This window comes from Paucibacter sp. PLA-PC-4 (assembly GCF_026241155.1).
Classification (GTDB): domain Bacteria; phylum Pseudomonadota; class Gammaproteobacteria; order Burkholderiales; family Burkholderiaceae_C; genus Roseateles_E.
In genome coordinates, this window is record NZ_JAPFGP010000014.1 from 1 (window position 1) to 54,381 (window position 54,381).

The following is a 54,381-nucleotide window of genomic DNA, read 5'->3' on the forward strand; positions in this document are numbered from 1 at the left end:
GCCTGGTGATGGTGCCCGAGGGGCGCGGCACCTTCACCCGCATGACCATCACCGAGAACCTGCAGATGGGCGCCTACATCAGGAACGACGCCGAGATCCAAAGCGATATGGAGCGCATCTTCGGCATTTTCCCGCGCCTGAAGGAGCGCCGCAACCAGCTCGCCGGCACGATGAGCGGCGGCGAGCAGCAGATGCTGGCGATGGGGCGTGCGCTGATGGCGCGGCCCGAGGTGCTGCTGCTGGACGAGCCCAGCATGGGCCTGAGCCCGATCATGGTGGACAAGATCTTCGAGGTGGTCAACGACATCCACCAGCAGGGCGTGACGGTGCTGTTGGTGGAGCAAAACGCCAGCCGCGCGCTGCAACTGGCCAACCGCGGCTATGTGATGGAGTCCGGCGAGATCACCATGACCGGCGAGGGCAAGACCTTGCTCAACGATCCCAAGGTCAGGGCTGCCTACTTGGGCGAGTAGTTTTCACGCGGGCTTACTGTTTCCGCCTCGCAAGGCGCCCGCCCGCGCGCCATCAACGCTGGGCATTGATCGTCCTGGAGAAGAGTTTGATGAACATTCAAGTGAAGCTTGCAGTGCCTTTGGCCGTGATGGCGCTGACTGGTGCTGTCCAAGCACAAGAGCTGATCGTCAAGATCGGCCATGTGGGCCCGACCAGCGGCGCGATTGCCCACCTGGGCAAGGACAATGAGTTGGGTGCCCGCATGGCCATCGATGATCTGAACGCCAAGGGCGTGACCATCGGCGGCAAGAAGGCCAAGTTCGAGCTACTGGCCGAAGACGATGCCGGCGATCCGAAGCAGGGCACGGCCGCGGCGCAGAAGCTGATGGACTCCAAGGTCAACGGCGTGATCGGCCACTTGAACTCGGGCACCACCATCCCCGCGTCCAAGGTTTATAGCGATGCCGGCGTGCCGCAGATCAGCCCCTCGGCGACCAACCCGAAGTTCACCCGCAACGGCTACAAGACCGCCTTCCGCGTTGTCGCCGATGACGTGCACCTGGGCGGCACGCTGGGCAAGTACTCGGTGCAGCAACTCAAGGGCAAGTCGATCGCGGTGATCGATGACCGCACGGCCTACGGCCAGGGCGTGGCTGATGAGTTCGAGAAGGGCGTCAAGTCGGCCGGCGGTAAGGTTGTCGGGCGCGAGTTCACCAACGACAAGGCCACGGACTTCACAGCCATCCTGACCTCCTTGAAGGCCAAGAAGCCCGATGTGGTCTTCTTCGGTGGCATGGATGCGGTGGCCGGCCCGATGCTGCGCCAGATGAAGCAGTTGGGCATCAGCGCCAAGTTCGTCGGTGGCGACGGCATCTGCACCGGCGAGCTGCCCAAGCTCTCGGCCGGCACCATGGCCGACGAGCAGGTGGTGTGCGCCGAAGCCGGCGGCGTCGAGGGCGAGTCCAAGAAGTCGCTGGATGACTTCAAGGCCAAGTTCAAGGCCAAGTACAAGGCCGATGTGCAGATCTACGCCCCCTATGTCTATGACGCGGTCAACGTGATGGTCGACGCGATGGTCAAGGCCGGTTCGGCCGAGCCCGCGAAGTACCTGCCGGTGTTGGCCAAGACCGACGGCTACAAGGGCGTTACCGGTACGATCTCGTTTGACAACAAGGGCGATATCAAGAACGGTGCGCTGACCTTGTTTACTTACAAGTCGGGTTCGCGCCAGCAGATCGCTGTGGTGCGCTGATGCATGGCTGATGCCGTCGGGCGGGCGCGTTCCGCCCGATGACGCTCAGACACCGGGTTCGCAGGGGAAAACCCCTCCGAACCCGGGGTGATCGCCTTCTAGAATCAGAGCCAAGTTTCTTGAGTCGGTTTACGAAGGAGTTTTCATGGTCACGGCCAGTGGTGGCAAGGCGGGCGGCAAGACGAAGGAGCCGGGAGCCGAGCCGGGCAGCAGCCTGCGCGTGCTCAAGAAGTACCCGAATCGGCGTCTGTACGACACCCAGACCAGCAGCTACATCACGCTGGCCGATGTCAAGAAGATGGTGCTGGGCGGCGAGAGTTTCGAGGTGCGCGACGCCAAGACCGCCGAGGACCTGACCCGTTCCATCCTGCTGCAGATCATCCTGGAGGAAGAAACCGGCGGTGTGCCGATGTTCAGCACCTCCTCGCTGGAGCAGATCATCCGCTTCTACGGCCATGCGATGCAGGGCGTGATGGGGGCCTATCTCGAGAAGAATATGCAGACCTTCACCGATCTGCAGGGCAAGTTCGCCGAGCAGAGCAAGGGGCTGGCTTTCAGCCCCGAGCTATGGACCCAGTTCATGAGCGCGCAGTCGCCGGTGATGCAGAATTTCATGGGCAGCTATATGGAGCAGTCCAAGAACCTGCTCGAAAAGATGCAGGAGCAGATGAGCCAGGCCGGCGCGCTGTTCCCCGGCATGCCCGGTTTCCCGCCCAAAAAGCCCTGAGAAACCGCTGCGTTGGCCGCAGTCGCGCGGCATCTGGGACAATCTGGGGATGAGCGATTCCACCGTCCTGAGCCCGTCCCCAGCTATCACGCCCGGCGCGGCCCCCAAAATCGGTTTTGTGTCCCTGGGTTGCCCTAAGGCCTTGACCGATTCCGAACTGATACTGACCCAGCTGCGTGCCGAGGGTTACGAAACCTCGAAGACCTTTGCCGGCGCCGATCTGGTGATCGTCAACACCTGCGGCTTCATCGATGACGCCGTGAAGGAAAGCCTGGACACCATCGGCGAGGCCCTGGCCGAGAACGGCAAGGTCATCGTGACCGGCTGCCTGGGCGCCAAGGGTGGTGCAGCTAGCAGCGACGCCGGCAGCCTGGTGCGCGAGATCCACCCCAGCGTGTTGGCCGTGACCGGCCCGCATGCGACCCAGGAGGTGATGGACGCGGTGCACACCCATGTGCCCAAGCCGCATGACCCCTTTGTGGATCTGGTCCCCGCCCAGGGCATCAAGCTGACGCCCAAGCACTACGCCTATCTGAAGATCAGCGAGGGCTGCAATCACCGCTGCTCCTTCTGCATCATTCCTAGCATGCGCGGCGATCTGGTGTCGCGGCCGATCGGCGATGTGCTGAACGAGGCGCGCGCGCTGTTTGAGGCCGGCGTCAAGGAGTTGCTGGTGATCAGCCAGGACACCAGCGCCTACGGCGTTGACGTCAAGTACCGCATGGGCTTTTGGGATGGCAAGCCGGTCAAGACCCGGATGTACGACCTGGTGGCCCAACTGGGCGAGCTGGCCAAGGCGCATGGCGCCTGGGTACGTCTGCACTATGTCTACCCTTATCCGCATGTCGACGAGATCCTGCCGCTGATGGCCCAGGGTCTGATCCTGCCCTACCTGGACGTGCCGCTGCAGCATGCGCATCCGGAAGTCCTCAAGCGCATGAAGCGCCCGGCCAGCGGCGAGAAGAATATGGAGCGCATCCTGCGCTGGCGCGAGACTTGCCCGGACATCGTGATCCGCTCGACCTTCATCGCCGGCTTCCCAGGTGAGACCGAGGAGCAGTTCCAGTATCTGCTGGACTTCATGGCCGAGGCCCGTATTGACCGCGCCGGTTGCTTTGCCTATTCGCCCGTCGAAGGCGCGACCGCCAATGCGCTGGACGGCGCGCTTGCGCAAGCCCTGCGTGAGGAGCGCCGTGCCCGCTTCATGGAAGTGGCCGAACGCGTCTCGGCCGAGAAGCTGCGCTCGCGCATCGGCGCGACGATGCAGGTGCTGGTCGATTCCGCCCCGGCCTTGGGCCGCAAGGGTGGGGTGGGGCGCTCCTACGCCGATGCGCCCGAGATCGACGGCACGGTGCGCCTGCTGCCGCCCGAGAAGGCCAGCAAGACCTTGAAGGTGGGCGAGTTCACGAAGGCGCGCATCGTCGCGGCCGAGGGTCATGACCTGATCGCGATGCCTACCTGATATGGGCAAGAGTAAACGCGCCCTCTCAACCGAGCAGATACACCACCCTTACCACGCGCCCGAGGGCTGGGCGGCCATTCCGGTCGGGGTCTACAAGGCCTCGACGGTGCTGTTCAAGAACACTGCCGATCTGCACACGCCGCGCCCGCGTGATGGCTTGAGCTACCGCTACGGCCTGCACGGCACGCCGACCTCGTATACGCTGGCCGCGCGCATCGCCAGCCTGGAGGGGGCGCAGCACTGTCTGCTGGCGCCCAGCGGACTGGCGGCCGTGACCCTGGTCTCGCTGGGACTGCTGCGGCCCGGCGACGAGGTGCTCGTGCCCGACAACGTCTACGGCCAGAACCGCTATCTCAGCGAGTCCTTTTTGCCGCAGTTCGGCATCACGCACCGTTTCTACGATCCGCTCGACGCCGCCGGTTTCGCCGAGTTGCTGGGGCCGCAGACCAAACTGGTCTGGCTGGAGGCAGCCGGCTCGATCACCTTGGAGTTTCCCGATCTGGTCGGCCTGCTGCAGGCGTGCAAGGCCCATGGCGTGACCACCGCGCTGGACAACACCTGGGGCTCGGGCGTGGCCTTCAATCCCTTCGAGATCGCTCCGGATGCCCATCCCGGCCTGGGCGTCGACATCTCGATGCAAGCCTTGACAAAATACGCATCGGGCGGCGCCGACATCCTGATGGGCTCGGTCTGCACCCGCGATCGCGTGCTGCATGAGCGGCTCAACCACGCGCACGAACACCTGGGCTATGGCCTGGGGCAGAACGATGTGGAGCTGGTGTTGCGCGGCCTGCCGACGCTGGAACTGCGCTACCGCGCCCAGGATGCGACGACGCGGGCACTGGCTCAGTGGATGCAGGCACGGCCCGAGGTGGCTCGTGTGCTACACCCGGCCTTGCCTGGTTCGCCCGGCCACAAATTCTGGGCACAAAGCAGCAGCGCCGGCGCTGCCTGCCTGTTCTCGGCGGTGTTCAAGTCCGAGTACAGCGCGGCCCAGGTTGATGCGTTTGTCGACGCCTTGCAGCTGTTCGGCATCGGTTACTCCTGGGCTGGCCCGATGAGCCTGGCCGTGCCCTACGACATGAGCCGCAGCCGCGCGCTGAATCTGCCTTACGAGGCCGGCGTGATCGTGCGTTTTGCGATCGGTCTGGAGGCCGAGGCCGATCTGCGAGCCGACCTCGAACAGGCGCTGTCAGTCCTTCGGCCTCAATGAGGCTTGCCTCATCAGTTGCCCCTTTTCTCGCTCCCAGTCTCGCTTCTTCTCGGTGTCGCGCTTGTCGTGCTCGGCCTTGCCCTTCACCAGCGCGATGTCGGCTTTCACATGGCTGCCCTTGTAGTGCAGGTTCAGCGGCACCAGGGTGAAGCCGCGTTGCTCGACCTTGCCGATCAGACGCTTGATCTCGTCCTTCTTCATCAAGAGCTTGCGGGTGCGGTCGGCCAGCGGGTTGACGTGGGTGGAGGCAGTGCGCAGCGGGTTGATACGGCATCCGATCAGGAACAGCTCGCCGTTCTTGATCAGCACATAGCCGTCGGTCAGCTGTACTTGGCCGGCGCGTATGGCCTTGACCTCCCAGCCCTCCAGCACGAGGCCAGCCTCGAACTGTTCGGCGATGTGGTAGTCGTAGCGGGCACGGCGATTCTCGGCAATGGACATGGGACTCAATCTGGAGGCGTGGCTCGCCAATACAATCCGGCCATTGTATGAAGCATGTCAAAAAGTCAGTCTTGCTCTGGTACTCGCCGCACGAGATGTACGAGTTGGTGACCGGTATCGCCCAGTATCCGGAGTTTTTGCCCTGGTGCGAGAAGGCCGAGCTGCTGGCGCAGGACGCCGACAGCGTCACCGCGCGGCTGTCCTTGGCCTATGCCGGTGTGCACCACACCTTTACGACCCGCAACCGCCATGAGGTCGACCGCAAGGTCGAGATGGCGTTGGTCGACGGGCCGTTCTCCTTGCTGGACGGCGTCTGGCAGTTCCTGCCCCTGGCCAAGCCGGGGTCGCAGCAAGGCGATGCTCAGGCCTGCAAGGTCGAGTTCGAGCTGCGCTACGCCTTCTCCAGCCGGGCGCTGGAGGCCGTGGTCAGTCCCGTATTTGACCGGGTGGCCAATACCTTTGTCGACCGCTTTGTGCAGCGCGCCGAGGCGGTCTATGGTCCCCGCTGAGCCGCTGCGGGTCGAGCTGGTCTGGAGCCCTGCGGCCGGTGATGTACGGCACCGCTGGCTGCAACTGCCGATGGGCACAAACTTGGAGCAGGCCTTGCGCGGCTGCGCCGATTTTGCCGACCAGCTGCCGCAGCTGGCGACCTTGCGCATCGGCATCTGGGGGCGGATCAAGCCGCTGGACACGCTCTTGCGAGAGCGCGACCGCATCGAGGTCTACCGCCCGCTGACCGTCGATCCTAAGGAGGCGCGGCGCTTGCGCTACCGCGCGGCCGGCGAGCGCATCGTCTCCCGGCACCGACCGCTGGCTGGCAAGACGAGTCGCTAGGTGGGGGCGGGCTCAGCGGCAGTCGTTGCTGACGATGTTCCGGGTGCGCGCCACTTCCTCGGCGCGCTGCTTTTCGTCCAGATATACGGTCTCGCCCGCCTCGTTGCGGCGCGAGATGCGGATGCCTTCTTCTAGCGCGCGCAGATTGTTGTTGGCGCGCTTGCAGTTCTCGGCGCGCTGCTCGGCGACCTTGCGTTCTTCTTCCTTCTGGCGCTTGAGTTGCTGTTCCTGTTCGGCCTTTTGCTTGGCCTGCTGTTCGAGCTCGGCCTTGCTGGGAGGTGCCGATGTGGGGCTGGCGGGCGGGCGCGGCGCGCTGGCCGGCACATCGGTCGAGCGCACGATCACCTGCTGGCGCTGGCCTGGTGGGCGTTGCAGCACATCTTTTTCGGGGATGCCGGCCGGCGGCGGTAGATCGCTGTACAGCACCTTGCCGGTGGCATCGCGCCATTTCCACTGCGCCATCGCGCTGCCTGCGATGCCCAGCAGCAGCAAGGCCAGAAGGCTGCGGCAGGCGAGGGACTTGCGGGAGGAGGGGATCATCGAGACGGCCCTTGTTGCAATTGCCGCAAAGTGTAGTCCTCAGGGCGGTGACAAGATGTAGCCGAGTCGCCTGGCGTGAGCTTTGTCGCGACTTCCGTATAATGCCGCTTTGCGTCTGGAGCTTCTCTCATGCGCCTGCTTGGTAAAGCGCTCACCTTCGACGATGTGTTGTTGGTGCCTGCCTTCTCCCACGTGTTGCCCCGCGACACCAGTCTTGCCACTCGGCTTTCCCGCAACATCCAGCTGAACCTGCCCTTGGTGTCCGCCGCCATGGACACGGTGACAGAAGCCCGTTTGGCCATCGCCATCGCCCAGGAGGGCGGCATTGGCATCGTGCACAAGAACTTGACGGCCCAGCAGCAGGCCATCGAAGTGGCACGGGTCAAGCGTTACGAATCCGGCGTGGTGCGCGAGCCGTTCACGATTACACCCAGCGCCACGGTGCGTGAGGTGGTCGAATTGCAGCGCCAGCACGGCGTCTCCGGCTTCCCGGTGCTGGACGGCAAGAAGGTGGTCGGCATCGTCACGGGCCGCGATGTGCGGTTCGAGACCCGCATGGACCTGCCGGTGCGCGAGATGATGACGCCGGCCGATAAGCTGATCACCGTCAAGGAAGGCGCCTCGCTGGAAGAAGCCAAGGCGCTGATGCACAAGCACAAGCTAGAGCGCGTGGTCGTCGTCAACGACGCCTTCGAGCTGCGCGGCCTGATGACCGTCAAGGACATCACCAAGCAGACCAGCTTCCCGAACGCGGCCCGCGATGCGCAGGGTAAGCTGCGGGTCGGCGCGGCCGTTGGCTTCGGCGACGACACCGAGGAACGCGTCAAGCTGCTGGTCAAGGCCGGCGTCGATGCGCTGATCGTCGATACCGCGCACGGCCACAGCGCCGGCGTGCTGGAGCGGGTGCGCTGGGTCAAGCAAAACTTCCCCGAGGTCGATGTGATCGGCGGCAATATCGCCACTGGCGCGGCGGCTCTGGCTCTGGTCGAGGCCGGGGCCGATGGCGTCAAAGTCGGCATCGGCCCCGGCTCGATCTGTACTACCCGCATCGTTGCCGGTGTCGGGGTGCCGCAGATCACGGCCATCGACAATGTCGCGACCGCATTGCGCGGCACCGGCGTGCCGGTGATCGCCGATGGCGGCGTGCGCTTCTCGGGCGATCTGGCCAAGGCGATCGCCGCCGGCGCCGATTGCGTGATGATGGGCGGCGCCTTTGCCGGCACCGAGGAAGCCCCGGGCGATCTGATCTTGTACCAGGGTCGTAGCTACAAGAGCTACCGCGGCATGGGCTCGATGGGCGCAATGGCCAAGGGCTCGGCCGACCGCTATTTCCAGGACACCTCGGGCAACAACCCCAACACCTCCAAGTTGGTGCCAGAGGGCATCGAAGGCCAAGTGCCTTACAAGGGCTCGGTGGTGCAGGTCATCTTCCAAATGGCCGGCGGCCTGAAGGCCTCGATGCACTACTGCGGTTGCGCCACCATTGCCGACATGCAGAACCGGGCCGAGTTTGTCGAGATCACCTCGGCGGGCATGCGCGAGAGCCATGTGCACGATGTCCAGATCACCAAGGAAGCACCGAACTACCGTTCGGAGTAAGCATCCTGTGATGACAAGGATGGGGGCCTGCCAGCCCCCATTTCTTCTTTCTACGGCAAAGGAGCAGGTGTGAGCGATAGTGCAGTCCAGCAGCGGCCCGCAAAGGCTGCCGGCATGGGCTTCATCATGGTGGCGGTGCTGATCGATATGATCTCCATCGGCCTGATCATCCCGGTGCTGCCGCCGCTGGTGGGCCTGTTTGCCAGCACGCCGTCGGAGCACACGCTGGCCTATCTGGCCGTGACCTTTGCCTTCGGCATCGCCAACTTCTTTGGCTCGCCCATTCTTGGCGCGCTGTCCGACCGCTACGGCCGCAGGCCAGTGATGTTGATCGGCTTTTCCGGCCTGGCGCTGAGCTTCTTCGTCACCGCGATGGCCACGGCCTTGTGGATGTTGGTCGTCGTGCGCTTGTTCAGCGGCGCAATGCAGGCCAATGCGGCGGTGGCTAATGCCTATGTGGCCGACATCAGCGCGCCCGAGGAGCGCGCCAAGCGCTTCGGCATGCTGGGCGCGGCCTTTGGTATGGGCTTCATTCTCGGCCCGGTGATGGGTGGGCTGCTGGGTGATATCGATCTGCATCTGCCTTTCTATGTGGCGGGCTGCTTGGCGCTGCTGAACTGGGTGTACGGCTATTTCGTGTTGCCTGAGTCGCTGGCGCCCGAGCACCGCCGCGCCTTCGAGTGGAAGAGCGCCAACCCGGTCAGCGCGCTGAAAAAGCTCTCCGGGCTCAAAGGTGTGGGCGCTTTGGTTTTCGTGATCGCGCTCAGCGGCCTGGCCCAGCTGGTGTTGCACACCAGCTGGGTGCTCTACACCAGCTTCAAGTTCGGCTGGGGCCCGAAGGAGAACGGTATGTCGCTGTTCGCTGTGGGCGTGATGGCGGTGCTGGTGCAGGGTTTCTTGCTGCCGCATCTGCTGAAGGCCTTTGGCGCGAAGCGCCTGGTCGTGCTGGGGCTGGCGTCAAGTGTCGTCACCAATTTCGTCTGGGGTGCTGCCACCGCAGGATGGATGATGTATGCGGTGATCGTCTTGAACGTGCTGGGATTCGCCGCCACTGCCAGCATGCAAAGCCTGATCTCTAACGCCGCCGATGTACGCAACCAGGGTCAGACCATGGGCGCGGTGGCCTCGCTCAACAGCGTGATGGCCGTGCTGGCCCCGGTGCTGGGCTCGGGCCTGATCTATTTCGTGTCCGAGTTGCCCCAGGGAGACTGGCGCATCGGTGCACCCTTCTACTTCTGTGCCTTGCTGCAGGCGCTGTCTCTCTTCTTTGCCTGGCGCCATTTCGCCCGTAGCGGCGGCACGGCGGCACCCTTGGCACAAGCTTCTTGATGATTGGATTCCACCATGCATGACAAAGTCCTGATCCTCGACTTCGGCTCCCAGGTCACCCAGCTGATTGCGCGCCGCGTGCGCGAGGCGGCCGTGTATTGCGAGATCCATCCCAACGACGTCTCGGACGAATTCATCCGCGGCTTTGCGCCCAAGGCCATCATCTTGTCGGGCAGCCATGCGTCGACCTACGAAGACCACGAACTGCGCGCGCCGCAGGCGGTTTGGGAGCTCGGTGTGCCTGTGCTGGGCATCTGCTACGGCATGCAGACGATGGCCGTGCAACTGGGTGGCAAGGTGGAGTGGAGCGATCACCGTGAATTCGGTTATGCCGAGGTGCGCGCCCATGGCCACACCGCGCTGCTGAGGGACATTGCCGACTTCACGACCACCGAGGGCCACGGCATGCTCAAGGTTTGGATGAGCCATGGCGACAAGGTCACGGCCCTGCCCGAAGGCTTCAAGCTGCTGGCCTCCACACCCAGCTGCCCAATCGCCGGCATGGCCAATGAAGAGAAGGGCTATTACGCGGTCCAGTTTCATCCCGAGGTCACCCACACCCTGCAGGGTCAAGCGATGCTGACGCGCTTTGTGCGCGATATCGCCGGCTGCAAGGGCGACTGGATCATGGGCGACTACATCGCCGAGGCTGTGGCCAAGATCCGCGAGCAGGTCGGCGATGAAGAGGTGATCCTGGGCCTGTCCGGCGGCGTTGATTCGTCGGTGGCAGCGGCCCTGATCCACCGCGCCATCGGCGACCAGCTAACCTGCGTCTTTGTCGACCATGGCCTCTTGCGCTTGAACGAAGGCGATATGGTGATGGACATGTTCGCCGGCAAGCTGCATGCGAAGGTCATTCGCGTCGATGCCAGCGAAATGTTCCTCGGTGCGTTGGCCGGCGTGACCGACCCCGAGAAGAAGCGCAAGATAATTGGCGGTCTGTTCGTCGATGTGTTCAAGGCTGAGGCGGCTAAGCTGAAGGCTGGCGACGCTGGACACAAGGGTGCGACCTTCTTGGCCCAAGGCACGATCTATCCCGACGTGGTCGAGAGCGGTGGCACCAAGACCAAGAAGGCCACGACGATCAAAAGCCACCACAACGTCGGGGGCCTGCCCGAGCAGCTGGGGCTGAAGCTGTTGGAGCCGCTGCGCGAACTCTTCAAGGACGAAGTGCGTGCGCTGGGCGTGGCCCTGGGCCTGCCGCCGGAGATGGTTTACCGTCACCCCTTCCCGGGCCCGGGCCTGGGCGTGCGCATCCTCGGCGAAGTCAAGAAGGACTACGCCGACCTGCTGCGCCGAGCCGACGCGATCTTCATTGAGGAACTGCGCAACGCCAAGGACGAAGCCACCGGCAAGACCTGGTACGAGCTGACCAGCCAGGCTTTTACCGTCTTCCTGCCGGTCAAGAGCGTCGGTGTGATGGGTGACGGCCGCACCTATGACTATGTGGTGGCGCTGCGCGCCGTGCAGACCAGCGACTTCATGACCGCCGACTGGGCCGAGCTGCCCTACAGCCTCTTGAAACGGACCTCTGGTCGCATCATCAACGAGGTGCGCGGCATCAACCGCGTGACCTATGACGTGAGCAGCAAGCCGCCCGCGACCATTGAGTGGGAATGATCAGAGGTCATTCCAAGTCTATCCGAGGCTATTGTAATTCCTTCATAAGTCATTGATTTATATGAGTTTATATCTCAAATACTATCGACATCGTTTGCTGACAAGCGGATCGATTTGACGGTAGTTCTGACGGTATACAACTGGAGCTTCAGAGCGCTAAAATTTCTACCGTCAGCACCTCGGATGGATCTGACGGTAAAAAATTCTAGAAAAGCTAGGATTCATGCGGGTTCCCGGGGTGTTGGTGGTCCGAAAAGTGGGTGACGGTAAAACGTCCCCTCCTGGGAGAACGACATGCTCACCGACACCGCGCTCAAGAATCTCAAGCCGAAGGACGCCCTCTACAAGGTGACCGACCGGGACGGGATGTACGTCACCGTGTCGCCGGCCGGCACTATCACGTTCCGGTACGACTACCGGCTCAACGGGCGCCGAGAGACATTAAGCATCGGCCGTTACGGTCCGGCCGGACTGACCCTGGCCACGGCCAGAGAGCACTGCATGCGCGCGCGCCAGGCCGTCGCGGAGGGGCAGTCTCCGTCCCAGGAAAAGCAACGCACCAAGCGGCGGTTGGCCCAGGCCAAGACCTTCGGCGAGTTCACAACGCGATGGTCTGCGGGCGCACGCATGGCGGATAGCACCCGATCGATGCGCCAGAGCATCCTCGATCGGGACATCCTGCCGGTGTTCGAGAACCGTCTGCTGTCGGAGATATCGGCGGACGACTTGCGCGACCTCTGTAACAAGGTCAAGGCACGGGGCGCGCCGGCCACGGCCGTCCACGTGCGCGACATCGTGAAGCAGATCTACGGCTACGCCAACCTGCATGGCGAAAAGGTGCCCAACCCTGCCGATGATGTGGGCCCGTCGTCGATCGCCACGTTCGTCCCGAAGGACCGAGCACTGTCGCCCACTGAAATTCGCATCATGCTTTCGCAGATGGAGCACGTCGCGTCCTACCCCACGATCAAGCTTGGGCTGCGCCTCATCCTGTTGACCATGGTCCGGAAGGGCGAACTGATCCACGCGACGTGGGACGAGGTCGACTTCGAGAACGCCGTCTGGAGCATTCCCAAGGAGCGGATGAAGGCCGGCAAGGCCCACAACGTCTACCTCTCCCAGCAGGCGCTGGACATCATGGTGGCGCTGCGCACCTGCGCTGGCGGATCGAGGTTCCTGATTCCTTCTCGCTACGACGGCGAAAAGGGCATGTCCAATGCGACGCTCAACCGTGTGACGCATTTAATCGTTGAGCGCGCGAAAGCGCAGAAGCTGCCACTGGAGCCCTTCACTGTGCATGACCTACGACGCACGGGCTCGACAATTTTGAACGAGCTGGGATTCAACAGCGACTGGATCGAAAAGTGCTTGGCGCACGAGGACGGGCGCTCCTCACGCGGCATCTACAACAAGGCCGAGTACGCCGAACAGCGGCGGCACATGTTGCAGGAGTGGGCCGACATGATCGACGCCTGGATGGCAGGCAACACCCACACCCCGACGCTGCTGCCTGCCTCGACGCCGATCATGATGACGCAGGCGTTTTGACCGGCCGGGTGCGGCGCAGCCGCACGTCGGGGGAGGGCGCACGCTGCAACTGGGCCTGGCACGCGTCTTGGCGCCGCGATTCGAGCCAGGCTTCGACTTCGGCCATGTCCCACACGACGCACCGGGCCGTCAAGTTGAACCGTCTCGGGAATTGACCACGCCGCTCCATCTCGTAGATCGTGGTGTCGGACAGGGGCACGATCTTGCGCAAATCCGACCGACGCAGCGTCCGCCTGAACTGCAGTGTGACGGGCAACGGAGGGAAGGGCGGTGCAATCGGACTGATGTCTTTCGGTGGCTGCTTCGAGCGATCCATCTTTGGCTCCGTCATTCGCCGCGCTTCGTATGAAGGCAGGCCATGACGAAGATGGTGTCGCATCCCGGGACTATCGAAAACTTGCAGCAGCGCGCTCAAGCGTAGCGTGCTCAACTAAGTGTCAGGGGGCGGTGAAAAATGTCCGCTGTCAAGTGTTTCTTGCAGGTCGGCAGCGGCTCGAAAGCCCCAATGGATCATCAACTTAGCGAGATCAGGGCATTCGCAGTTGGCTTCCCGCATTTTGACCCAGGTGTCACTCAGGAGCCTCGCGGCGGTCTACCAGGGCGCATCACGGCGCTCGCTGGCGCAATTACTGGCAGGCATAAGCTGCTTGTGTCGCTGGGCACGTTCTCAGCTGTCGCTTCGAATGTGTACCCCTGATCCGCACAGGGGCCGTCGTCGCAGCCCTGGGCTCCGGCGCGACGGCGATGGCGGCCTCACCGACCTGGCTCGCGGTGTGCTACGTCGTGGCCGCAGCCGGCATGGGCTGGGTGTTCCCAGCCTTCGCGGCGCTGGCCGCCAATGCCGTCGAGGACCATGAGCAGGGCGCCGCCGCCGGTTCGGTGGGCGCGGCGCAAGGCCTGGGCATCGTGCTGGGGCCGCTGGCGGGGACGCTGCTCTACGAGTTCGGGGCCGGCGTGCCGTACCTGCTGGTTGCACTGTTGCTGACGGGCGTGGCGCTCTGGCCCGCACCGAAAGTGTCGGCGCGATCACAAATCGGCTGAGGAAAAGCGCCTGCGAGCAAGTGCGGTTCCCACGAAGCCGTGGTGAAAGAGCACGACACGCTGCCCGGGTGCGTTGAAGACCCAACCAGACGCAGCGTTATCGACCGTCCATCACGGAGACCTTGTGCGGACATCAATGGCCGGGCGACAAATTGCGCAGTCATCGCGCGGAGCTTGCCCGACGCCCCTTGCCTGCAATCCCCGTGGCGGGCGCCATCTGGCTGCGCAGGAAGCCGATCATGAGGGACGCGGCCGTCCGCGCATCGTCCGGTCTCCCGACGGCGCTCTGTAGCACGAGCCCATGTGTCATCGCGGCAAGCGCGTCGATCAGGTCCGCTGCCGGCAGGATCAGTTCGACCTGGAATCTGGACGCGACGTCCGTCAGCAGCGCAGCCAGCGTGGCGCGGTGGGCACTCCAAATGCTTGCGTAACTGTCGCGCACCCCCTTGTTCCGCGTCGCCAGAAGCTGGAACTCCAGCGAAAGAACGACGACTGAGGGGTCCTCATGCATGGCGGCATACAACGCATCCAGCCGCCGCATCAGGTCGTCCAGCGAGGTCGATTGCTGAAGGATCTCCGACAGCGCCGCGAGCTCGTCATGCATGTGCCGTTGCATCAACTCGACGAGGATCTCTTCCTTCGACGAGAAGTTCGAATAGACGGCACCTTTCGTGTAACCGGCGCGGTCGGCGATGAGGTCCAGCGAGGCCGACCCCAGGCCGACCTCCACCATCATGCCGCGCGCCGCCGCCAACAGGCTTTCACGCGTACGGGCGCGGCTCTCGGCCCTGGTCAGGCGCGGCTTGCGAGATTCTGCAACGGGTTTCATGGCTTATTTGTGGGCATCCCGGTGGAAATTCTCCGTGCCGCACGGCCCCTGGGCTCAGGCGCGCACTTCGGCCAGTGCGTGCTTGACATCGTACCAAACAGTATTAAGATACCGATCGGTATTTGAAATAAGGTGTTTCTCCAGCGCCAATTTCTGGCGCGCACCCACTGCCCCGCCAAAGCCATGACCATCGCTTTCGTGACCGGTTCGACCGGTCTGCTTGGAAACAACCTCGTGCGACTGTTGCTTGCCGAGGGCTGGCACGTGAAGGCCCTGGCCCGCAGCGCCTCGAAGTTTCAAGCGCAGTTCGCCGACCTGCCCACACAGGGCATCGAGCCGATCACTGGCGATCTGCTGGACCCTGCAGCGTTTTCCCGATACCTCTCTGGCGTGGACGTTGTCTTTCATGCGGCGGCCTACTTCCGCGAGAGCTACCAAGGCGGGGCCCACGAAGCGGCATTGATGCGCGTCAACGTGGACGGCACGAGGCAACTGCTGCTCGCCGCCGCGGCAGCCGGCGTGCCACGCGTGGTGCACACCAGCTCGATCGCCACCTTGCGCAACGCCACCGGCGTCACCTTGCAGGAAGACGATCTCGCAACACCGGAGGACGCGGTGGATGCCTACTACCGCAGCAAGATCCTCTGCGACCAGGTGGTCGCGCAATTCGCGCACGCGCATCCTTCAATGCACGTCGTCACGGTGATCCCGGGCTGGATGCATGGTCCCGGCGATGAAGGTCCGACCTCGGCGGGCCAATTCATTCGCGACTTTCTGTCGCGCAAGCTGCCGGGCGTAGTTGACGCGTCCTTCTCGGTGGTCGACGCGCGGGACGTCGCCCAGGTGATGCTCGCCGCGTCGATGCAGGGCACGGCCGGGCGCCGATACCTGGCGGCCGGCCGTGCCATGCACATGCGAGATCTGATGACCGCCATGGCGCAGGTCACAGGCATCCCGGCACCGACACGCCGCCTGCCGCGGGCCTTGCTCACTGGCATTGCACTCGCCCAGGAGGCCTACGCCCGCCTGACGGGTCGGCCGGTGCTGTTGAGCCTGGCCACGGTGAACAACATCGGGCGCGACCGCTCCCGGCGCTTCTCCGATCAAAGGATCCGGGAGGAGCTGGGCATCCAGTTCCGCCCGCTAGAAGACACCTTGCGGGATGCGGTGGCGTGGCACCGGCGCCGCCTGTCCTTGCGGACACCCTGACCATTTCTTTCCACCCTGTACCAACGAGGCAGACCATGAAGCGCCTTCCATCCTTGCAAACACTCCTCGCCCCCCGTGCGGCAGCTCGCGAAGGGCATGGGCGCCGTGGCAACAGCAGCGGCCCTGTTGGCGCCAGCTGCGCACGCACAGACCGCGCCGTCCATGACCGCGTTCTGCAAATCCGGCTTCGCCGCATATCCTGACGGCATCCAGGGCCTGCCGCCGATCTTCAAATACAACCTGTGCTGGTGGCTCGAAGACGCTGGCATCGCGCCCGCGGCATTCGATGAGATCGTCGCGGCAGTCCCCCGACCGGGAAGCCACCAGGAACTTGTGGCGCGATTCCGGGCACAGGCGGACGCGCATGCCCAGGTGGCCAGCCGCCTGGACACGGGCGGTCTGGTTCCTGGCTCGGAAGCCTCCCTTGCCGCAGCCGGCGAGTGGCGCAAGGCCGCGTTCTACGGGAAGCTCACCCGCCGGCCCCAGCAGGCGCCCACGGACGACCTGCGCGCTTCGGAGCGCGCCATGCAACTGACGGGGGCTGCACCCGAGCGCATCGAGGCCACGCTCGACGGCAAGAGCTTCGTCGGATACTTCCAGCCACCGGCATCGCACAACACCCGGGCGCCGCTGGTCATCGTGTTCGGGGGGCTGGACAACTTCAAGACCGAGATGGCCCGGCACGTCGCCGCGATGCGCGCCAGAGGCTTCGCCACTCTGGTGCTGGAGAACCCGGACACGGGCGAGAACACGCTCTCCTTCCGCCCCGAAGCCTGGCGCATGCTGAACGCCGCACGGGACGCGCTGAAGGGCCGCTCCGAGATCGACCTGTCACGGGTCGGGGTCTATGGCTGGAGCATGGGTGGCTACCTGGCCACGTTGGGCGGTCTGCAGGCGGACTGGATCGCGGCGGTGGTGAACGTGGCGGGTCCCGTGGAGTCCACTTTCTCGAACAGCCATTGCCTGCGGGTTCCGTCGTCGGTCGGCATGGCGTATGCGGTGTTCGCAGGCCTGGCTCCAACGGCACCGCGCGATGCGATCTGCATGCACTACGCCCGCTATGCGCTGTCGAAGGCAATGCCCATCGGGCCGGCCGCGAAACGCAAGCCCGTGCTGATGATCAATGGATTGCTCGAGGACCTGACCGCCACGGACGAGACCGCGAGCCTGCGAGCACTGGGCCTGTCGGTGACGGAGCTCAGCTATGCGATCGACGGCCACACCGCGGAAGGCAACATGCGGGACCATCTGCGCATGGCCGCCGATTGGCTCTGGTCGAGGGTGGCGGAGTCGCGCGAACTGTCGACGCCGAACTGAGGGCAGGCGCTCGTAGCCTGCTCGAAGGTACTCCCAAGTCGGTCACGTCATGTTCGCCGGCCGCTGATCCAGTGCCGATGCCAAGGCCTCCAACAGGCGATCTGAATTGCCGCTCGCATCGACGAACATCTGCCTGAACAGGTTGCGGACGTTGTCGGCGGTCACCTCCGTCTTGGTGGGGTCGAAGGTCTGACCACCCGGCAGCGTCACCTGCTGGCCTTCCATGCCGATGCGCGACATGCCGACCAGCATCAGGCCTTGTGCCGCCTCCGTGTTGCCCTTGGACACGAGATCGTCGTAGATGGCCCTTTCCTTCGGAGATAGGTACGCCATCGTGTTGACAAGGCCACCTGCTTTCTGCATGTAGTCGACCTCGCCGGACGTCAACGACCCGAGCCCATTGGCCTGGACCTTCTCCTGGAGTTCGGTGAACCGGTCGTCATGCTCCGACAAGTAGGCCCGGTCCGCATCAGATCGCTGCACGGCCGGCTTGCTCTTGATGGCGTCGAGCTGCTTCTGGACTTCGTCTGTGCCAGAGGCCGGGCCAGAGTTCGACAGCATCCGCTTCGCAGCCTCAGAGATCGTGATCGTGTCGGTGCTGGTGCCCGGCGCTGCGGGTGCCCATGATTCCTGTCGGGTTTGAGATGACTTGAACGATGCGCCGTAGGACGACAGGGCTGCGTTCGTGCTCTGGATGAGCATGTCCGGTTCCTTTCTGCCGTCGTCACGCGCGAAGGTCCAGATGGACCGGCTCGCCCTGGTGCTGCTGCATGACGGCGATGGCCTTGTGCAGCACCTGCAGTTGAGACTGTTCGCCATGTTGGCGCGCCCAGGCCATGCCATCTTGCGCCAGCGCCATGAAGTCGACCCGCTCGCTGTCATCCAGGGCGGATGGTCTGCCGGCACCGTCCGCCGGCATCTTGAGCGTCATGCCCAGCAGGCCGCTGCTGTCGTCCAGCGACATCTGGCCGCTCTTGATCTGCCCGTTCATCCAATCGAACAGACCCTGCCGGGTCATGTGCGTGAAGTCGGCTCGCTGAATGCCGGTGTCGGATGACGCCGGGCTATCGGACGCCGCAGTGGTTGCGCTGGGTGATGTTGCCGCGCCGCTGCGCGCTCCGGCCTGAGATAGGGCGGGAACATATGCTGCGGTGCGACTGATCTGCATCACTGCCTCCTTGAACATTGAACACGGGGGTCGAGCGACTTCACGCCCAACTTGGTGGATATTCGGTGCACTTGAGCCGCGCCATCGCTCGATCAGCAGCGAAACTCGGACTCAATTCGTTGCTTCGCGGTTCACAGACAGCACCGCGGCAACCCGAGCGGACACGGGCTCGAAAGCCCGCCCGCACACCGGCGTCGCCCCTTCGGTGCGACCACGCATCGTCACAGGTCGGAGAGTGGATCTTGCGCGAAGTCGATCGCGACGGCGTAGTCGCGAAGGCGCTCGCCGACGAGGTCCCGCATGGCGTCCTGTCCGGCTTGTCCGGGGGCAAGCCGCAGCCTGAGCAGCAGCCCTCGCGCGGGATCGTCGAGCACCTCAAGCAGCTCGACGGGCAGGCCCCGCAGCGCCTGAGCGAAGTGCGTTCTCGCCGCGTCGATCCGGAGCGCGGGTTTGAACGGCTTGCCAACGGCCGTCAACGGCAACCGCTCCAGCACGCGGATCCAGCGCGGCAGCGCGGGCCGCTCGGCGATGCACGCCACGGCGTGGGCCAGCAGTTCGTCCTCGCCGGCATGCAGGTCGGGATGGAGCTCCACATAGGCCACCGGCACCTCCCCGGCGTAGGCGTCGGGCATGCCGACAGCCGCCGCGTCGGCCACGGCGGGGTGCCTTCGCAGGCAGTCCTCGATGAGTGCCGGATCGATGTTGTGCCCGCTGCGGATGATCAGGTCCTTGGTGCGTCCGGTGATGAAGACGCACCCGTCGCCCTGCACGCGCCCCAGGTCACCGGTGATGAACCAGCCGTCTGGCGTGAACGCCTCATGATCATTGCCGTCCTGCAGGTATCCCGGCGAGACGTTCGGCCCGCGCACGACCAGCATGCCCGCTTCGCCAGGCGCGCACGGAGCCAGCCCGGGAAGCCCGCCATCCAGCCGCCGCGCCTGCACCTCGCAGAATGGAATCGGCAGCCCGGCCGACCCGATCACGCGTTCGGTCCAGACCGGGTCGACGCAGATGACGCCGCCGCACTCGGTCATGCCATAGACCTCGCGCATCGGGTTGCCCGTCAAGGCCTCGACGCCCGCGGCGACGCCGGGCGGCGTGGAAGTGGCGCCGCAGACGCTGGTGCGCACGCGCGACAGGTCTGCCCCTGCGGGCGCATGCGCCAGCGCGGCCTTGAACGCCGTCGGCACGCCCCCCAGCAGCGTCCCCCGCAGCGCTGCAGCGAGGCGCCAAAAGTTCTCAGCCACGCCAGGCTGGCGAAAGCCCAGCGGCGTCAGGATGGCGATCTGCGCACCGGCCAGCAGCATGGACAGGCTGCCGAACATCGTCGCCGCCACATGGAACAGCGGCAGGCCGTTGAGCATCACGTCGTCAGGGCGGGCGCCGATGGCGACGGCCCCGCCGTAGGCCGCGGCCAGTTGGTTTCGGTGAGTCTGGACGACCAGCTTGGGTGCGCCCGTCGTGCCGCCCGTGTGGAAGTAGGCGGCCGTGTCATCCAGGCTCGGCGGTGCGAAGTCCAGCGTCGGCGGGCTGGCCGCAAACGCCTCGGCGAAGTCGGCGTCGGCGTCGGCCGCGTACCCGCCACCCAAGCGCATCAGCGTCCGCACATTGGGCGCGAGGGCGCGGGCAGCACAGGCCTTGGCCCAGAGGTCTGTGCCCGGCATCGGCCCAGGAGCCACCAGCAGTCTCGCGCTGGCCGCGCGCAGCAACGCCGCGATGTGCTCGGCCTGCAGCAGCGGATTGATTGGCAACGCGATGCCGGCGGTCTCGGCACCCCACAACAGGTAGTGCGTCTCAGGCAGCGCCGGCAGCAGATAGGCCACCACGTCGCGCGGCCCCAGGCCCAGATTGCGCAACAGATTGCCTGCACGCGCGACATTGCCGACGAACTCCGTATAGCTGATGACGCGCTGTGGCTCCTCGTGGCTGGCTTCGGCCAGGAAGGCCAGCGCCGGACGTTCGGCATGCGCTGCGGCGGACAGCGCCAGCGCGTCGAACACGTTGCTCACCGGCAGCCAGTCCTGCAGCGTCGTGCCGTCGAAGGCGCGTGCGCCCCGCGACGCATCGGCGGGCCGCCGGATCATGGTGCCTTCCCCGTCTCGCGCAACGCCGCGGCGATGGCGGCGAAGGCCCGCCGATCCTGCACGTGCGTGTACGCCGTGTTGGGCACCGGATGCGAGGACAGCTTCACCACCACCAGTTCGGCCGCCGGATTGACGTGCACGTGCTGGCCGTTCAGGCCCTTGGCCTCGAAGCTGCCGTCGGCGTCGTGCGGGATCCACCAGAAGTCGTGGTACGAATAGCCAGCACGCATCGTCTGGCCAGCAGCCTTGAACTTTTCCACGTCGCCACCCTTGCGCAGTTCGGCCACGACGGCGGGCGCCAGCACCTCACGTCCGTTGAAGCGGCCTTGCAGCCGAAGCATCTCGCCCAGCCGCGAAAGGTCGCGCGCGGTGGCGCCGACGCCCACGCTGGCCAGCTGCGCGCCGCTGCCGTCGACCCAGACGTAGCCGTCTTCGCCCGCTCCCAGTGGCTGCCACAGGCGCTGCGACAGCAGCTCGTCCAGCCGCTGCCCGGTCACGCGCTGCAGCAGCCAGCCGATGACTTCGGTGTCGACGGTCTTGTACTGGAAGCCCGCGCCGTGTTCGCCGGCCTTGGCCACCGTGGGCAGGTAGGCGAGCATGCTGCGCGCGCCGGAGTAGCTGGCGGGCGCGGGCAGCAGCCCACCGGCGATCAGGTACTGGAAGATGCCCGAGCCCGGCCTGGCAAAGTCTTCGTCGTACTGCACGCTGGTCGTCATGTCCAGGGTCTGCTGCACCGTAGCGTCGCCCCAGGCCGAGTCCTTCACCTCCGGCAGGTATCGGGTAACCGGCGCCGACGGATCGATGCGGCCTTCGTGGATCAGCTGTGCGGCGAGCAGGCCCGTGAGGGATTTGCTCAGCGACCAGAGGGCGTGCGGCTGTTGCGGTTGCATGCCGGCGGCGTACCGCTCGTAGACGATGCGGCCGCGATGCAGCACCAGCAGCGCGTCGGTGTAGGTGTCACGTTGCCAGTCCGTCAGGCCGACCTGCTGGCCGCCGCCGTCGTCGAAGCGGATGACATCCAGGTCGCGCGCGGCCTGCGGCAACGCCGACGGTGTACCCGCCCCGCGCCACACCGCGGCGGTCGGGCCGAGTTCTCGCATGTGGTGGAAGGCCCAGCGGGCATTCGGGTACTGCAGCACGTTCGCCAGGCGCACCGTCTTGTCCGGCGGCGGCGGAAAGCCCTGCATGAGCTTCAGCGCGATCGGGTCGGTGGCTTGCGGCGGGGGCAACTGCGGGCGCGTCTGGGCGTGGGCCAGCGTGCTGCTCAGCAGCACGGCGGCCAGCGTCGAACGAAAGAGTGATTGCATGGCTTGCCTTGGTTGGGTGAATCGGGTTGGGGTTCAGACGCGCCCGGGCCGTGCCAGCAGCGCTTGGATGGCGGCTTCAGTCCGGGCGTATTCGCCCTCGCCGAAGTGCCGGTAGCGGATGCGGCCTCGGCCGTCGACGAGGTAGTGAGCGGGCCAGTAGGTGTTCTCGTAGGCCTTCCAGGTGGCGTAGTTGTTGTCCATCGCCACCGGGTGCCTGACGCTGTGCCGCTTCATGGCGGCCTGCACGGCAGAGGCCGAGCGCTCGAAGGCAAACTCCGGCGTGTGCACGCCGACCACGACGAGGCCCTGAGCGCGATAGGTCTCGGCCCAGCGGTTGACCTGCGGCAGTGTGCGCAGGCAGTTGATGCAAGCGAAGGTCCAGAAGTCCACCAGCACGACCTGACCGCGCAACTGCGTCAGACTCAGCGCCGGCGTGTTCATCCATTGCGTGATGCCCTGGAAGTCCGGCGCGTCACCCCAGTCGTGCAGGCCATCCGGGCTGGCCCCGGCGGTCAGCGGAGCGTTGGCGGCCAGGCTGGCCAGAGCCGCCAGGAAACAGCGGCGCGCCGGGTTGGAAAGCGAGAGATCGGTCATGGTCACAGGCCCGTGGAGAAAGAGGGATAGAAGCCCGACAGCCAGAGCGTGACCAGCGTGTCGTACTGAAGAAAGGTGAGAAGCCCCACGGCCGTCACCACCACACCCATCGTCTGCTGCAGGCGATGGGTGTGGCGCGTCAGCGTGCGCACCCTGGCCAGCATCCATTGGCCGCCATAGGCGATGGCCAGCATCGGCAGCGCCGCGCCCAGCGCGTACAGTCCCAGCAGCGCCGCCGACGTGCCCCAGTCCGCCTGTGCGGCGACCAGAGTGAGGATGGTGGCCAGCACAGGCCCGGCACAGGGCGTCCATACCGCGCCGAGCGAGATGCCCACCAGCAGCCCGCCAACCCAGCCCGCACCCGCCCGGTCGCCGATGCTGACGGCTCGGCCAAGTACGCCGCTCAGAGTCGCCGAGAGACGCTGGAACGCCGAGGGCCAGACCATGCACAGGCCGAATGCCACCAGCAGCAGCGCGGCAACGTCACGCACGGTCTGCTGCTCCAGACCAAGCAGGTGCTGCACCGACTCGAAGACCAGGGCGAGCGCGGTGAAGGAGAGCGCGAAGCCTGCCGCGATGAAGACCGGCCGGGCGCCCGGGCCGCCGGCCGCCGTCGCACCCAGCACCACGGGCAGCAGCGGCAATACGCACGGCGCGGCCACCGTGAGCAGACCGGCCGCGAATGCGAGCGCGGGCTGAGTCAGGGCGGCTTCCATCATGGTGTGACTTCCTTCGCCGTTCCCGGCCCGGCCGACCGCTGCCAGAGCTGGGTCTTGCCGAACAGTGGCATGCCGACGTAGGGCCGCACCAGCATCTGCGCGGGACCGTCCATCGTCAGGCGCACGCTGTAGGTCTTGGCGTTCTCTCGGTTGTAGATCTCGCCGACCAGCACGCCCTCGTCCGCCGGGCGCAGGCCGGTGAGGATCTTCATGCCCAGTGCCGGGCGCTTGTCGGCCGCGTCCATGTCCTTGCCCGGCGCGCTCATCGAGCGATTGGCCAGCACGCGTGTGACGGTGCCGCACCACGTGTCGCCGCAGGGCGCGATCTCGACTTCCAGGTTGCCGGACTCGGTGATCCAGCGTCCGTGGTGCACCGGCCCCTGCGCGTCGGCATGAGCGGCGGCAAGTATCAGCATGGCGGCCGGGAGGACTGAGAAGCTGTGATGGCTCTGCATGCAAACTCCGTTTCAGTTCTGGTTGGGATGGCGGCATTGGGCGCCCGGGATGTGTGCGCGGCTTGTCCGCCAGGGGCCGTTGTGCATTCCCATGTATCGCATCGGCAGAGGGACAAATTGGGATACAAATCTCCCCATTGCCCGGCCCCGGCAGCCATGCCACGCTTGCAGTCCAGAACCTTTTCCTTGGAGCCGCAGCCTGTGTCGCAAAGACCCGACCACATCCTCATCGTTGACGACGACCCCGAGATCCGGGCGATGGTGGGCGAGTACTTGACGCGCCAGGGATTGAAGGCCAGCGGTGCAGCGGACGGGCGCGAGATGCGGCGCGTGCTGGCCAGTGAACGCATCGACTTGGTGGTGCTGGACCTGATGCTGCCCGGCGAAGATGGCCTGAGCCTGTGTCGCGAGTTGCGTGCGCCGGGCCGGCCCGCGCTGCCGGTCTTGGTGCTCAGCGCGCGCTCCGACGAGGCCGACCGCATCCTGGGCCTTGAACTGGGCGCGGACGACTACCTGACCAAGCCCTTCGCAGCGCGCGAGTTGCTGGCGCGTGTGAACTCGGTCTTACGGCGCACCCGCATGATGCCGCCGATCCTCGCCGCCGAGGCGCCGCAGCCGCACCTGCGCTTCGGCAACTGGACGCTCGACACGGTTGGCCGGCATCTCGTGGATGCCGCGGGAACAGTGGTTTCGCTCTCGGGGGCCGAGTACCGGCTGCTGCGCGTGCTGCTGCAGCAGCCGCAGCGCATCCTCAGCCGCGAGCAACTGCTGCAGTTGACCCAGGGCCGGGATGCCGACGTGTTCGACCGCTCTATCGATCTGCTGGTCAGCCGTGTGCGCCAACGGCTGGGCGACGGGCCGCGCGATGCGCGCTACATCAAGACCGTGCGCAACGAGGGGTATGTCTTCTGCATGGCAGTCGAGGGCATGCCTTCGACCGCCTCGCGCGATGAGGCGCCGTCATGATCCGCGACCGGCCGCGCACCCTGTTCGGCCGTCTCGTGCTGATCCTGGTCAGCAGCCTGTTGCTCGCCCAGGCACTGACTTTCGCGTTCGTGCTGGCAGAGCGCAGCCTGGCGATGCGCGGCATGATGGTGTCGTATCTTGCCGCAGACGTCGCCTCCTCGGTGGCAATGCTTGATCGCCTGCCGCGGGCCGAGCGCGCCGGCTGGCTGCCGCGCCTGCAGCGCACCAACTACAAACTGCGGCTGGGGGTGGAAGCGGGCGCGCCGTCGATCGCGGGTTCGAACGTGGGCGCCGCCTCCTTGCGCGAGAGCGAACTGGCGCGCTCGGTCACGCAGACGCTGTCCAAGGCCCTGTCCCAGCCAGTGACCGCCGTCGCGCCCGAGGAAGCCGGCGTCGAGTTGCGCCTGGTTCTTCGCCTTCAGGACGGCACGCCCGTCATCGTCGATCTGGCGCAACCGCGTCTGCGCTTGTCTCCGTGGTTGCTGGCCGCGCTGACCGCCCAGTTGCTGTTGCTCGCCGGCGGCTGCTGGCTGGCCATACGGCAGGTAACGCGCCCGCTGGCGCGCCTGGCTGAAGCAGCCGGCGCGCTGGTGCCGGGCCGGCCTGGCATGCCGCTTGATCCAACCGGCCCGCGCGAAGTGGCGCGGGCAGCGGAGGCGTTCAACCGAATGCGCCAGCGCATCGACGAACACCTGGAGGAACGCAGCCAGATGCTGGGCGCGATCTCGCACGACCTGCAGACGCCGATCACCCGCATGCGCCTGCGCACCGAGTTGCTGGACGACGAGACGCTGCGCGACAAGCTGCACGCGGATCTCGGCCAGATGCAGCATCTGGTGGAACAGGGCCTGGCCTATGCCCGCACTGCCCAGGCCGAACAAGAGCCAGAGGCGTCGACCGAGATCGTGGCGCTGCTGCAGAGTTGCGTCGCCGACGCCTGTGATGCTGGCCAGGCCGTGGCCTGGCGCGGCGGCGCGCCGGCGGCGCTGAGCACCCGGCCCCGGGCCTTGCGGCGCATCGTCGGCAACCTGGTGGACAACGCCATCAAATTTGCAGGCGCCGCAGAGGTCGAACTGGTGGAGCAGGACGACTGCCATGCGATCCTGGTGATGGACCGGGGGCCAGGCATCGCGCCGCAGGAGCGCGAGAAGGTCATGCAACCGTTTTACCGCATCGAGGGCTCGCGCAACCCCGCCACCGGTGGAACCGGGCTGGGCTTGGCCATCGTCCAGCGGCTGGCGCACGTCTGCAATGCGGAATTCAGCCTGCTGCCGCGCGAAGGCGGTGGGCTGACGGCCTGCGTGAGGTTCAGGAGCCCGGTGCCCTGATTTGCAGCCGCCCAGCGCGCCTGCTGCGCAGGCGAATCGGATTGACGTTGCCATGCCGCACTCGCACGGCGCAGGTGCGACGTCCCGGCCGACGCCCGGCAGTACGTGGTTCCTGGACCGGCCGCTGCTCAATCGCGATGATCCGCACTTCCCATCCGCCAGTACCCTTTTGCGCTGAGCCGGTGCCGCTCGATGCCCCGCTCCTGGAAGTGCAGTTTCAACTCGCGCACCGCCGCGGCCTCTCCGGCAAGCCAGATGTAGCCTGGCTCCGACGGCAATGGGTGATGCAACAACTGCTGGCATAGCCTTCGACCGGGCTCGTCAGGGTCGGTCAGAAGCCACGTCGTCCGCCAATCCGCGGCGGTGGGAATCGGCTGCTGCTCCGCCACACCATTGACTTCGACATAAGCCTCCACTTGCACGGAAGCATCCAGCGCCCCGGCAATCGACTGGATGGCCGGCAAGGCGGTCGTGTCGCCTGCCAGCAGCAGCCACTGCGTATCCCCCGGTGGCGCGAAGCCCCCGCTGCGCGGGCCGGCGATGCTCACCTGATCCCCCACCCGGGCCTGTGCAGCCCACATCGACGCTGGCCCGTCGCCTCGCTCGCCATGCAGGACCAGATCGATCAACACCGTCCCGGCCTCGCGGTCGACCGCGCGCAGCGTGTAGGCCCGGCCTTCGCCGGACGGTATGAAGAGCTTGACCCATGCACCCGGCGCATCGACCCCATCGCCCTGCACGAAAGCTGCAATCTCCGCGCCACCGAGCCTGATCCGCCGCATGTGCGGCGTGACGGCCTCCACGTTCAGCACCGTGCCCAGCGCGCGCTGGCGCCCCTTGGCGGCCAGCCGGTCAAGCATGATGGCCTCCAGCGGCAGGCCGCAGCCGAAGATGGAGCGCCACGCCAAGCGATAGCGCCACAGCCGCCGCGCCCACCAGATACACCGCGCCGACGCCCGCGTTGCTCGCGATCAACCCCGCCACCGGCCCGGTGATGCCCAGCGAGATATCCAGGAATGCCACATAGGCGCCCATGGCCACGCCGCGCGCCTGCGGTGGTGCTCGTTTTACGGCTTCGACTCCAAAGGCCGGGAATGCCAACGAATACCCAAATCCCGTCAGGGCCGCACCCACCGCCGCGAGGGACACGTCGTTCGCACCCCAGATCAGCAACTGGCCCAGCACCTCGAACGGAATGCAGATCAGCGCGACGCGCGCGCCGCCCAGCTTGTCGGGCAGGTGGCCGAAGAACAGGCGCGCGGCGATGAAGGCCACGCCGAAGGCCGTGAAGGCCATGGAAGCCGGCCCCCAGCCCCGGTCCGAGAACAGCAGCGCCGCGAAGGTGGTGATCACGCCGAAGCCCACGCTGGACAGGGCCAGCCCCAAGCCAGGGACCCACACCGACCCGAGCACTTTGTAGAACGGCGTGCGCCGGTGCGCCGCCGGTGCCGTGCCGCGCAAGCCCAGCACGATCGCCAGCGCGACGAGCGGGATCAGCGCCGTCGCCAGCGAGATCCCGGTGAACCCCCAGCGCGCATTGACGGCGACCCCGGCCGGCGCACCGGCCGCATAGGCGCCGTACATGGCGATGCCAACCCAGGCCATGACCTTGCCCGCGTTCTGCGGGCCGACCATGCCCACGCCCCAGCCCAGCGCCCCGGTGACGATCAGGCTCTCGGCGCAGCCGAGCAGCAGGCGGCCCGTCAGCAACGTCCAGACCGCCGCCTGTGCATCAGCAAACGCCAGGGAGACCAGGTAGGCGATGCCGGACGCCGTCGCCAGCAGCAGCCCCGAGACGACCGCGCGCTTGGCCCCGCGGGTGTCGGCCAGGTTGCCTGCCCAGGCGCGTGAGAGCAGCGCCGCCGCGAACTGGCTGCCCACGAGCACGCCGACGCCCAGGGCTCCCAGCCCCAGGTGCTGGCTCAGGTGCAACGGCAACACGGGCAGCGGCAGCCCGATGGTGAGGAAGCCGACGAAGACCGCCAAGGTCAACGGCAGCAGCCGGAGAAACACGTTGACCGGCGGCGCGGCAGCGGCGGCGTGGTGCGCCGCCGCCGAACGAGACGAATGCGAAGAAGACATGTGACTTTCCCTTTCAATGCGAGTAAAAACTCAATTCAGATGTCCAGGAGAATATGAGCCATGGCTCGCATTGAAAACTCGCATTCGCCGTCCGGCGCCGGACCGCTGCCTTTGCCTCGCAAACTGCCGCGTCAGGCGCGCTCGCAGGCCATGGTGGAGGCAATTCTTGAAGCAACAGCTCGCGTTTTGGCCGAACGCGGCTACGCCGGCACGAACACCAACGTGGTGGCCGAGCGGGCCGGCGTGAGCGTGGGGTCGGTCTACCAATACTTCCCGAACAAGGATTCGCTGGTCACGGCGCTGCACGAGCGGCACGGGGCGCAGATGTACGCCGCCATCGCGGCGGTGCTGGCCGCCGAGCGGCCGGACGGGCTGCACGGCCACGTGCAGGCGATGGTGCGCGCCTTGCTGGCGGCGCACCGCGTGGCGCCGGAGCTGCACCGGGTGCTGGAGAAGGAGTTCCCTTTCTTCGATGCTCCACGCGATCAGAGCGTGGCCGACGGCGGCATCTTCCGGCAGGTGCGCCAGCTCCTCGAGACACACCGCGACGAGATAGCCTTAGACGATCTGGATCTGGGAACCTGGATGGTCTTGCAGACCATGGAGTCGCTGGTGCACTCGGCTGTGATCGAGCCGCCGGCGATGTTTCAAGCCGACGCGGTAGAGGCGGCTATCGTGCAGGTGCTGATGCGCTATCTGACTGGATGCAGATAGCGCGAGCCTCAGCGTGCCGAAAGGTTGAGCACGGCCACTCCAGCCACGATCAAGGCGATTCCCAACAAGCGCGGCGCGTGCATGGACTCGCCGAAAAGCCAGATGCCGACGCAGGCAGTCAGTGCCGTGCCGGCACCAGCCCACACCGCATAGGCCAGCCCGAGGTCGAGATGCCGGACCGACAGGGACATGAGCCAGATCGCCAAGCCGTATAGCGCTGCACAGGCAAGCGATGGCAGGAAGCGGGTAAAGCCGTCGGCATGCCGCAAGGCGACGGTGCCGAGCACTTCGGCGAGAACGCTGGCGGCCAGCAGCCACCAAGCCGTGGAGGATGAACGCATGGGATACCCTTCGCGGCCAGCGCATACCGGGCGTGGCCGGGAAGTCGGAACAGGCGGTATCCCAAGTGAGCGGGATTTTACCGGAGCCATACGCATGTCGCGCACACCGCAGGAGACGCGCGGCGCAAAGAGGCGAGCAAGACGGCCCGTTACGACGGCGATCAATCCGATACATCAACAAGGTTTGCCGACGCACGCGCTTGGCGCGGCGTGTCGGCTCTTGCGACTGCGCGCTTTCCGAAGCCGCGGTCTCCCGCCATGAACGCCTGCAGCATATGCGGAATCAACGTTGCCGCATCCACCTGCTCGCCGTAGGTCTGTACATGCAGCGCGGCATAGCGGTCGAGATCAGCTCTCAGGCTCGCCGGACAATTGAAGGCCAGCTTGACGCTCTCGGTCTTGGGCAACGGCCCCAGCCGCAGCTTCTTGGCCGTGCTCATGGCGTCACTCCCCGCTGGAAGAACAACGGCTGATACGGCCGCAACACCAGATCGCGGTTCACGATCACCCGCACCGGCAAGCCCGGCCGCTCCGTCAGCGTCGGCTGGATGTTCAAGTTGCGCCGCGTCAGTTCCTGCCCCACATGGTTCACACTGTCCTGCAGGCTGTCACGCCCCGCGATCACGATGCGGTTGCCCTCCTGGCGGTTCTCCGGGGCCGCCAGTTCGGCCCCCACGCCCAGCAGCGTCGTCAGTGCCGCCCCGGCCACGATCCGGTCCCAGTGCCAATCCACGCCATCCTCCAGCCCGGCATAGCCTGCCGGATCGCTGCCTGCCAGGTTGTCCAGCGTCAGCGACGACGTGTCCGGCAGGATGATGCGGTTCCACATCACCTGTACCCGGCTTTGCCCAAAGCTCACCTGGCTGTTGTAGCGCCCCAGGATGCGTGAGCCCTGCGGGATCAGCAGGAAACGCCCTGTGGCCGTGTCGTAGACCGGCTCCGTCACCGAGGCGATCACGTCGCCCGGCAGATCCGACTTGATCCCCGTCACCAGCGCCGCGGCGATCACCGTGCCGGCCATCACCTGGTACGGCGACGCCGGCAGCTTCAGATTGCCGGCATTGCGGGTTTCCGTAGAACCGGATTTGAGGAAGGCTTCCTTCTGGTCTTGCCGGTTCTGCGCAGCGGTCGAATCATTGGTAGCCGCCGGCTGCGCCGCCGTCGAGGCCAGCCCGGCGCCCTGCGGATCGAAGCCGGCTATCCGGGATGACGGACTGGCCGAAGCAACGGTCGTGGACGGGCCGGCTTGCGCTGGCGCAGCGCGCTGCCCACTCGACCGGAAGAACACCGACGATCCGGCCGCAGCTTCGGCCTCCTTGCGCGCGGCGTCCCGCTCGGCCGCACCCGGGTCCTGATCCGGCGCGCCATACCGAGCGACCGCAGGCCCGGCAGTCGATTGCGCCTTCACGATCACCGGCCCCAGGTCACCCGGCAGTGGTGGCCCAAGTTCCGGGACTTTCGGCGGCAGCTTCGAGTAGTCCTTCGGCAACTGATCCAACTCTTCGGGCTTCGATACCCGATCGACGTTGTACAGCTCGGTCGGATCCTTGCCACCACGCCGCTGCGCCGGCTGCAGCGACCAGATGGTGGCCCCGAGCACGGCGACCGACAGGCCGCCGATGAGGATAGCCAGCGTGCGCCGATTCAGCCGCGTGACCGGACGCGGCTGCGCGCGCAGCGCCACTGCTTCCGGCGCCACCTTGTCCGCGCGCGGCAGGGCAAGGTCAGGTGTTTCGTCCTGGCTCATCGTCAGTTCCTCCGCGAGGTGCCCGCTGAGCCGGTCACGCCCGTCACACCATCCGTGCGCTCGATGCGCACCACATCGCCTTTGTCAGCGCCAAGGCGAAGTTCGGCAGCGCCAAACAGCCGGTCCACCACGTAGTACGGCGACCGGAAGCGGTAGTTCACCAGTTGCCCATCCCCCTGTGCCCCGATCACGAAGAGCGGCGGTAGCTCGCCCTGCGCGATGCCGGCCGGGAACTGGATGTAGACCTTCTCGCCATCGTCGAAGGCTCGCAGCGGCTTCCACGGTGGATTGCTGCCGCTGATTGCGTAGCGGAAGCGAATGCGCTCCAACGACAACCCGACATCCACCGGCGCGGCCACCTGCGCCTGGCTGGCCTGACGTTGCAGCGCCAACATCCGGTCCTTCGGATACTCCCAGGACACCGAGGCCATCCAGGCCTTCTCCGTCGAGGTCAGCTCGACCAGATAGGTTCGCCGACTCGTCGTCACGACCAGATTGGTCTTCAGGCCCGAGCGGATGGGCTTGACCAGCACGCTCACGCGCAGGGCCTCACCGGTTCCGCTGGACGTGTCCCCAACGATCCAGCGGACGGTGTCTCCGGCCGCCACCGTCACCAGTTCCTCACCGGGCTGCAGCGCGATGGCCGTCACACGGCCTGGCGCTGCATAGACCTGGTACAGCGCGCCATCCGTGAAGGGCCAGACCTGGATCGCGTTGACGTAACCCTCCCGCGTCGGCGGCATGCGTGCCTCGGCGTTGGCCCGCGACACCCGCAGCTTCTCGTCGGCGGGTTCAGGCGCGGGTGGCCCGTCTTGCGTCTGCTGTGCCGGCAAACCCTGTTGTGCGTCCAGAACCTGTGGCAGTGGCTTCATCTGCGCCGGCAATGGAAGCGGTTGCGGGACGACCACGACCTCGACCGGCTTCGGCGGTTCGGGCAAAGGCTGGGCCAGGACAGGCTCGTCGAGCGCGATCACCGGCGGCGGCTTGCCGCTGGTGGCGCAGCCGGTCGCCACCAGTGCGGATGCCAGCAAGGCCGACATCAATACGGATCCGTGCAAACGTGAATTCATGGTTTTGCTCCTTCGTTGGCATCCAGCTCGCGGCTCCAGGACAGGCCGTTGACGTAGATGCCCAGGGGGTTCTTGCGCAGTCGCTGCTCAGTGCGCGGGGTCTGCAGGACGGTGGAGACGCTGGCGGTCCAGCGTTCGGTGCCGGCCGGCGCACCGTTCACGAAGCGCTGCTCGGTCCAGCGCAGGTTGAACGACGAGTCGCTTGCCCGCACCACGCTCGTGATCTGCACCGTCACCGACTCCTTGCCGACGCGCGCGAACGGATCGTTCGTGCGCGCGTAGTCGTTGAGCACGGCTGCGCCCCGGTCGGTCGTGTAGTCGTAGGCGTCGAGCCAGTTCTGCCGCACCACGATCGGGTCGATGGACAGGGAGCGCACCAGCGTCACGAAGTGCGCCAGATGAAACGCGATCTGCGCATCGCCGGGCCTGTACGGCGTGGCCGCCTCACCGACGGCGCGCACCTGACCGGCCTGGTCCACCTCGATCACGTAGGGCGTCACGATGGACTGCGCCGAGCGCCACACCAGCCCACCGGCCATCAGCAACGCAAGGGTGAGGCTGCCGAAGGCCATCAGCCGCCAGTTCTTCGCCTGCACGCGGGACGAGCCGATGCGCTCGTCCCAGACCTGAGCGGCAGCTTGATAGGGAGTGGCAGGCTGCGGCGTGTCGGCATAGCGCACCTGTGGTCGTCTGAATCGCATGGATGGTTCTCCTGGAGGTTGTGTTCATTCATTCGCCGGAATGGCCCAGGCTCGGGCCGCTGCCCGAACCACCGCCATCACCCGCGCGCAGGGTGTGCGCGGCCGTGCTGGCCGCATGACCGATCTGCTGGCGACGGTGCAGGCGCTTGGCCCAGTCGGGTTCGTTGGCCGGAGGTGTGGCAGCACCTCCGGCGGACTCGGCCGCAGCAGTACTACCGCCTGATGTCGGCGCCGCCGCGTCGGCGACGAAGCCGGCGACCCGGTCCTTCATCGCCTTGGCTCCTTCGGCCACGCGGTGGCCCACGGCGCTTGCACCGGTCTTCGCGACGTTGGCGACGCCCGCACCGGCCGCTCGCAGCGGACAGCCTGGCGAGGCGGCTGCGCCTGCCTGGTAAGCCGTCTTCGCACCGCTCGCCAGCGCGCTGGCCGAGCGCCCTGCTGCGGCCCCGCCGCCGATGGCGGCGCGCGCAGCCCCAGGCGCCATGCGTGCACCAGCCGCTACGGCAGCACCCCCACCGGCCACCGCCGCACCACCGGCGACGGCGAGCCCGCCAGCAGCGAGTGCCGTGCCCGCCGCCGCGCCTGCGCCGAGCTGAGGTGCCCCCGAGACGAGCCCAGTCGCGATCCCCGGCCCGAAGATGCCCAGACCCAGCATCGCAAGCGAAGCCAGCATCACCACCAGCGCATGGTCGATGGAGGGTTCGGCAGGTGTGGTCTGGAACTGCGAGAACAGCCCCGTGCCGATGCCCACGATCACCGCCAGCACCAGCACCTTGATGCCCGAGGACACCACGTTGCCCAGCACCTTCTCGGCCAGGAACGAGGTCTTGTTCCACAGCGCGAACGGCACCAGCACGAAACCGGCCAGCGTGGTCAGCTTGAACTCGATCAGCGTGATGAAAAGCTGCACCGCCAGCACGAAGAAGCAGACGATGACGATGAGCCAGGCGAGGAACAACACCACGATCGGCGCCAGGTTGACGAAGACTTCCGGGAAGCCCGCCAGGTCGCTGATCTGCTGCAGGATCGGCGCGGCGGCGTCGATGCCCGCCTTGGCCAAACGCCCCGGCCGCAGGAAGTCCGCCATGCTCAGCGTCGAGCCGCTGGCTTGCAGGCCCAGCCCTGCGAAGGAGCGGAACACGATGCCCGAGAGCATGTTGAAGTTGCCGATGATGTAGGCGAAGGCACCCACGTACAGCACCTTGCGGATCAGCTTGGCCATCACGTCGTCGCCCTGGCCGCTGGCATGCGCCATCGCCCAGAAGAGACCCGCCAGCGTCATGTCGATCGCCACCAGCGTGGCGGTCAAGAAGGCAACCTCGCCATGCACCAGCCCGAACCCGGAATCGATGTAGGTCGAGAAGGTGTTCAGGAACTGGTCGATGATGGACACATCGTTCATGGCGGATCTCCCTTGCGGAGCCTGGAGGGGGTCTTCATGCCGGTCTCGCTGGGATTCAGTGACCGTAGAAGTCCACGGCCTGCGGCGTGTAGGCCGTGCCGGAACCGAGGAAGCGCCGCGTCACCTCACGCCCACGCTCGGCCGCCGCGGTCTGGCGGGCCAGCTCCAGCGACGCGGCGCGTCCCTGCGTGAGCTGCAATTGCTGGGTCTGGATCGCCTGCTTGGCCTGCAGTGCGAGCAGCTGGTTCGTCGCCTGCATCGCCTGAAGGGCGCCGGTCGCCGACTGGCTCTGGCCCACCAAGTCGGCCAGCACGCCTTCGTCCTGGCTGACGTTCTCCGAGACCTGCGCTTGCATGCGCATGGCCGTCTGCAGACCACCCAGCGTGTTCTGCCAGCGCTGGCGCGCGTCCTGCAGCATCTGGCTGCCGCTGGTCGCCGCCGTGATCTGCGACGGATAGAGCTGCGAGAACTGCTGGTCCATGTGCTGGACGTCGTAGGCCAGCCCCTGGGCCTGCGCGATCAGCTGGCGCGTCGTGTCCAGGTTGGAGCGCAAGCGGCTCACGACGTTGAACGGCAGGCTCGTGAGGTTGCGGGCCTGGTTCATCAACGACTGCGCCTCGTTCTGCAGTTGCTTGACCTGGTTGCTGATCTGCTCCAGCGTGTTGGCCGCCGTCATGAGGTTCTGCGTCAGGTTCGTGGGGTCAATCACGACCCACTGCGCCTGCGCGGCCGGGAGGGTGCACAGGCAGGCGGCGGAAATGGCCGCGGCGACGAGGGTTCGAGAGGTCTTCATGGTTGGATCTCCTGAGGTGAGGAAACAAGGGGCGGCACGGATGAGACAGACGGGAACGACGACATGAGGTCCGCGGCCCAGTGCAAGCTGCGGTGGCGCAGCCAGGCGGCTGCGAATGACGAATGCGCTTGCGCGGGCACAAGTGCTGCCGACACTGCATCGATGTCCCGCTGGTCCTGCGGCGTGGACGCTCCGGCGAAGGCGAGCGCCACCGGCCCGAGGTCCAGGTCGAAGAGCCGGTTGCCCAGCCGCGACTGGTAGTAGTAGTCGCGCTTGGGCTGGGCGGTCGCGACGATCTCGATCTGCCGGCCGTTCAGGCCGAAGCCTTCGTAGATCGTCCGGATCTGCGGCTCGGTCGCCTGCGGGTTGGGCAAGAAGATGCGGCTCGCGCAGCTCTCGACGATGGCCGGCGCGATGCTGGAATCCTTCACGTCGGCCAGCGACTGCGTGGCGAAGACGACGCTGACGTTCTTCTTGCGCAGCGTCTTGAGCCACTGGCGGATGCGTGCGGCGAATACCGGGTCGTCCAGGAACAGCCAGGACTCGTCCAGTATCAGCAGCGTCGGTGCGCCGTCGAAGCGGTCGTCGAAGCGCGCGAAGAGGTAGCCCAACACGGCCAGCACCGCTGCGCGGCTGTGCATCAGCTCCTCCATCTCGAAGCACTGCACGTCCGCCGAGCCCAGCCGGTCGTGGTCGGCGTCCAGCAGCTTGCCGTGGGCACCGCCCAGCACGTAGGGTGCGAGCGACTGGCGCAGCGCGTTGGACTGCAGCAGGACGGACAGGCCGGTCAGCGTCCGCTGCTGCACCGGCGCGCCGGCCAGGCTACCGAGCGCCGACCAGATCGCCGCTTTCTCGTCGGGACCGACGGCCACGCCTTCGTGCACCAATCGGCCTTCGACCCATTCGGCGGCCCAGGCGCGATAGCCTTCCTGGTCGATGCGTGCCAACGGCTGGAACGCGATGTCACCATCGGAGCCGAGGTCGTAGTGCTCGCCGCCCAGGCCGAGTACGGTCGCCCGCATCGAGCGGCCCATGTCGAACGCGAAGACGCGCGAACCGGGGTAGCGCCGGAACTGCATGGCCAGCATCGCCAGCAGCACCGACTTGCCCATGCCGGTCGGGCCGACCACCAGGGTGTGGCCCACGTCGCCGACGTGGGTGACCAGACGGAACGGCGTCGCGCCCTCGGTGCGCGTGACGATCAAGGGCGGCCCATCCAGGTGCGCGTTGCGCTCCGGCCCGGCCCAGACGGCCGATACCGGCATCAGGTGCGCCAGATTCAGCGTCGAGATGATGGGCTGGCGCACGTTGGCGTAGGCGTTTCCCGGGATCGAAGACAGCCAGGCCTCCACCGCGTTCAGGGTCTCGGGCATGGTGACGAAGCCCCGGCCCTGGATCACACGCTCGATCCTGCGCAGCTTCTCGTCGGCGGTGGCCGCATCGGCGTCCAGCACCGTCACCGTGGCGGTGAGGTAGCCGAAGGCCACCTGGTCGCTGCCGAGTTCCTGCAGCGCGGCATCGGCGTCTGTCGCCTTGTTGCTAGCGTCGGTGTCCACCAGCGGGCTCTCCTGCTGGAAGATGGTCTCGCGCAGCAGGGCCACGACGTTCTTGCGCTTGGCGAACCACTGGCGGCGCAGCCGGGTCAGTTCTTTCTCGGCCTCGGCTTTGTCCATGCACAGGAAGCGCGTGGACCAGCGGTAGGCGAAACCGAGCCGATTGAGGTCATCCAGGATGCCCGGCCAGGTCGATGTCGGAAAACCCCGCACCGTCGCGACCCGCAAGTGCATGTCGCCCAGCATCGGCGCCAAGCCGCCGATCAGCGGCGCATCCGCGAGCAAGGCGTCCAGATGGAACGGCACTTCGGGCACGCCCACGCGGTAGCTGCGCGTGGACACGGTCGCATGCAGGTGGCTGAGCGTCTGGCCGTCATCGAGCCAGGTGATCTCCGGCATCACGCCGTCGAGCAGATCGAAGATGCGCTCCGTCTCGGCGACGAAGGCGGCGAGGCGCTCGCGCCAGTCCACGCCCTCGCTGGGCTTGTTCTCGTACAGCAGCCCGGCCGCGCGAGCGCGCGACTCCTCGGGCGGCAGGTATTGCAGTGTGAGGTGGTAGCCGCTCTCGAAGTGGTTGCCGGAGTCCTCGAAGGCCGCGCGGCGTTCTTCGTCGACCAGCCACGACAGCGGCTCGGGAAACTCCGAATGCGGGTAGTCCGCAGCCGGTCGGCGCTCGGCTTCGATGAACAGCGCCCAGCCTTCGCCCAGTCGGCGCAACGCGTTGTTCAGGCGCGCGGTGGTGGCGATCAGTTCGCCCTGCGTGGCGCTGTCCAGGTCCGGCCCGCGGAAGCGCGCCGTGCGTTGAAAGGAGCCATCCTTGTTGAGCACGACGCCCGGAGCCACCAGCCCGGCCCAGGGCAGCCAGTCGGCGAGCAGTGCGGGGCGGCGGCGGTATTCGGCGAGGTTCAGCATGGTGACTCCCTACACGTCGAGCAGAGGCCGGTGCTTGATGTGCCGCGCGAAGACCTGCATGAACTGCGGATCAACGCGCGCCCCCCAGACGGCCAGTGAATGACCGACGATCCAGAGCACCAGCCCAGGAATCCAGAGTTGCAGGCCCAGCCCGACGGCGGCGGCCAGCGTGCCATTGGCGATCGCCACGGTGCGTGGCGCGCCGCCGAGCAGGATGGGCTCGGTCAGCGAGCGGTGCAGCGGCACTTCGAAGCCAAGGGCAGTGCCTGGTGCGAAGGCCGATGCCCCTTGAGGCGCTCCGCTCATACGACGGCCCCGCCCGAGAAGCTGAAGAAACTCAGGAAGAACGAGGACGCGGCGAACGCGATCGACAGGCCGAAGACGATCTGGATCAGCTTGCGGAAGCCGCCCGAGGTGTCGCCGAAGGCCAGGGCCAGGCCGGTCGAGATGATGATGATCACCGCGACGATGCGGGCCACCGGTCCCTGGATCGATTCGAGGATGGAGGTCAGCGGTGCTTCCCACGGCATGCTGGAGCCGGCGGCACGCGCGGTGCCAGCCAGGCTCAGCATCACCGCGGCGGCAACGAGCCCGTTCTGAGCCGGGCGCGCAAGATCGCGCAGGCGCGAGGACACGGAGCGCGCGACACGCAGGGTGCGCACGAGCGGGTTTGCGGAAATACGGAAAGCAGGAACGTTCATCTGCGTCATGGCAGTTCTCCAGGGTGGTTGAGGGACGGGGAATGAGTGACGGAGGCCGTAGCCGGCTCGTCGGGATGGGATTTGGAGAGAGGCGGTTGGTCGATCTCGGGGAACGGCGCCTCCAGTGCATCGACCAGCTGGTAGCCCGCCTGGTCGAAGCCGACGACGCGGGCGATGCGTTCGATGCGGCGCTTGCGGCCGCGGCCGGCGATATGGATCACCACGTTGACCGCTTCGGCGATCAGGGCGCGCGGCGGGTTCACCGCCACTTCGAGGATGAGTTGCTCCAGGCGCAGCAGCGCGCCCAACGCGGAGCCGGCGTGGATGGTGGCGATGCCACCCGGATGACCCGTGCCCCAGACCTTGATGAGGTCCAGTGCTTCGGGGCCACGCACTTCGCCGACAACCACGCGGTCCGGCCGCAGGCGCATGGACGAGCGCACCAGCTCGGTCATCGACACCACGCCCTGGCGCGTGCGCAGCGGCACGTGGTCGCGGGCGGCGCACTGCAGCTCCACCGTGTCTTCCAGCACCAGCACACGGTCGCCCGTGGCGGCGATCTCGGCCAGCAGCGCGTTGGCCAGCGTCGTCTTGCCTGTGCTGGTGCCACCGGCGACCAGGATGTTCTGGCGCTCGCGCACGGCGCGCACCAGCAGGCCCGCCTGGGCGGCGGTCATCATGCCGTCGGCGACGTAGCGCGACAGCGGGATCACACCCATGGCGCGCTTGCGCAACGCGAAGGCCGGCCCAGGCGCAGCGGGCGGCAGGATGCCCTCGAAGCGTTCGCCCGTCTCGGGCAGTTCGGCGGACAACAGCGGCTGGCCACGGTGCACCTCGGCGCCGACGTGGGCCGCCACCAGCCGAATGATGCGTTCGCCATCGGCTTCGGACAGCTCCACCCCCATGGGTGCTCGGCCCGAGGACAGGCGGTCGATCCACAAGGATCGATCCGGATTGAGCATGATCTCCACCACGTCCGGGTCTTCCAACGCGGTGGCGATCAGCGGCCCCATGGCCGTGCGCAGCATCTGGATGCGGCGGTCCAGCGAGGTGGCCGTGAAGGAGGATGGAACGGCGCTCATGGGGCACGCTCCTGGGCTTCGGCCGAGACCGCCTCGTCGGCCATCCGCGTTGGGTCTGGGTGCAGTTCCTCGACCACGTCGCGCACCAGACTGCGCCCGCGCAGCAGGTGGCGGCCGAGTTGTTCAACAAACTGCTCGAAGCGGGCCTTGCCCTGCGCGCGGGCAGCATCTTGGTGCGCTTCGGGCACCGGCGTGCTGACGGTGAGGAAGTAGCGCACGTACAGCGCCAGGGTCTCGATCAGGATGTTCTGGTCGCGCTCCAGGCGCTCGGCCTGGCGAGACAGGCGGTCCAGCCGCTTGGCAATGGCCGCTTCGCGTTGGTCGCCAGCATCCGGGGACAGCCAGGACGCCAGGGCCGCGGCGACGATCGACGACTTGGAAACGCCTTTCTTGGCGGCCAGCTCGTCCAGGCGCTTGGCGTGCTCGGGCTGGATGAACAGGTTCAAACGGTGTTGGGTCATAGGTCGATGCCGTCGTCGGGGTCGAGAGAAGCCAATCGGGCCGTGCGCTGCAGGGCCGGATCGAGCTGGCGAGGAAGGGAAAGCGGCATGTCGTCGTCATCGAGCAGCGCGAGGTCGCCCGTGGGCACGGACGGCTCGGGCTCGTAGGCGACGGTGTCGGAGAGTTCGGGCTGGCGGCGCGGGCCGCCGTCGTCGGCGCTGCCCAGCGCATTGGTGAATGCCGCAGCCGGTGCGGCAGGCACGGCTGGGATGGCCAGGCTGCTCCAGTCGTCGGGGCGCGCAGGCGGCACGTCGACGTAGCGGCCAGCAGCAAGCACGGGCGGCGGCAACACGCGGTGCTGGAAATTTGCGTCCGCGTAGTAGCGCAGCTTCCTGGCCTTGATCGGGGCCACGCTGGAAACCATCACCACCGCCTCATCGGGCGGCAGTTGCATCACCTCGCCGGGCGTGAGCAGCGGACGGGCCGTTTCCTGCCGCGACACCATCAGATGGCCCAGCCAGGGCGACAGACGGTGGCCGGCGTAGTTGCGCTGCGCGCGCAGCTCAGTCGCGGTGCCCAGTGTTTCGGAGATGCGCTTGGCCGTGCGTTCGTCGTTGGTGGCGAAGGTCACCCGCACATGGCAGTTGTCCAGGATCGAATGGTTCTGGCCGTAGGCCTTGTCGATCTGGTTCAGGCTCTGCGCGATCAGGAAGCTGCGGATGCCGTACCCGGCCATGAAGGCCAGCGCGGTTTCGAAGAAGTCCAGGCGCCCGAGTGCCGGGAACTCGTCGAGCATCAAGAGCAGCTTGTGGCGACGCTCGATGCCGTCGGAGCCGTCGAGCGATTCGGTGAGGCGCCGGCCGATCTGGTTGAGGATCAGGCGGATCAGCGGCTTGGTGCGGCTGATGTCGGAAGGCGGCACCACCAGATACAGCGAGACGGGGTGCTCAGTGGAAATGAGGTCGGCAATTCGCCAGTCGCAGCGTGAGGTGACTTCGGCCACCGTGGGATCGCGGTACAGGCCGAGGAAGGACATGGCCGTGGACAGCACGCCCGAGCGTTCGTTGTCGCTCTTGTTGAGGACTTCGCGCGCGGCGGATGCAACGACCGGGTGCGGACCTCCACCATCCCCGTTGACGAGGTGCGGCGTGGTCATCATCCGGTGCAGGGTCAGCTCGAAAGGGCAGGCCGGGTCGGAGAGAAAGTTGGCGACGCCGCGCAGCGTCTTGTCTTCACCGGCGTAGAGCACATGCAGGATGGCGCCCACCAGCAGCGCGTGGCTGGTCTTCTCCCAATGGTTGCGGCGTTCCAATGCGCCTTCGGGATCCACCAGGATGTCGGCGATGTTCTGTACGTCGCGCACTTCATGCGCGCCACGGCGGACTTCTAGCAGTGGGTTGTACGCCGCTGACTTCGCATCGGTCGGGTTGAACAGCAGACAATGCGAGAAGCGTGAGCGCCAGCCGGCGGTGATCTGCCAGTTCTCACCCTTGATGTCGTGGATGACGGCAGAGGCTGGCCAGGACAGCAGCGTCGGAACGACCAGGCCCACGCCCTTGCCCGAGCGCGTCGGTGCGAAGGTCAGGACGTGCTCCGGACCGTCGTGACGCAGGTACTGTTGGTCATGCTGGCCGAGAAAGACGCCGGCGGGCTGCGTGAGCCCGGCCTGGCGGATGTCGTCCGCATTGGCCCAGCGCGCCGTGCCGTACGTCGTGACGCGCTTCGCCTGCCGCGAGCGCCAGACCGACATTGCGATGGCGACCAGCACCGCGAACAGGCCGCTGCTGGCGGCGATCATGCCGCCCGTGTCGAACACGAGCGGCGCATAGGCATCGAAGAAGAACCACCACTCGAACAAGCGCCAGGGGTGGTACACGGGCATGCCGTGCAGATCGAACCAGGGCGAGCCCAGGCGTGGCTGATAGCCCAGGGCAGCGGCGGTCCACTGCGTGGCACCCCATACGCCGGCGATCACGATGCCGATGACGGCGGCGATCTGTCCGACGAGAACGCCCTGATGGCTTGCGCCTTGAGCTTGTTGCATCGCCTGGCCTCCGATTCCTTGGGCTGATCTGGCGATCAGCGGCGGCACAACAACGTGCCGCAGGCATCACGATCGGGTGCCGGTACGGTGCCGGTCAAAGACCGTTATCGGGAGCAAGGTGATGCGAAAAGCAAGCTCGCACGCATTGGCTAGTTCCAGGAATACGCCGCAAACGCGGGCGCGCTGCGGCGTGTCGAGAGAGAAATTTTGCCGGCTGCGGTTTGCAGGCGACAGTCAGAACTTTGGAGAAGATGCCGGTGGCGTGTACGGCACCTTGCCATCGCCGAAGAAGCGCAGGTTCGTGGCCTCGGCCACGCGGTTGCACAGCACGTCGCCCAGCTTGGCGCGGTTGGTCTTGCACTGCTCACGCAGTGCCTTCAAACGCGCCGGATCGGACGCGAGTTCTTCTACGCTGGGGATGGATGTATTGGGTGGTGCCTCGGATTGACCGCAGCCGGTGAGCAGCACGGCCAGCATCAATGGGGCGATGACTTTCATGGCTCAGCTCCTTCGTCGACGCTGTTCTCTCCTGCAGATACCGTCAGCTCTTTGTCTTCCGGTGTCCCCAATCCGCGCACTCGCTCAATGAACCGGCACAACGCCTCCGACGCATCTCCTTCCCTGCGCAGCAGGTAAGTCGTCAACAAGGGTGAGCGGCCTTCTAGCGGCCGAGCGACCACGCCGGGCTCTCTGCTGGATACGATGTACGGTTGCCCCGCAAAGCCCAATGCGAAGCCCGCTGATACCAGCGCCATCATCAGGTCGAACGAAGCCACGCGTTCGGCAATCAGCGGCTCCATGTCCACGCGGCGAAGCACCCGATCCACCTGCCGCGCGTGCCCCTCGCACGCATGCGGGCAGCAGAGTACCAATGGGTAGCGCAGCACCTCGCGCAAGGGAATGCGCTTGTGCTGGAGCAACGGATGACGGGCCGGAACGGCCACCATCAATGGGTCGCTCCAGATGGCTTCGGCAACGATACCTTCTCCCACCTCATCGGACTGCACGAAGCCAATGTCATAGAGGTCGTCGTGCAGGCCCCTGATCTGCTGAGAGAGCGGCACCTCGAACAGACGGATCTCGATTTCCGGCTCTTCCTCTCTGCACAATGCCAGCAAGGCCGGCAGGCGTGACGGCGTGATGCCGTCGGAGAGGGCGATGCGAAGTTGGCCGTTGAAGCCATGGGCCGCCGCCTTCACGCTGTCGCGGGCCTGCTGCAGCGCCATGAAGATACGCGGTACATGCTCCAGGAACAGCTTGCCCGCCCGTGTCAGCCGGGTGCTGCGGCTGGTGCGAACAAACAACTGCTCGCCCAGGTCTTCTTCCAGTTCCTTGATCGTGCGAGACAACGGCGACTGCTCGATGTGCAGTCGCTCTGCGGCGCGTGCGAAGTGAAGCTCTTCAGCCACAGCAAGGAAACAGCGAAGGTGGCGCAGCTCCATCATTCGTTTCGCTATTAGACATTGCTGCTGCGCTTCGGCGATACGGGGACTGCCAACAAGGCTGCAAAAGCGATGACGCCCCATGTGATCGGCCATGAACTCGCAGACAGCAGAAGAGGAATCAACGCCGGCGTGATGAACGCTGATGCAAAGATGGTCATGCCGATGACGCCCAATGCCGTCCCCGCACGCGTCGCGCCAGCCATGGTGGCAATCTCTGTATAGGCCACACCGTGCCAAGCGCTGGCCGCCAGTCCGCTAAGAAACAGCAGTGATGCAACCCAATAGATGCTTGCGTCCGCAAAAAGTGCTAGGGCCAATGTAGATGCGGCAGCGAGCAAGCCAATCGCTCGCACAAGGGTTCGGCGGTCGGCCCCGCGGTCGGAGTAGTGGCCAATCACGATACGGGCAATTGACCCCGAGACTTGGACAACGACGATTACGCCCGAGATCAAGGCAAGCCCGGCCGCCTTATGGTCATGCAGGAAAATGCCCCCGAAGGCAAGGACCGCGATCTGCGGTGCGGTCAGCAGACCGCTGGCAATGGCCAGACGCCAGACATCAAGGCGGTATAGCGGTGTCGGCCCATTCGCAACTTGGTTGGATATGGATACTTCGGGCAGGGGTTGCTCATGCAACCAAAACCATGTTGCCAGCGCGCTTAGGACGCAAAATACGGCCAATACGCCGAACACCGCTTGAAAGCCGAAGCGCTGGGCCAACCAGGGTAACAGTGCCGCCCCAACGGCACCGCCGGCAGGAATCGCCGTCTGGCGGATGCTCATGGCCAACCCGCGTTTGCCGTCTGTGAACCAACCCATGATGGCCCTTCCCGAGGATGAGTTGACGCTGCCTCCAAGGATGCCTACCAGCACGAGACCCGCTCCAAGGAGCAGGTAGCTGGGCACCTTCGAGCCAGTGGGCACCACCAGCATTGCTAGCGACAGCAGAGCAGCTCCGGTCGTAAGTAATCCTGTCAGCAACACTTTGCGGTCTCCAAACCGATCGGTTAGCAGCCCCCAAATGACTTCCGAGAACGTCACACCCAAGGCCATGCATCCGAGTACAAGGCCAAGTTGCCCGGTCGTCATCTGATACGCACTGCGCATCAACACACCGGTGACCGGCAAGCCTGAAAACGCAGCGGCAAAGCTCGCCTGTGCGGCAACACCGATGGAAAGGATCACCCACCGATAGCGCGCACCAAACCGATCGGTCGAGAGAACGGAGGAAGGCAGAAATTTTTGAGAACTCACAGATCGCTCCTGTACCAACTAGTATGTTCAGGATAACACGAAAACGCACTAGTAGGTACAATTCAGGTGATGAGCACATCCATCGACAAATTGATCGAGACGACGCAAGCCCTTCTCTGGGAGCGTGGCTACGTAGGCACCAGCCCTCGAGCCATACAGGATCGAGCAGGGATTGGCCAAGGCAGCATGTATCACCATTTCCGAACCAAGGCCGCGCTGGCACAGGCGGCTGAGGAGCGCTCTGCTGCCGAAATGATCGAGGAAGTCCGCCAGTTGCTTGACGGCCCGGGTGAACCACTAGCTCGGGTGCGGGCCTACCTGAAGCTTGAACGCGATGTCCTCAAGGGCTGTCGCATCGGTCGCTTGACCGCCGACCCGGACGTGGTTGCCGACGCAGCCTTGCGCAAACCGCTGGAAGACGCCTTTGCGTGGGTCAGCGCACGTTTAACGGCACTTCTACGCGATGCCCAGAGCGACGGGAACCTTCCCCTCGGGCTTGATCCGAAGGCCCTGGCGTTCACGGTGCTGGCTGTCCGCCAGGGAGGGTATGTCCTGGCGCGTGCCGCGAATTCAACCGAACCCTACGAGCGGGCAGTCGAAGGGCTCGTCTCGTTGCTTGGCAATTAGGCGGCGTCTAAAGTTCGGAGCGGCATGCAAGTCGAAATGCTGGCTCTTGCTCGGAGCGTCGCGCTGACGCCGACGGCGTTGATGTATCTCGTCTCGCGCCTTCCGATCCATGCTGGCTGGCCTTCCTTCGGTTGGGTGGGGTGGGTGTTTTGTACCCAACCATCCTATCGAGCTGAGGTCAGCCTCCTCTCTTTGCCTTCAAGCACTTATTCGCGGCGGCAATGGCCAAGATGCCCAAGTAAGTGCCATTCGGGTCAGGCCGATCTGAGGTGCTGGTCAATGAGAGGCGCGACAGTAATGGCTTTAGCATTGGCGAGATCATGTGAGCCGCCCGCAATGACGTGCAGGCTAGAACGGGGCAGCACCTGTGCGAGCCGTCTTCCGACAGCCACTGGACTGATGGGATCCGCATCGCCCCAAAGAAGGAGAGTGGGTGCTAGAACTGAACTTAGTTCTGGGGCTAGGTCCGGCTGCGGCTCGGCGAACCAGCGCGGAACAGTTGGGTTAGATTCAAAGAACGAGGAGCGCCAGTCCTCTGCCCCGAGGTTCGTAAGATCAACGCCGCCGGATGTGACCGTGAGCACTAGATGCGTGACGAGTTGGGGGCGCTGAAGCGCGGCGCGGAGGGCGATTACACCGCCCATTGACTGCGCGAGCAGTGCTGTCGGTCGGTCAATTTCCGCCACGACTCTGGCCACAAGGTCATCTATGCCTCGGACACCAGGCTCGGCTGGCGTAGAGCCGAAACCGGGCCATCCACAGAAGACTCGAACGGCGGGAAGGTCGAGTAGTTCGGACACAGGCTTCCAGAACGCCGTATTGCCAGACGCACCGGGAAGAAAGAGGAGCTTGGAGGGCATGGGGCGTGATTCGAGCGGCCTAACGGGGCTGTGCAAAACCCCAAGTCCAGCCGCAGCCTGGCGCACGAATTCGGCTTTCTGGATCGCCATGTGTGGCCCCCCTGATGTCGTTCACGGTTGATTGCCCCGTCTGATCGGGCCTCAGGACCTCATTTTGGCACCAAACAAGACCCGCACCGTGCGCGGACTCAATGAGCGCTGCAGCAGCAGGTACGGGCCAAAGAACTCCTGGACCAGCGCTGCGAAGGTCGGCGATGCCCAGTCGATGTCACTGAATTCGAGGGCGACGACCTCGCTGCGGCGAAGTCCCAGATCGACGACGCAGCGCATGATCGCGAGGCAGCGCAGCCGGGAGGGCAAATCCGATGGGAACGCATCGAACAGACGTTCGACCTCCGTGGGCAGCAAGGTCTGGGGCAGCGCTGCCAGCCGCTAGTTGGCCGGCGAGGCGACCAGTGCCAGCAGATGTTCGACGCGCCCGCCCTCGAAGGCACGAAAGCGCAGCCAACTGTGCGCGGCCGACGTCGTGACAACGGCGCTGGCCGGCGTCATCCGAGAATGGACGGATCAGGCCAGTGTGATCACGCCGGCCTCGCACACGCGCTGCCACGGCAGGCCCAGCACCAGGGCATCGAGCTGTTCTCGCGTGAGCGACTGCGGTGCCCATTGCGCCGAGCGTTGTGCAGACCTTCCCTATCAAGTGCCTTGCGGAAGAACTCGGCTATGCGAATCCTTCAGCACTAACGCGCGCATTTGCGGCCAAGGTCGGAATGTCCCCACGCGACGGGTTGTCGCAAACGGGTTCTTGAGAGCTTGACCCAGCTCAAATAGCGGGGCCGAGCTTCCGCCCGATTTCCCACGACACCCTGCCGCCGCCCATCGTCGCGGCAAGCTGCTGTCCGAGTCGCTGCTCGATCACGGGCTTCCACGGCACGAGGCTAAATCCCATGCCGTCTTCGAGCATCGCGTAGCGCCCGCTGGCAAGCATGACGCTGCGCCGGTAGATGCCTGCCACACGCCGCCCGTCGGTTACGGGTCGATGCTCTAGCCCCGTTTCGGCGGCAATGTCTTTCGCGGCCTGCGCCAGTTCCCGATTACGCAGCGTGCCCAGCAGGTTGCGTGCAAGGACCACGCGCTGCCCGCGCCGCTCGGCCAGTCCCTGTTCGGCCATGAAGTCGGCGCGCTGTTGCAGGGCGTTCTTCACCTCGCCGCCAAAGCCCAGGTTGCCCAGCCCCTTGCCGCCACCGATCAACTGTTGATCCAGCCAAGTCGCGCCGATCACCCGCGCCTGCCGCTCGATGGGCAGGTGCGATTTCAGTTCCACCGCCACGCCGCCCAGCCGCTGCGCGTCGTACTGGCGGCCACGCTCGGCCAGGTCATCCGGCACCTTCCATAAGCCATCGGCGACGCGCTCTACGATGCCGGCACGGCGCAGGGCTTCCAATCGGCGGACGTGAGCTGCGACGACTTCCTGCGGATCGCGGCCCGACACGGCCTGGCCTTGCGCTAAGGCGAGGTGATCGGTGGTGCGGTACAAGCCATCGCTCGCCAAGGCGCCAATAGTCCTATCAGCCGCGCGCACCTCGACTGAACCCTTGACCTCCACCACCGCGCCCGTGGGATAGTTGCCGGGTTCGTCGCGAGCATTGAGCGCGACGTAGTGCGCCTTACCGTCCACACCGTCGATGACCAGATAGCCCCGGTCGCGCAACTCGTCGGCCAGCCCTTTCGCGGCCACGCGGCCGAGGATAGTTCGGCCATCATCCCCAGGCTCGAACACCGCCAGCTCGCGCGGCCGGCCGCTCATGGTCCGCTGCATGGTACGGATGATGTCGCCACGTTCGCCCAGAGCGCGCAAAGTCTTCTGGGCGTCCCGTTGGATGGCCCAGGTGCCGGGCTGTACCTCGTCGGCCAAGCCCAGGCGTTGCAGGCGCTGCAACCGGCCGATCAACAGCAGGCGCTGGCGTTGCAACCGGGGCTTGCTAAAACGTTCGATCTGCACCCGGCCGTCCTCACCGGCCTCGCGTTGTAGCGTGCCATCCAGGCTCGTCCACCGCTCTTGCTCCACCTCGCGCTGCAGGGTCTGCTGGATCTCCAGCTCGGTGCGCGGCCCCAGCCATTCCGTCGCCAGTTCAGCGGCGCGATGACGGAAGCCGTGGGCAATGTAGTCGCCCGCGATGATGAGGTCTTTGCCGGTGTCGTCGCGACCGCGCACGATCAAGTGCGTGTGTGGGTTGTCGGTGTTCCAGTGATCTACCGCCACCCAATCCAGCCGCGTGCCCAAGTCGGCTTCCATGCGGCCTATGAGGTGCCGGGTGTAGGTGCGCAGGTTATCCAGTTCGGCTCCATCCTCTGGCGAGACGATGAAGCGGAAATGGTGCCGATTGTCGGCACAGCGTTCCTTGAAGGCGTCGAGATCGGCTTCGTCGGTCTGCGGTCCGTAGGCCCGGCCCGGTTCGCCATCGCGACCTGCGCCGTCGCGCTCGATGTAGCGCAGGTGCTTGGCGAGCGATTGCGGACTGGCCCGCTGCTGGTTGACCAGCAGCGTCTTGATCGCCACGCGCCGCGACATCGGTGTGAGATCCGCCCCAGCAAAGCGCGCCGCCGTGTAGCCGCGTCCAAGCCGTGAACCGGGCCATTGGCCTGCGCGCGCGCCGCTGGCATAGGCTGTGAAATGGCGCACCGACGACTTGCCGCCGCTCGCCTTGCCCGCCTGCTTGAGCACCTTGGAAACGAAGCTCTGACCTTGACCCTTGCCTCGGTTCTTCGGGGCACTCGGGCGCACGCGGAAATCATCATCGCGGCGACTGCTCATGACTGCGCTCCCTGCAAGCTATGGCGTGTCCCGTCGTGCGAAGCACGCGGACAGGCCTGCATTGGCGCGGCCCTCCCGCCCCACGCGGCACGGCGGCGAAGCTGCTCCGTGCCGCGCCCACCACACGTGCAGACTGGCTTCCGACGCGACCCCGTGCCGCGTCCTTTTGTCTTGCCTTCCGCCTTTGCCCTCCGCTTCCGCTCCGGGCCTCGGCGTCCCGGCGGCGCTGTGCTGCTTGCAGCAAGCCCGCCGACGAACGCAGCCAGGGCCACAGGCCCAGCGCCTTCGAGGCAAGACGTCTGCACATGGAAAGGCAGCGCCGAATACAGCCCGAAGTGCAGCGCGGATACGCTCGCACTGCACGCGCGATGACACGGCGACGGACAGCAGAACGACCCGTCCGATGGCACGACGAGATGAACGACCACGTGCAGCGAGTCGGCGGCCATCATGGGCGCTTCTCCAGCCAGACCGGATGTGCAACGCCGATCACGGCGGATGCATTGACCGGCCCAAAATACCGGCTATCGAATGAGGCCGGATTGGTCACGCTCAAGAGGAACAGTTCGCCAGGCCCAAGCTGGCGGCACTGCTGCCAGGATGGCAGCGGGCGACCCAGCCGATCAGCAGGTAGCACGGCGGCCACCGGCACACCGTCGATCCATACCAACGCATCGAACACGCATACAGTCTGCGGCGCGACGGCCCCCACGCGCTTGAGCAAAGGCACGCGCGCTGGCAGGTAGCCGCGCTGCGCAGCCAGCGTCGCGGCATCTGTCGGCAGCTTGGTCAGGACGATGCTGCCCACAGGTATGGAAGGTGGTGGGCGCTGTGGCAGTGAGCTAACTCTGTGACCCAGCGGATCGACGCAATACCAGCCGACGGCCACGCTGTCGGACGGGTTGTAGATCAGGCGTGGCAACGGATGCACGAAGGACGCCCAGGCCAGCGCGGCGAAACCGCAGACGGACATGCCCGCCAGCACAATGCGAGAGCGAGGACGCGGCGCGGTGCCGCCAACTGAAACGGCCGTCATGACAGTGCCCTCCCGGTGAGCCAGGCGGCATGCCGCTCGGCGGTGTATTCGGGCAGCGGTGAGCGCGCGGCGAGCCGGTTGGCGAGCGTGCGCCAATACGCGGGGGAGACAGCAACGGGTGCGATGCCCAGGGCCTCGATGCCATCGATGCGCTGCAGCACCGCACGCACTTGATCCTCACTCTCGGCGTGCAGCAGCAGGCGCGCGCCCGGCTGCACACCGAAGATGCGCTGCACCGCATCGAGCGGCGTGGCGGTTTGCATCACCATGAGCTGCCAACGGACAGTGCCGTAGTCATTGGCCTGCCATCGGACCCGACAGAGCACCGCATTCGGCATGAACACCGCGCAGCGCCGCCAGCGGTCGAGTTGGATCGTGCGCGTGGGTTCACCGAAGCGCAGATAGAGCTTGAAGCGCGGTTCGATGTAGGCCAGCGCCACGCGTGTCAGCGACGTTGCCGCAGGCCGGCCGGGTGGCGCTCCAAGTGACAGCGGCGGCGCTTGCGTGGCAGCATCGGCGTCAGGCAAAGCGGATGCATTCATGCGGTGTTCTCCTTGCGGTGTTCCGGAAACTCCCGCTCCAGCAGGACGCGCAGCAGATCGGCCACGGTCACGCCCTGCGTGAAGGCCGAGACCTTGATGCGCGCCCGCATGGCGGGCGTGATGTCTAGAGTCAGGCGAGCGGTGTAGACATCGCCCTTGCCCAGCGCATCGGCGTCTCCCTGACGAATCCACGCCTCGGCGTGCGGATTCGCGGGCGGACGCGCGCCGATGCCGACGCGCTTGGCCGGCCGTTTGCTGCTGTTTTGTGGTTTCTCCGTCATGTCGGCCACCGCAGCAGTTCATCCACCAGCGCAGTGATCTCGCGAGCCGCGGCGCTGTCCGGCGCCGTCTCGCGCGCCAGCCGCCCAGCGGCCACGCTGTCGGCAAAGACGATGCGCTGGTGCACTTCCGCGCGCAACGCAGTAATTGGCTGCTCTGCAAGCGCTTGGCGCGCCTCGCGCCCGATCACGGTGGTGCTGACGCGACGGTTGATGACGAAGGCCGCGCGCAGCAGCGGCCGGAACACCTGCGCCTCGCGGATCAGCGCCACCATCTCGGCGCTGGCCCACAGGTCGTAGGGGCTGGGCTGCACCGGGACCAGCACGCGCTCGGCCGCCAGCAGCGCGGAGCGCGCCAAGGCGGCGATCCTGGGCGGCCCATCGATGACGACGTGATCGGCCCGCCTGGCGAGTTCTGGCGCTTCCTGGTGCAGCGTCTCTCTCGCGAGACCCACGGCGCTGAACAGCCGTGGCAAGCCTTGCTGGCTTCTGCGCTGCGTCCAGTCCAGCGATGAGCCTTGCGGATCGGCATCGAGCAGCACGACGTGCTGGCCGCGCAGTGCCAGCTCCCCCGCGATGTGGGTGGCGAGCGTGGTCTTACCGACGCCGCCTTTCTGGTTGAGCAGCGCAACGATCATGGCGCGGCCCTCCTTGCTGGAAAGCCTGGCTTCGATCTGCCTGTCCAGCCGTCCTGCATGTGGACAAGGACGGCAGTTCGTGCGTGCCGTTGGGCGGTTGTCCACCGAAACGCGGCGCTGCTACTACAAGAGTTAGAGAATTGGTTAGGAGAGTTAAGGAACCCCGAAACCCGCGCCGGCATTGGCCTGGCGGTCGATTGGCACGCCTGATAGCACGATAGTCCCACGCCTGATAGCACGATACCGGGCACGCCTGATAGCACGAGCCCGTCCACAGGCTGCGCACCAGTTATCCCCGTGCCGTCGCCGGCACGGGTCGAAAGACCAGAAGTTCGTTGCCATTCAGCCGTTCGATGCGCAGGACGTAGCCCGGCAGCGACTGCCGTGCCACCAGCGCGCGCAGGTCGCAGGCAAAGTCGTACGGTTTCGCGGTACTGCCTGATTTGCGGTGCAGATGCCTGAAGTCGAACTTCCAGCCGGCTTCCTGCCGACCGCCGTGCTTGCGCACCAGGCGGTATAGCCATCGCTCGATACCGCCGGTCAGTCGGAAGTACGCCGGATCGATGGTCAAGACCAGTGCCGCATCCAGCACGCCGGCATAGAACCAGTCCGGCAGGATCAGCTCGATGCCCAGCGGCGCGCCGCGGGCGTCTGCCAGCTCCTTCCATTCGTTGATCCACGAAAAGCGGTGCAGGCGCCGTCCAGTCGTTTCCCGGATGGACGTGGCCACCGTGGTGGACTGCAGGCGATCCAAAGCTGCCTTGAGGCGCTGGTAGTCGCGCAGCGATGTACCACGCCCGATGAAGCGCAGGATCTCGTAGGGTGTCGCCTGCATCAGCCGCGAGGGGCGCAGGCCCGCGTCCTTCGCCTCTACGATCTGCGAGGCCGCCCAGATCAGCACATCCGCATCCCAGATCGTGGCGATGCCGTGTTCCAGCGTGCCCTCCACGCGGATCGTCACTGCGCCCGCGCGGAAGTCGATCGGCGCCGTGCGCCGCGACTTCGCCAGCGAGAAGAACGGGAACGCCATCAGGTCCTGGCTGTCGCGCGGCGCCATGTCGCCCGGCAGTGCGCGGAACAGGTCGAGCTGTTCGCGCTCTGGCAGGGATCGCTGTCGAGACGACAGCGCAGGACTGGACATGGGGACGGTTTGCCGCGCGCCGCCGTTCAGCGCGCACGGCTGTCCGCCGAGTGCTGCTCGGCGTACTCGGGATCGGACGTGCTGCCGAAGCTGCGGTCGGCAGCCCAGGCATCCAGGTCGGCCACGGCGTACATGACGCGGCGGCCGAACTTGCGGAACTTTGGGCCACCCCCGATCACGCGTTGCTTCTCCAGCGTGCGCGGCGACAGCCGCAGGTACTCGGCGGCTTCGTCGTTGGTGAGATAGCGCTGTGGCTGGGCGGCGCCGGCCGTAGCCGGAGCGGGAGCGGCGGCAGGCCGCAAGGGAGCAGGTCGCATGGGGTGAACCTCCATCGGTGTCAAAGCTCCGGCGGCACATCGCAGCCGGATGGAGGCAGTCTCAGAAAACGAAGCCCTGTTGCTCAGGGACGTTTTGCGTCCAGGCCCAAACGTCCCTCCCCAAGCGGTGGCAGGTGTGCCAGGCGGAGGTAGCCGCCAGTCATCAAGGCATGACCCCGGCGCACCAGGCGGCGCACGCGGGCGCGCAGGTCACCGTCGGCGTGCCAGCCAGCGGCGACCACCTCGGTGCCGAACACGCCTTCGGCGACTTCGCGCAGAGACGCACCGGCCAGGGTGGCGTCCAAGGCCTGCAGCGTGTGCAATTCCAGCAGCGAGGTTGGCGACGGCCTGGGGCGGGCGACGCCGAAGGCTGCGCCGAGTCCATGCGCTGCCGGTGGTGGTGCCCCACATCGGCAGGCAAGCACCACGGCCATGCCGTCATCCAGACCCGGCGCCAGTGCGAAACGCTGGCAGCGACCTGGGCTGCGCGTGACCAGCGACAGCCCGTTGCCGTCATGCAGCACCTGCTTGCGCCCGGCAATGTCCCAGAACGCGAAGACATCGGCGTCCCAGGGCGGATCAGCGTCCGGGTGGAGTTGCACCACGGCCGAATGGCCGGGCAGCCAAGCCGGGTGCGCATCCCGCGCATCCAGGTCCGGGCTCTCCAGCAGACGCAGGCCCCAACGCTGCGCGGCCTGCGCATGAGGGCGACGGCGCAGCCAGTCGCGCCGGTAGTCGGGGTGCCTGCGCAGGTAGCACCAGGCCAGGGCCAGCTCGTCCAGGTGCAGGACGTAGAGGTACGCCGCCGTGGCGTACCAGGGTTCCGCGCTGAGATCAGCCATGGTGCCCCCTCCCGTGCAGGGAATGCGTCGCCACGGCAAGCCGGCGGGCTACGGAGCCATCGTCAAGGTGTCATCGATGAAGCGGTACGCTGGCAGTGTCAAGACCGATGGGCTCCGGTGCGTTGCAGGGATCGTCCGAGTGCGACGGCGGCTCTACGCCGAAATGGCGCGCCGCGTGAACCAGCGTGCGGCAGACCGCGTCGGGCTTCGAGACTGTTTGGATCAGCACTGCACCGCGGCGGTGCAACAGTCTCGATTGAGACCTGGCCGGTCATGAGCCAGATCAAGAAGGACCGAATGCCCGGAACAGACCGACAGCGTCAGTCGGTGACCGAACCGTTGTCCTCGGCCAGGCGCAGGTATTCCGACAGTCGGCGCACTGGCTGGAAGTAGCGATCTCGCATCACGGGCTGCTGGCGTGGCCCGACGATGGACATCAGGTCGGAAATCCGCACCGTGCCCAACTCGGGCATGCCGATCCCAAGATCGACCACGCCGTGCGCCGTGTCGCCATCGGCCGGGTCGAGCCAAGCCAGCAGCCAAGTGGCGTGGGCATCCGGGGTGAACAGACGCACCACGGCCACCGGGTCTGTGCCCTGTCCCGCGGCGCGGGCCACGCCGTTGGCCAGCAGGCGGGTGCGGTCATCGTCGGTGAGAAGCCGGGGCATCTGCATCTCCACGAATGCTCAAAGTCGCCGAACCGCATCCGTGGCTTCTCGCGGAAGCACGCATGCACAAACCCACGAATCCGTGGAAGCGCAAAAACGGGCAGACGTATCGGCGGAAGTCAGGAAAGACACGGATCAGCTTCTGTGCTTTGGAGGAAATGCGCCGATGCGGGTTTCAGCAAAGACGCAAACGCACAGGGCAGACATCAAATGAACACTATAGATTGTAGTCCTATAGGGCGCAATCGAATGTCATCTTGGGTTTCAAGGGGAACCCGAGTTGGCGGTAGAGAAACACACA

Annotated in this window: 58 protein-coding genes and 1 pseudogene (1 of these 59 only partly in view); 19 read left to right on the forward strand and 40 right to left on the reverse strand. The window is 66.0% G+C overall.

Translation table 11 applies throughout. The annotated features are described in order from the left end of the window. From OOZ63_RS19930 to OOZ63_RS19950, 5 genes are all read left to right on the forward strand, one after another. The coding region (locus OOZ63_RS19930; protein WP_266007355.1) for an ABC transporter ATP-binding protein at positions 1–473 on the forward strand (473 nt) is incomplete at its 5' end. Positions 474–601: 128 nt separating this feature from the next. Continuing rightward, positions 602–1,705: a branched-chain amino acid ABC transporter substrate-binding protein gene (locus OOZ63_RS19935; protein ID WP_266007534.1), complete on the forward strand. Its 1,104-nt coding sequence runs from the start codon at positions 602–604 to the stop codon at positions 1,703–1,705. Positions 1,706–1,850: 145 nt separating this feature from the next. After that, positions 1,851–2,432, forward strand: a complete 582-nt coding sequence (gene phaR, locus OOZ63_RS19940; protein WP_266007356.1) for a polyhydroxyalkanoate synthesis repressor PhaR — start codon at positions 1,851–1,853, stop codon at positions 2,430–2,432. Positions 2,433–2,481: 49 nt separating this feature from the next. Beyond that, positions 2,482–3,894, forward strand: a complete 1,413-nt coding sequence (gene rimO / locus OOZ63_RS19945; RefSeq protein WP_266007357.1) for a 30S ribosomal protein S12 methylthiotransferase RimO — start codon at positions 2,482–2,484, stop codon at positions 3,892–3,894. Position 3,895: 1 nt separating this feature from the next. After that, a complete protein-coding gene (locus tag OOZ63_RS19950; RefSeq protein ID WP_266007358.1) occupies positions 3,896–5,107 on the forward strand; it encodes a PLP-dependent transferase in 1,212 nt (403 codons plus the stop codon). On the opposite strand, the gene smpB is transcribed toward OOZ63_RS19950, so the two are convergent. After that, on the reverse strand, positions 5,087–5,548 hold the full coding sequence (smpB, locus tag OOZ63_RS19955; RefSeq protein WP_137942190.1) for an SsrA-binding protein SmpB: 462 nt from the start codon (positions 5,546–5,548) through the stop codon (positions 5,087–5,089). The two genes, OOZ63_RS19950 and smpB, sit on opposite strands and share 21 nt — an antisense overlap. Before the next feature lie 47 nt (positions 5,549–5,595). On the opposite strand from smpB, the gene OOZ63_RS19960 reads away from it, so the two are divergent. Then, positions 5,596–6,057 carry a type II toxin-antitoxin system RatA family toxin gene (locus tag OOZ63_RS19960; protein ID WP_266007359.1) on the forward strand — a complete coding sequence of 154 codons (462 nt, stop codon included), beginning with the start codon at positions 5,596–5,598 and terminating at the stop codon, positions 6,055–6,057. Further along, entirely contained in the window at positions 6,044–6,382 is a 339-nt protein-coding gene (locus tag OOZ63_RS19965) for an RnfH family protein (protein WP_266007361.1), read from the forward strand. The genes OOZ63_RS19960 and OOZ63_RS19965 overlap by 14 nt, the downstream gene beginning before the upstream one ends. Positions 6,383–6,394: 12 nt before the next feature. Here the strand turns inward: OOZ63_RS19965 and OOZ63_RS19970 are convergent, their stop codons facing one another. Next, complete coding sequence (locus OOZ63_RS19970; protein WP_266007362.1) at positions 6,395–6,922, reverse strand: DUF4124 domain-containing protein; 528 nt, start codon at positions 6,920–6,922, stop codon at positions 6,395–6,397. A 129-nt stretch (positions 6,923–7,051) separates the two neighbouring features. On the opposite strand from OOZ63_RS19970, the gene guaB reads away from it, so the two are divergent. The 4 genes from guaB (at position 7,052) to OOZ63_RS19990 (ending at position 13,018) form a co-directional block, all read left to right on the forward strand. Continuing rightward, complete coding sequence (gene guaB / locus OOZ63_RS19975; RefSeq protein ID WP_266007363.1) at positions 7,052–8,521, forward strand: IMP dehydrogenase; 1,470 nt, start codon at positions 7,052–7,054, stop codon at positions 8,519–8,521. Between the two features lie 69 nt (positions 8,522–8,590). After that, the gene (locus OOZ63_RS19980; RefSeq protein WP_266007364.1) at positions 8,591–9,850 is read left to right on the forward strand and encodes an MFS transporter; all 1,260 of its coding nucleotides are present in this window, start codon (positions 8,591–8,593) and stop codon (positions 9,848–9,850) included. A 15-nt stretch (positions 9,851–9,865) separates the two neighbouring features. Beyond that, positions 9,866–11,470 (forward strand): glutamine-hydrolyzing GMP synthase, encoded by a 1,605-nt coding sequence (gene guaA, locus OOZ63_RS19985; RefSeq protein WP_266007365.1) that lies wholly within the window; start codon positions 9,866–9,868, stop codon positions 11,468–11,470. Positions 11,471–11,764: 294 nt separating this feature from the next. Beyond that, on the forward strand, positions 11,765–13,018 hold the full coding sequence (locus OOZ63_RS19990) for a tyrosine-type recombinase/integrase (protein WP_266007366.1): 1,254 nt from the start codon (positions 11,765–11,767) through the stop codon (positions 13,016–13,018). On the opposite strand, the gene OOZ63_RS19995 is transcribed toward OOZ63_RS19990, so the two are convergent. After that, on the reverse strand, positions 12,996–13,334 hold the full coding sequence (locus OOZ63_RS19995; RefSeq protein ID WP_266007367.1) for a helix-turn-helix transcriptional regulator: 339 nt from the start codon (positions 13,332–13,334) through the stop codon (positions 12,996–12,998). The two genes, OOZ63_RS19990 and OOZ63_RS19995, sit on opposite strands and share 23 nt — an antisense overlap. Positions 13,335–13,696: 362 nt before the next feature. Between OOZ63_RS19995 and OOZ63_RS20000 the strand changes: the two are divergent. Further along, positions 13,697–14,059 (forward strand): annotated as a pseudogene (locus OOZ63_RS20000) (MFS transporter); the annotation flags it as partial. Positions 14,060–14,219: 160 nt separating this feature from the next. On the opposite strand, the gene OOZ63_RS20005 reads toward OOZ63_RS20000, so the two are convergent. Continuing rightward, a complete protein-coding gene (locus OOZ63_RS20005; RefSeq protein ID WP_266007369.1) occupies positions 14,220–14,888 on the reverse strand; it encodes a TetR/AcrR family transcriptional regulator in 669 nt (222 codons plus the stop codon). A gap of 183 nt (positions 14,889–15,071) precedes the next feature. Here OOZ63_RS20005 and OOZ63_RS20010 point away from each other — a divergent pair, with 183 nt between their 5' ends. Beyond that, the gene (locus OOZ63_RS20010; RefSeq protein WP_266007370.1) at positions 15,072–16,097 is read left to right on the forward strand and encodes an SDR family oxidoreductase; all 1,026 of its coding nucleotides are present in this window, start codon (positions 15,072–15,074) and stop codon (positions 16,095–16,097) included. 162 nt (positions 16,098–16,259) lie between these two features. After that, the gene (locus tag OOZ63_RS20015) at positions 16,260–17,414 is read left to right on the forward strand and encodes an alpha/beta hydrolase family protein (RefSeq protein WP_266007371.1); all 1,155 of its coding nucleotides are present in this window, start codon (positions 16,260–16,262) and stop codon (positions 17,412–17,414) included. Positions 17,415–17,456: 42 nt separating this feature from the next. On the opposite strand, the gene OOZ63_RS20020 is transcribed toward OOZ63_RS20015, so the two are convergent. The 7 genes from OOZ63_RS20020 to OOZ63_RS20050 form a co-directional block, all read right to left on the reverse strand. Then, a complete protein-coding gene (locus tag OOZ63_RS20020; RefSeq protein ID WP_266007372.1) occupies positions 17,457–18,116 on the reverse strand; it encodes a hypothetical protein in 660 nt (219 codons plus the stop codon). 22 nt (positions 18,117–18,138) lie between these two features. After that, entirely contained in the window at positions 18,139–18,582 is a 444-nt protein-coding gene (locus tag OOZ63_RS20025) for a hypothetical protein (protein WP_266007374.1), read from the reverse strand. Positions 18,583–18,803: 221 nt separating this feature from the next. Continuing rightward, positions 18,804–20,666: an AMP-binding protein gene (locus tag OOZ63_RS20030; RefSeq protein WP_266007375.1), complete on the reverse strand. Its 1,863-nt coding sequence runs from the start codon at positions 20,664–20,666 to the stop codon at positions 18,804–18,806. After that, a complete protein-coding gene (locus tag OOZ63_RS20035) occupies positions 20,663–21,973 on the reverse strand; it encodes a serine hydrolase domain-containing protein (protein ID WP_266007376.1) in 1,311 nt (436 codons plus the stop codon). The genes OOZ63_RS20030 and OOZ63_RS20035 overlap by 4 nt, the downstream gene beginning before the upstream one ends. Positions 21,974–22,006: 33 nt before the next feature. Then, positions 22,007–22,567 carry a thioredoxin family protein gene (locus OOZ63_RS20040; protein ID WP_266007377.1) on the reverse strand — a complete coding sequence of 187 codons (561 nt, stop codon included), beginning with the start codon at positions 22,565–22,567 and terminating at the stop codon, positions 22,007–22,009. A gap of 2 nt (positions 22,568–22,569) precedes the next feature. After that, positions 22,570–23,286: a cytochrome c biogenesis CcdA family protein gene (locus OOZ63_RS20045; RefSeq protein ID WP_266007378.1), complete on the reverse strand. Its 717-nt coding sequence runs from the start codon at positions 23,284–23,286 to the stop codon at positions 22,570–22,572. Next, positions 23,283–23,741, reverse strand: a complete 459-nt coding sequence (locus tag OOZ63_RS20050; protein ID WP_266007379.1) for a DUF2147 domain-containing protein — start codon at positions 23,739–23,741, stop codon at positions 23,283–23,285. The genes OOZ63_RS20045 and OOZ63_RS20050 overlap by 4 nt, the downstream gene beginning before the upstream one ends. 201 nt (positions 23,742–23,942) lie before the next feature. Here OOZ63_RS20050 and OOZ63_RS20055 point away from each other — a divergent pair, with 201 nt between their 5' ends. Together OOZ63_RS20055 and OOZ63_RS20060 are read left to right on the forward strand one after the other, a co-directional pair. Further along, positions 23,943–24,707 carry a response regulator gene (locus OOZ63_RS20055; protein ID WP_266007380.1) on the forward strand — a complete coding sequence of 255 codons (765 nt, stop codon included), beginning with the start codon at positions 23,943–23,945 and terminating at the stop codon, positions 24,705–24,707. Continuing rightward, positions 24,704–26,035, forward strand: coding sequence for a sensor histidine kinase (locus tag OOZ63_RS20060; protein ID WP_266007381.1), 1,332 nt, complete (start codon positions 24,704–24,706; stop codon positions 26,033–26,035). Before OOZ63_RS20055 ends, OOZ63_RS20060 begins: the two co-directional genes overlap by 4 nt. Positions 26,036–26,163: 128 nt before the next feature. On the opposite strand, the gene OOZ63_RS20065 is transcribed toward OOZ63_RS20060, so the two are convergent. Beyond that, positions 26,164–26,895: a siderophore-interacting protein gene (locus OOZ63_RS20065; RefSeq protein WP_266007382.1), complete on the reverse strand. Its 732-nt coding sequence runs from the start codon at positions 26,893–26,895 to the stop codon at positions 26,164–26,166. Beyond that, complete coding sequence (locus OOZ63_RS20070) at positions 26,888–28,117, reverse strand: arabinose transporter (protein ID WP_266007383.1); 1,230 nt, start codon at positions 28,115–28,117, stop codon at positions 26,888–26,890. Before OOZ63_RS20070 ends, OOZ63_RS20065 begins: the two co-directional genes overlap by 8 nt. A 60-nt stretch (positions 28,118–28,177) precedes the next feature. On the opposite strand from OOZ63_RS20070, the gene OOZ63_RS20075 reads away from it, so the two are divergent. Continuing rightward, positions 28,178–28,831 (forward strand): TetR/AcrR family transcriptional regulator, encoded by a 654-nt coding sequence (locus OOZ63_RS20075; protein ID WP_266007384.1) that lies wholly within the window; start codon positions 28,178–28,180, stop codon positions 28,829–28,831. Positions 28,832–28,839: 8 nt separating this feature from the next. Here the strand turns inward: OOZ63_RS20075 and OOZ63_RS20080 are convergent, their stop codons facing one another. The 16 genes from OOZ63_RS20080 to OOZ63_RS20155 all read right to left on the reverse strand — a co-directional run bounded on the left by OOZ63_RS20080 (position 28,840) and on the right by OOZ63_RS20155 (position 44,316). Next, on the reverse strand, positions 28,840–29,172 hold the full coding sequence (locus OOZ63_RS20080) for a DMT family transporter (protein ID WP_266007385.1): 333 nt from the start codon (positions 29,170–29,172) through the stop codon (positions 28,840–28,842). A 161-nt stretch (positions 29,173–29,333) separates the two neighbouring features. Continuing rightward, complete coding sequence (locus tag OOZ63_RS20085) at positions 29,334–29,612, reverse strand: DUF2274 domain-containing protein (protein WP_266007386.1); 279 nt, start codon at positions 29,610–29,612, stop codon at positions 29,334–29,336. Then, positions 29,609–30,919: a TrbI/VirB10 family protein gene (locus tag OOZ63_RS20090; RefSeq protein WP_266007387.1), complete on the reverse strand. Its 1,311-nt coding sequence runs from the start codon at positions 30,917–30,919 to the stop codon at positions 29,609–29,611. Before OOZ63_RS20090 ends, OOZ63_RS20085 begins: the two co-directional genes overlap by 4 nt. A 2-nt stretch (positions 30,920–30,921) precedes the next feature. Then, positions 30,922–31,989 (reverse strand): P-type conjugative transfer protein TrbG, encoded by a 1,068-nt coding sequence (gene trbG, locus OOZ63_RS20095; RefSeq protein WP_266007388.1) that lies wholly within the window; start codon positions 31,987–31,989, stop codon positions 30,922–30,924. Beyond that, complete coding sequence (gene trbF, locus OOZ63_RS20100; protein ID WP_266007389.1) at positions 31,986–32,690, reverse strand: conjugal transfer protein TrbF; 705 nt, start codon at positions 32,688–32,690, stop codon at positions 31,986–31,988. Before trbF ends, trbG begins: the two co-directional genes overlap by 4 nt. Positions 32,691–32,718: 28 nt before the next feature. Then, on the reverse strand, positions 32,719–34,092 hold the full coding sequence (gene trbL / locus OOZ63_RS20105) for a P-type conjugative transfer protein TrbL (protein ID WP_266007390.1): 1,374 nt from the start codon (positions 34,090–34,092) through the stop codon (positions 32,719–32,721). A 55-nt stretch (positions 34,093–34,147) separates the two neighbouring features. Beyond that, positions 34,148–34,885 carry a P-type conjugative transfer protein TrbJ gene (gene trbJ, locus OOZ63_RS20110; protein WP_266007391.1) on the reverse strand — a complete coding sequence of 246 codons (738 nt, stop codon included), beginning with the start codon at positions 34,883–34,885 and terminating at the stop codon, positions 34,148–34,150. After that, entirely contained in the window at positions 34,882–37,350 is a 2,469-nt protein-coding gene (trbE, locus tag OOZ63_RS20115) for a conjugal transfer protein TrbE (protein WP_266007392.1), read from the reverse strand. Before trbE ends, trbJ begins: the two co-directional genes overlap by 4 nt. Before the next feature lie 9 nt (positions 37,351–37,359). After that, positions 37,360–37,656: a VirB3 family type IV secretion system protein gene (locus tag OOZ63_RS20120; protein WP_266007393.1), complete on the reverse strand. Its 297-nt coding sequence runs from the start codon at positions 37,654–37,656 to the stop codon at positions 37,360–37,362. Continuing rightward, complete coding sequence (locus OOZ63_RS20125; protein ID WP_266007395.1) at positions 37,653–38,060, reverse strand: TrbC/VirB2 family protein; 408 nt, start codon at positions 38,058–38,060, stop codon at positions 37,653–37,655. Before OOZ63_RS20125 ends, OOZ63_RS20120 begins: the two co-directional genes overlap by 4 nt. Next, on the reverse strand, positions 38,057–39,133 hold the full coding sequence (gene trbB, locus OOZ63_RS20130; RefSeq protein WP_266007396.1) for a P-type conjugative transfer ATPase TrbB: 1,077 nt from the start codon (positions 39,131–39,133) through the stop codon (positions 38,057–38,059). The genes OOZ63_RS20125 and trbB overlap by 4 nt, the downstream gene beginning before the upstream one ends. Next, on the reverse strand, positions 39,130–39,594 hold the full coding sequence (locus OOZ63_RS20135; protein ID WP_266007397.1) for a CopG family transcriptional regulator: 465 nt from the start codon (positions 39,592–39,594) through the stop codon (positions 39,130–39,132). Before OOZ63_RS20135 ends, trbB begins: the two co-directional genes overlap by 4 nt. Then, positions 39,591–41,618, reverse strand: a complete 2,028-nt coding sequence (locus tag OOZ63_RS20140; RefSeq protein WP_266007535.1) for a conjugal transfer protein TraG — start codon at positions 41,616–41,618, stop codon at positions 39,591–39,593. The genes OOZ63_RS20135 and OOZ63_RS20140 overlap by 4 nt, the downstream gene beginning before the upstream one ends. 234 nt (positions 41,619–41,852) lie before the next feature. Beyond that, entirely contained in the window at positions 41,853–42,116 is a 264-nt protein-coding gene (locus OOZ63_RS20145) for an EexN family lipoprotein (protein ID WP_266007398.1), read from the reverse strand. After that, complete coding sequence (locus OOZ63_RS20150) at positions 42,113–43,060, reverse strand: LysR family transcriptional regulator (protein ID WP_266007536.1); 948 nt, start codon at positions 43,058–43,060, stop codon at positions 42,113–42,115. The genes OOZ63_RS20145 and OOZ63_RS20150 overlap by 4 nt, the downstream gene beginning before the upstream one ends. A 14-nt stretch (positions 43,061–43,074) precedes the next feature. Further along, entirely contained in the window at positions 43,075–44,316 is a 1,242-nt protein-coding gene (locus OOZ63_RS20155) for an MFS transporter (protein WP_266007399.1), read from the reverse strand. Positions 44,317–44,385: 69 nt separating this feature from the next. Between OOZ63_RS20155 and OOZ63_RS20160 the strand changes: the two genes are divergently transcribed. Beyond that, entirely contained in the window at positions 44,386–44,943 is a 558-nt protein-coding gene (locus tag OOZ63_RS20160; RefSeq protein ID WP_266007400.1) for a TetR/AcrR family transcriptional regulator, read from the forward strand. A 254-nt stretch (positions 44,944–45,197) separates the two neighbouring features. Here the strand turns inward: OOZ63_RS20160 and OOZ63_RS20165 are convergent, their stop codons facing one another. The 11 genes from OOZ63_RS20165 to OOZ63_RS20220 all read right to left on the reverse strand — a co-directional run bounded on the left by OOZ63_RS20165 (position 45,198) and on the right by OOZ63_RS20220 (position 54,080). Beyond that, a complete protein-coding gene (locus OOZ63_RS20165; RefSeq protein ID WP_266007401.1) occupies positions 45,198–45,803 on the reverse strand; it encodes an alpha/beta fold hydrolase in 606 nt (201 codons plus the stop codon). Positions 45,804–45,944: 141 nt separating this feature from the next. Next, positions 45,945–46,211: a hypothetical protein gene (locus OOZ63_RS20170; RefSeq protein WP_266007402.1), complete on the reverse strand. Its 267-nt coding sequence runs from the start codon at positions 46,209–46,211 to the stop codon at positions 45,945–45,947. A 415-nt stretch (positions 46,212–46,626) separates the two neighbouring features. Then, positions 46,627–48,618: a relaxase/mobilization nuclease and DUF3363 domain-containing protein gene (locus OOZ63_RS20180; protein ID WP_266007403.1), complete on the reverse strand. Its 1,992-nt coding sequence runs from the start codon at positions 48,616–48,618 to the stop codon at positions 46,627–46,629. A gap of 448 nt (positions 48,619–49,066) precedes the next feature. Continuing rightward, positions 49,067–49,654 (reverse strand): S26 family signal peptidase, encoded by a 588-nt coding sequence (locus OOZ63_RS20185; RefSeq protein ID WP_266007404.1) that lies wholly within the window; start codon positions 49,652–49,654, stop codon positions 49,067–49,069. Beyond that, positions 49,651–50,196, reverse strand: coding sequence for a DUF2840 domain-containing protein (locus OOZ63_RS20190; protein ID WP_266007405.1), 546 nt, complete (start codon positions 50,194–50,196; stop codon positions 49,651–49,653). The genes OOZ63_RS20185 and OOZ63_RS20190 overlap by 4 nt, the downstream gene beginning before the upstream one ends. Beyond that, positions 50,193–50,477, reverse strand: a complete 285-nt coding sequence (locus OOZ63_RS20195) for a chromosome partitioning protein ParB (RefSeq protein WP_266007538.1) — start codon at positions 50,475–50,477, stop codon at positions 50,193–50,195. Before OOZ63_RS20195 ends, OOZ63_RS20190 begins: the two co-directional genes overlap by 4 nt. Then, complete coding sequence (gene parA / locus OOZ63_RS20200; protein ID WP_266007406.1) at positions 50,474–51,112, reverse strand: ParA family partition ATPase; 639 nt, start codon at positions 51,110–51,112, stop codon at positions 50,474–50,476. Before parA ends, OOZ63_RS20195 begins: the two co-directional genes overlap by 4 nt. Before the next feature lie 289 nt (positions 51,113–51,401). Next, on the reverse strand, positions 51,402–52,253 hold the full coding sequence (locus OOZ63_RS20205; RefSeq protein ID WP_266007407.1) for a replication initiator protein A: 852 nt from the start codon (positions 52,251–52,253) through the stop codon (positions 51,402–51,404). Between the two features lie 26 nt (positions 52,254–52,279). Continuing rightward, positions 52,280–52,570: a helix-turn-helix domain-containing protein gene (locus tag OOZ63_RS20210; RefSeq protein ID WP_266007408.1), complete on the reverse strand. Its 291-nt coding sequence runs from the start codon at positions 52,568–52,570 to the stop codon at positions 52,280–52,282. A gap of 83 nt (positions 52,571–52,653) precedes the next feature. Further along, positions 52,654–53,412, reverse strand: a complete 759-nt coding sequence (locus OOZ63_RS20215; protein ID WP_266007409.1) for a DUF2285 domain-containing protein — start codon at positions 53,410–53,412, stop codon at positions 52,654–52,656. 320 nt (positions 53,413–53,732) lie between these two features. Further along, the gene (locus tag OOZ63_RS20220) at positions 53,733–54,080 is read right to left on the reverse strand and encodes a DUF2958 domain-containing protein (RefSeq protein ID WP_266007410.1); all 348 of its coding nucleotides are present in this window, start codon (positions 54,078–54,080) and stop codon (positions 53,733–53,735) included. A gap of 280 nt (positions 54,081–54,360) precedes the next feature. On the opposite strand from OOZ63_RS20220, the gene OOZ63_RS20225 reads away from it, so the two are divergent. Further along, positions 54,361–54,381 carry the 5' portion of a helix-turn-helix domain-containing protein gene (locus OOZ63_RS20225; RefSeq protein WP_266007411.1) on the forward strand. Its footprint extends 264 nt past the window's final position, so only the first 21 of its 285 coding nucleotides appear in the window; its start codon is at positions 54,361–54,363; its stop codon lies beyond the right edge, outside the window.

Excerpts from the sequence above, each read along its gene's own strand:
- OOZ63_RS19935 (WP_266007534.1), top strand. The coding sequence starts at position 602 with ATGGCGCTGACTGGTGCTGTCCAAGCACAAGAGCTGATCGTCAAGATC.
- phaR (WP_266007356.1), top strand. The coding sequence starts at position 1,851 with ATGGTCACGGCCAGTGGTGGCAAGGCGGGCGGCAAGACGAAGGAGCCG.
- rimO (WP_266007357.1), top strand. The coding sequence starts at position 2,482 with ATGAGCGATTCCACCGTCCTGAGCCCGTCCCCAGCTATCACGCCCGGC.
- OOZ63_RS19950 (WP_266007358.1), top strand. The coding sequence starts at position 3,896 with ATGGGCAAGAGTAAACGCGCCCTCTCAACCGAGCAGATACACCACCCT.
- smpB (WP_137942190.1), bottom strand. The coding sequence starts at position 5,548 with ATGTCCATTGCCGAGAATCGCCGTGCCCGCTACGACTACCACATCGCC.
- OOZ63_RS19960 (WP_266007359.1), top strand. The coding sequence starts at position 5,596 with ATGAAGCATGTCAAAAAGTCAGTCTTGCTCTGGTACTCGCCGCACGAG.
- OOZ63_RS19965 (WP_266007361.1), top strand. The coding sequence starts at position 6,044 with ATGGTCCCCGCTGAGCCGCTGCGGGTCGAGCTGGTCTGGAGCCCTGCG.
- OOZ63_RS19970 (WP_266007362.1), bottom strand. The coding sequence starts at position 6,922 with ATGATCCCCTCCTCCCGCAAGTCCCTCGCCTGCCGCAGCCTTCTGGCC.
- guaB (WP_266007363.1), top strand. The coding sequence starts at position 7,052 with ATGCGCCTGCTTGGTAAAGCGCTCACCTTCGACGATGTGTTGTTGGTG.
- guaA (WP_266007365.1), top strand. The coding sequence starts at position 9,866 with ATGCATGACAAAGTCCTGATCCTCGACTTCGGCTCCCAGGTCACCCAG.
- OOZ63_RS19990 (WP_266007366.1), top strand. The coding sequence starts at position 11,765 with ATGCTCACCGACACCGCGCTCAAGAATCTCAAGCCGAAGGACGCCCTC.
- OOZ63_RS19995 (WP_266007367.1), bottom strand. The coding sequence starts at position 13,334 with ATGGATCGCTCGAAGCAGCCACCGAAAGACATCAGTCCGATTGCACCG.
- OOZ63_RS20005 (WP_266007369.1), bottom strand. The coding sequence starts at position 14,888 with ATGAAACCCGTTGCAGAATCTCGCAAGCCGCGCCTGACCAGGGCCGAG.
- OOZ63_RS20010 (WP_266007370.1), top strand. The coding sequence starts at position 15,072 with ATGACCATCGCTTTCGTGACCGGTTCGACCGGTCTGCTTGGAAACAAC.
- OOZ63_RS20015 (WP_266007371.1), top strand. The coding sequence starts at position 16,260 with ATGACCGCGTTCTGCAAATCCGGCTTCGCCGCATATCCTGACGGCATC.
- OOZ63_RS20020 (WP_266007372.1), bottom strand. The coding sequence starts at position 18,116 with ATGCTCATCCAGAGCACGAACGCAGCCCTGTCGTCCTACGGCGCATCG.
- OOZ63_RS20025 (WP_266007374.1), bottom strand. The coding sequence starts at position 18,582 with ATGCAGATCAGTCGCACCGCAGCATATGTTCCCGCCCTATCTCAGGCC.
- OOZ63_RS20030 (WP_266007375.1), bottom strand. The coding sequence starts at position 20,666 with ATGATCCGGCGGCCCGCCGATGCGTCGCGGGGCGCACGCGCCTTCGAC.
- OOZ63_RS20035 (WP_266007376.1), bottom strand. The coding sequence starts at position 21,973 with ATGCAATCACTCTTTCGTTCGACGCTGGCCGCCGTGCTGCTGAGCAGC.
- OOZ63_RS20040 (WP_266007377.1), bottom strand. The coding sequence starts at position 22,567 with ATGACCGATCTCTCGCTTTCCAACCCGGCGCGCCGCTGTTTCCTGGCG.
- OOZ63_RS20045 (WP_266007378.1), bottom strand. The coding sequence starts at position 23,286 with ATGATGGAAGCCGCCCTGACTCAGCCCGCGCTCGCATTCGCGGCCGGT.
- OOZ63_RS20050 (WP_266007379.1), bottom strand. The coding sequence starts at position 23,741 with ATGCAGAGCCATCACAGCTTCTCAGTCCTCCCGGCCGCCATGCTGATA.
- OOZ63_RS20060 (WP_266007381.1), top strand. The coding sequence starts at position 24,704 with ATGATCCGCGACCGGCCGCGCACCCTGTTCGGCCGTCTCGTGCTGATC.
- OOZ63_RS20065 (WP_266007382.1), bottom strand. The coding sequence starts at position 26,895 with ATGCTTGACCGGCTGGCCGCCAAGGGGCGCCAGCGCGCGCTGGGCACG.
- OOZ63_RS20070 (WP_266007383.1), bottom strand. The coding sequence starts at position 28,117 with ATGTCTTCTTCGCATTCGTCTCGTTCGGCGGCGGCGCACCACGCCGCC.
- OOZ63_RS20075 (WP_266007384.1), top strand. The coding sequence starts at position 28,178 with ATGGCTCGCATTGAAAACTCGCATTCGCCGTCCGGCGCCGGACCGCTG.
- OOZ63_RS20080 (WP_266007385.1), bottom strand. The coding sequence starts at position 29,172 with ATGCGTTCATCCTCCACGGCTTGGTGGCTGCTGGCCGCCAGCGTTCTC.
- OOZ63_RS20085 (WP_266007386.1), bottom strand. The coding sequence starts at position 29,612 with ATGAGCACGGCCAAGAAGCTGCGGCTGGGGCCGTTGCCCAAGACCGAG.
- OOZ63_RS20090 (WP_266007387.1), bottom strand. The coding sequence starts at position 30,919 with ATGAGCCAGGACGAAACACCTGACCTTGCCCTGCCGCGCGCGGACAAG.
- trbG (WP_266007388.1), bottom strand. The coding sequence starts at position 31,989 with ATGAATTCACGTTTGCACGGATCCGTATTGATGTCGGCCTTGCTGGCA.
- trbF (WP_266007389.1), bottom strand. The coding sequence starts at position 32,690 with ATGCGATTCAGACGACCACAGGTGCGCTATGCCGACACGCCGCAGCCT.
- trbL (WP_266007390.1), bottom strand. The coding sequence starts at position 34,092 with ATGAACGATGTGTCCATCATCGACCAGTTCCTGAACACCTTCTCGACC.
- trbJ (WP_266007391.1), bottom strand. The coding sequence starts at position 34,885 with ATGAAGACCTCTCGAACCCTCGTCGCCGCGGCCATTTCCGCCGCCTGC.
- trbE (WP_266007392.1), bottom strand. The coding sequence starts at position 37,350 with ATGCTGAACCTCGCCGAATACCGCCGCCGCCCCGCACTGCTCGCCGAC.
- OOZ63_RS20120 (WP_266007393.1), bottom strand. The coding sequence starts at position 37,656 with ATGAGCGGAGCGCCTCAAGGGGCATCGGCCTTCGCACCAGGCACTGCC.
- OOZ63_RS20125 (WP_266007395.1), bottom strand. The coding sequence starts at position 38,060 with ATGACGCAGATGAACGTTCCTGCTTTCCGTATTTCCGCAAACCCGCTC.
- trbB (WP_266007396.1), bottom strand. The coding sequence starts at position 39,133 with ATGAGCGCCGTTCCATCCTCCTTCACGGCCACCTCGCTGGACCGCCGC.
- OOZ63_RS20135 (WP_266007397.1), bottom strand. The coding sequence starts at position 39,594 with ATGACCCAACACCGTTTGAACCTGTTCATCCAGCCCGAGCACGCCAAG.
- OOZ63_RS20140 (WP_266007535.1), bottom strand. The coding sequence starts at position 41,618 with ATGCAACAAGCTCAAGGCGCAAGCCATCAGGGCGTTCTCGTCGGACAG.
- OOZ63_RS20145 (WP_266007398.1), bottom strand. The coding sequence starts at position 42,116 with ATGAAAGTCATCGCCCCATTGATGCTGGCCGTGCTGCTCACCGGCTGC.
- OOZ63_RS20150 (WP_266007536.1), bottom strand. The coding sequence starts at position 43,060 with ATGGAGCTGCGCCACCTTCGCTGTTTCCTTGCTGTGGCTGAAGAGCTT.
- OOZ63_RS20160 (WP_266007400.1), top strand. The coding sequence starts at position 44,386 with ATGAGCACATCCATCGACAAATTGATCGAGACGACGCAAGCCCTTCTC.
- OOZ63_RS20165 (WP_266007401.1), bottom strand. The coding sequence starts at position 45,803 with ATGCCCTCCAAGCTCCTCTTTCTTCCCGGTGCGTCTGGCAATACGGCG.
- OOZ63_RS20180 (WP_266007403.1), bottom strand. The coding sequence starts at position 48,618 with ATGAGCAGTCGCCGCGATGATGATTTCCGCGTGCGCCCGAGTGCCCCG.
- OOZ63_RS20185 (WP_266007404.1), bottom strand. The coding sequence starts at position 49,654 with ATGACGGCCGTTTCAGTTGGCGGCACCGCGCCGCGTCCTCGCTCTCGC.
- OOZ63_RS20190 (WP_266007405.1), bottom strand. The coding sequence starts at position 50,196 with ATGAATGCATCCGCTTTGCCTGACGCCGATGCTGCCACGCAAGCGCCG.
- OOZ63_RS20195 (WP_266007538.1), bottom strand. The coding sequence starts at position 50,477 with ATGACGGAGAAACCACAAAACAGCAGCAAACGGCCGGCCAAGCGCGTC.
- parA (WP_266007406.1), bottom strand. The coding sequence starts at position 51,112 with ATGATCGTTGCGCTGCTCAACCAGAAAGGCGGCGTCGGTAAGACCACG.
- OOZ63_RS20205 (WP_266007407.1), bottom strand. The coding sequence starts at position 52,253 with ATGTCCAGTCCTGCGCTGTCGTCTCGACAGCGATCCCTGCCAGAGCGC.
- OOZ63_RS20210 (WP_266007408.1), bottom strand. The coding sequence starts at position 52,570 with ATGCGACCTGCTCCCTTGCGGCCTGCCGCCGCTCCCGCTCCGGCTACG.
- OOZ63_RS20215 (WP_266007409.1), bottom strand. The coding sequence starts at position 53,412 with ATGGCTGATCTCAGCGCGGAACCCTGGTACGCCACGGCGGCGTACCTC.
- OOZ63_RS20220 (WP_266007410.1), bottom strand. The coding sequence starts at position 54,080 with ATGCCCCGGCTTCTCACCGACGATGACCGCACCCGCCTGCTGGCCAAC.